The sequence below is a fragment of the Nocardioides sp. Z38_18 genome (genome assembly GCF_058215695.1).
Genome location: NZ_JBZAJE010000002.1, coordinates 393996 through 449632 on the forward strand (window position 1 = coordinate 393996; position 55637 = coordinate 449632).

Consider the following 55637-nt stretch of genomic DNA (forward strand, 5'->3'; position numbering starts at 1 on the left):
GCTGCCTTGGCTGTCCCCGCCTTTTCTGTCCCAGCCTTTTCTGTCCCGGCCGTCGCGGTCCCGGCCGTCGCGGTCCCGGGCGCCGTTGCGGTCCCGGGCACCGTTGCGGCGCTGGTGCCTGCCTCGTCGGTGGCGGCAGCAGCCTGCTGGCTCGTTCCCGCCGCCTGGGAGGAGGTCTTCGCCGAGGAGCCACGGTGGAGGTCGGCGACCGTGACCGGCGTGAACGTCTCGTTGACCCGGTTGTCGACCCCGTGCGCACCGAAGGTGATCACCCCGCACCTGACCTTGCGGCAGTCGACGGTCCGCACGCGGTTGTTCGCGTCCACCGTCTTGAAGGTGGCGCCGGGGACGTTGATGGTGACCGACCAACTGCCGTCGGCGCCGAGCGTGCCCCCGTTGGCCGACTCGGCCGTCTCCGTCCCCGGGAACGCGACGAAGCGCTGGTAGCCCGCGTTGGCCTTGGTCTGGGAGTCCGGCACGTAGAGCCTGGTGCCGTCACCGTCGGCACTGGGGCGCCAGTTGCCGGAGACGGTGCCGAAGACCACGTAGATCCCGCCGAACCCGTTGCGGACCGAGCTGAACCCGGCCCCCTTCACCGTCAGCCTGGTGGTGTACGTCGGGTCGACCTTCCGGGTCCCGAAGTCGTTGGTGACGGTGACGCGAGCGGCGGCGCTCGCCGGCGGGCCGGGCAGGAGCAGCAGGCCTAGCACCAGGCCTGCGAGCGGCACGAGTGCGATCAGGGGGCGGGCACGCATGGGGGGTTCTCCTTCGTGGCGGGGCGGTCAGGACTGCTGGCCAGGTGTCGGCGCAGGGGTACGACGAGGAGCTGCCCCGCGTGGCGGACCACGTCCACCGGATGCCCGTAGACCTCCTCCAGCAGGGCGGGGCGGAGCACGTCCTCGGGGGGCCCCACCGCGCGCACCCGGCCGCGGTGGAGCACGCACAGCCGGTCGGCCCAGGCTGCGGCGAGCGACAGGTCGTGGAGCACCACCCCGACTGCGCAGCCGGCCGTGGCCAGCTCACGGGCGACGGCGAGGACCTGTTCCTGGTGACGGATGTCGAGGGCTGCCGTGGGCTCGTCGAGCAGCACCAGTGGCGTCTCCTGCGCGAGCACCCGTGCGAACGAGGCCCGGGCGCGCTCACCGCCGGAGAGCGAGGGGAAGAACCGCTCGGCCAGGGCGGTGACGTCGGCCCGGAGCATCGACTCCTCGACCACGTCCTCGTCGCGCTCCTCCTCGGGCGTGCGGTGCCACGGGGTCCGCCCCATGGCCACGACGTCCCTGACGCGGAACCCGAACGCCAGGTGGGTCTCCTGGAGCAGCACGGCCCGGCGCCGCGAGGTCACCCGCGCCGGGGCGCCGAGCAACGGGTCGCCGTCGAGGTGGGCCGTGCCGGCCGTGATCTCGAGGTCGCCGGCCACGGCCCCGAAGACGCTGGACTTCCCGGCACCGTTGGGGCCGACGAGCACGACCACCTCGCCGCGCCGGATGTCGAGGTCGACCTCGGTGAGCACCGGGTTGCCGGCGAGCACCACGGAGAGTCCGCGCACCTCCAGCCCGTTCATGGCCAGCCCGTCCATGGCCAGCCCGTTCACGACCAGCCTCCCGACGTACGCCGGGTCCGGCGCAGCAGCCAGAAGAAGAACGGACCGCCGACGAGCGCGGTGAGCATGCCGATCGGCAGGTCGGCGTAGGCCACCAGCGTGCGCGCCCCCAGGTCGGCGAGCACCATCAGCACCGCGCCGCCGAGGGCGCACGCGGGCACGAGCACCCGGTGCCCGGGGCCGACCAGCATCCGCACCAGGTGCGGCACCACCAGCCCGACGAAGGCGATGATGCCGGCGAAGGCCACCGCCGCGGAGGTGAGCAGCGCGACCAGCACGATGACCAGCAGGCGCAGGCGTTCGACGTCGACACCCACGTGGCGGGCGGCACGGTCACCCAGGGAGAGCAGGTCCAGCTGGCGGGCGAGCAGGCAGGCACCGACCAGCCCCACCGCGGCCAGCGGCGCGATCACCCCGACGTACTCCCAGCGGCTGCCGTTGAAGGAACCGAGCGTCCAGAACACGATCTCCTCGCGGGCCTGGGTGTCGCCGAGGAACATCATCAGGGCCATCCCGGCGCTGGCCATCGCATTGACCGCGATCCCGGTCAGGACCAGGGTGACCACCTCCGTACGGCCACCGTCGCGCGACATCACGTAGACCACGAGCGTGGTCACCAGGCCTCCGACGAAGGCGAAGGCCGCTGTCGTCCAGGCACCGAAGACGGCCAGGTTGAAGACGATCACCGCAGCTGCGGCCAACGCCGCACCCGCGGACACCCCGACCACCGCGGGCTCGGCGAGGGGGTTGCCGAAGACGCCCTGCATCAGGGCCCCGGCGCTGGCCAGCGAGGCTCCCACGACCAGGGCGGTCGCCACCCGGGGGAAGCGCACCTGCCACAGGGTGTTCTCGCCCTGGGGGTGGGTCGGCACCGGGCCCAGGTCGAGGCCTAGCCGGCGCATGATCGAGCCGATCACCTCCGAGGCAGGGATGTCGAGCTGTCCGCGCCCGGCGGCGGCGACCACGACGACCACCAGCGCGACGCCCAGCACCGAGAACAGCCACCCGGGGGCGAGCAGCCGCTGTCCCGAGGAGCCGGATGCCCGCACCGATCCGCGGGGACGCGTCAGGACGCTCACTGCACCGCCTCGGGGGCGTAGACCGCGACGGCGAGCGCGTTGAGCACGGACGCGACGAGGGGACCGAAGCCCAGGATCTGGGAGTCCTGCATGTCCACCACCCGGCGGTTCTGGCCGGCCGGGGTCTGGGCGAGCGCGGGCAGCCGGTCCAGGAGGCCGTCCACTCCCCCGACCGAGGTCAAGCCGTTGGACATCATCAAGATGAGATCGGGCTGGGCGGCCACGATGCCCTCGTCGGTGACCGGCTTCATGCCGTTCCAGTCGATCTCCTCGGCCACGTTGTAGAGCCCGAGGGAGTCGATGAGCGAGTCGGCTCCCGAGCCTTCGCCGAACATGTAGTAGACGCCGCTCTTGCCGCGCACGTAGAGGAAGACCGTGCGCAGCTTGTCCCGGGTGGTGGTGGGAGCAGCCTTTGCGACCGCCGCCCGCACCTTGGCGACCTGCGACTCGGTCCGCTTCACGAGGGCCTGCCCCGCGGCAGGGACGCCGAGCGCCTCGGCGACCTTGGTGGTGAACGAGTCCAGGTTCTCCAGGCTCCTCTTGGCCGGGAGCACCACGACCGGGATGCCCGAGTCCCGCATCTGCAAGATCACGTCCCACGGCCCCAGGGAGGTGTCGGTGAGGATGACGGTCGGGTCGAGCTCGAGGATCGACTCCGCGCTGAGGTCGTGACCGTGGGCGGTGACCAGGGGCAGGTCCTTGGCCTCCTCGAACTGGGTGGAGACATCGCGTCCGACCAGCCGGTCCCCCAGGCCCAGCTCGGCCACGGTGCGGGCCGTGGTGCCGTAGACGTCGATCGCGAGGATCCGGCTGGTGTCCTTCACGGTGACCCTGGTGCCCTGCTCGTCGGTCACCGTGACCGGCAGTGCCGGCGCGGCGTCCTCGGCGACCGGCTCGACGTCCGGGTGCGAGAGCCGGGCGGTGGAGGGCCCCTTCCACTGCCTCGGGTCCTCCAGCGCGGAGACCGAGGCGAGCTCGGGGGCGGCCTTCCCGGACCCGCTGGTGCTCGCCGCGGTGTCCCCACAGCCCGCGACCGTCGCCGCGACCAGGATCACCGCGGTCACCACCCGAGGAGCTGATCTCCCGGGACGCGGGCGGGTTGGCGTGCGCAATGGGGGTCCTCGGTTCTCGGGCAGGTCCGCACAGGCGGAGCAGTCGGCGGCGCAGGGTGTCTCTCAGCGCGAATGAAGGCTACCCTAACTTAGGATGGCCTTGCCTAACTAGAGGGTTTATGTGACAGACTGTCATCTTGGATCTGACAGTCCGTCAGCAACTCCACCCGCCCACGACGACAAGGTGTCCAGATGAGCGTTCTCCACGAGACCGGCCTACTGACGGACTCGCTCTCCCAGGCGATGCGCGAGGGTTCGCGCGTCGAGCACCAGGAGGCCGAGGACTCCAGGTTCATGACGGCGCTCCTCGCCGGCCGCGTCGACGAGGCGGGGTACGCCGGCTACCTCAAGCGACTGCGCACCGTCTACGCGGTGCTCGAGGACGTGGGCCGCACGCACGGCTCCGACCCCCTGGTCGCAGCGGTGGCGGACCCGGCCCTGGAACGACTGGAGGCGATCGAGGCCGACCTCGCGTTCTGGAGCACCGACCCCACGGCCCCGGTGTCGAGCCCCGCCGCGGACGACTACGCCGAGCGGGTCCGGGCGTCCGCGTCCTGGGGAGGGCTCTTCGTCGCCCACCACTACACCCGCTACCTCGGCGACCTCTCCGGCGGCCAGGCCATCGGACGCATCCTCAAGCGCGAGTTCGACCTCGGCGAGGACGGGCACGGGATCGCCTTCTACGACTTCGCCCAGATCCCGAAGCCGAAGCCCTACAAGGACGCCTACCGGGCCCGGCTCGACGCCGCCCCGCTCGACGCCGCGCAGAAGGCCCTGGTGGTGCACGAGGTGAAGGCGGCGTTCCGCCTCAACCAGGCCCTCTTCGCCGAGCTCGACGCCACCCTGGAGGAGCACCGCCGCACTCCGCGGGCCGACTGATGCTCAACTAGCCTGCGAGGATGCGAGTCCTCCTCACCGGCGCGGCCGGCTCGATCGGCAGCGTCCTCCTACCCGGTCTGAGCACCCTCGGCCACGAGGTGGTCGGCGCCGACCTCCCCGGCCATGGCAGCGACGTCGACCTCGACTGCACCGACCCCGTGGCCGTCGACGCCGCAGTCGAGACGATTCGGCCCGAGGCCGTGATCCACCTGGCCGGGATTCCCACCGAGTCCTCGCTGCCCGACGCCCTGGGTTCCCACGTCATCACCACCGCGGCCCTGCTCGAGGCGATGGTGCGTCACGGCGTACGCCGCATCGCCTACGCCTCGAGCAACCACGCCGTCGGCCGTACCCCTCGCTCGGACCTCCTCGGGGTCGAGGCGAACGGCCGCCCGGACACCTTCTACGGCGTCAGCAAGGTCGCGGCGGAGGCACTGCTGCAGCTCTACACCGACCGGCACGGGCTCGACACGATCTGCACCAGGATCGGCTCGTTCCTCCCCCGGCCCACGACGCGTCGCCAGCTGAGCACGTGGCTCTCCCCCGACGACGCGGTGCGGATGTTCCACGCCACGCTCACCGCACCGAAGCCGGGACATGCGGTGCTCTACGGCGTCTCGGCGAACACCCGCGGGTGGTGGGACCTCGCTCCCGGGCGCGCGCTCGGCTACGACCCCCACGACGACGCCGAGGACTTCGCCGCCGACATCGAGTCCGGGCCCGAGACCGAGGCCGACCGCCTCGAGGCGGCGCACGTCGGTGGCCCCTACGCCACGGCGGAGTTCGAGCGTCCCGCCTTCGACACCGGTCGTTGACTTCGAGCCCACTCCAGGGGGCACACTGGACCGGTGACTGCGCTGAGCATCGCCGAGGCGGCCCTGGAGACGGGCCTGACGCCCGACACCCTGCGCTACTACGAGCGCGACGGGCTGATGCTGGCCTCGGTGGAACGCTCCTCCTCGGGACACCGCCGCTACGCCGAGCGCGACCTCACCTGGATCCAGATGATCACCAGGCTGCGCTCGACCGGCATGCCGATCCGCGACGTACGGCGCTACGCCGAGCTCGTCCGCAGCGGACCCGGCAACGAGCTCGAGCGGCTGACCCTGCTCAAGGCCCACCGGCGCCGGGTCGAGCAGCAGCTCGCCGAGGTCACCGGGCACCTGCGCGCGATCGACCACAAGATCGGGCTCTACGAGGGCCAGGTCGACCAGCGCCGCTGAGTCGCCCGCCCGGGTCTTGACCTGGAGCGCACTCCAGGTCGTTGAGTGGTTCCATGACGATCAACCAGCGCACTCTCGGCCAGTCAGGATCCAGCCCGCTCACCGTCTCCAGCCTCGGGCTGGGTTGCATGGGGATGTCGGAGTTCTACGGGACTCCAGACGAGCAGGGCGGCATCGACACCATCCACCGGGCCCTCGGCCTCGGGGTCACCTTCCTCGACACGGCCGACATGTACGGGCCGTTCATCAACGAGCAGCTCGTCGGCAAGGCGATCGCGGACCGTCGCGACCAGGTCCAGCTCGCCACCAAGTTCGGCAACAAGCGTGGCCCCGACGGAGAGCGCCTCGGCATCGACGGCTCGCCGGAGTACGTCCGCCAGGCCTGCGACGACTCGCTGCGCCGCCTCGGCGTGGACCACATCGACCTCTACTACCAGCACCGGGTGGACCCGACCGTCCCGATCGAGGAGACCGTCGGCGCCATGGCCGAGCTGGTGCAGGCCGGCAAGGTCCGCCACCTCGGGCTCTCCGAGGCCAGTGCCGCGAACATCCGCAAGGCCCACGGCGTGCACCCGATCACCGCCCTCCAGACCGAGTACTCCCTGTTCTCCCGCGACATCGAGGACGAGATCCTCGGCGTGATCAGGGAGCTCGGGATCGGACTGGTGCCCTACTCCCCGCTGGGCCGAGGACTGCTCACCGGGTCGATCACCCGCGACTCGGGTGCCGACGGCGAGGCCGACAGCCGGCGCTCGCCGTACTTCCCGCGCTTCCAGGGCGACGCGCTGGAGGCCAACCTCTCCCTGGTGGAGAAGGTCAAGGAGATCGCGGCCGGGAAGGGCGCCACCCCGGGCCAGCTCGCGCTGGCGTGGGTGCTCGCCCAGGGCGAGGACGTCGTGCCGATCCCGGGCACCAAGCGGGTGCGCTACCTCGAGGAGAACGTGGCCGCGACCGACCTCGAGCTCACCCCCGAGGACCTCAGCGCCCTGGAGCAGGCGGTCCCCCGGGACGCGGTGGCCGGCGAGCGCTACGGGGACATGTCCAGCATCGACTCCTGAGTCGGGACGGCTGGGCATGGCGGCGCCATTACCGATCGGTAACATGACGCCATGACCCAGCTCGTCACCCACACCGTCACCGACGGCATCGCCCACGTCCGGCTCGCCCGACCGGAGAAGCTCAACGCGCTGACGTTGCAGACGCTCGACGAGCTGGTGTCCACGGCCCGCACGCTGCGCCGGGACCGTTCGCTGCGCGCGGTCGTGATCAGCGGCGAGGGCGACTCCTTCTGCGCCGGGCTCGACTTCGCCGCGGTGCTGAAGTCGCCCCGCGGCATCGCGGGCGCGTTCACGCCCCGCCCCTGGCGCGGGACCAACACCTTCCAGGAGGCGTGCTGGGCCTGGCGCCGGCTGCCCGTGCCGGTGATCGCCGCGGTCCACGGCCACTGCTACGGCGGGGGGCTGCAGATCGCGCTCGCCGCCGACTTCCGGATCGCCACGCCGGACTCGGAGTGGTCGGTCCTCGAGGGACGCTGGGGACTGATCCCCGACATGTCCGGGGTCCGCTCGCTCTCCGAGCTGGTCGGCATCGACACCGCGAAGCTGCTCACGATGAGCGCACGCAAGGTCTCCGGCAAGGAGGCCCGCGAGCTGGGCCTGGTCACCGACCTCGCCGCGGACCCCGAGGCCGCCGCGGACGAGCTCGCCCGCGAGCTCGCCACGAAGTCCCCCGACGCGCTGGCGGCGGCCAAGCGGCTCTTCGACCAGACCTGGACCTCCTCGCCCCGGCGCACGTTCGCCCGCGAACGCGCCGAGCAGCTGGTCCTCCTGGTCGCCGCGAACACCAAGGCCGCCCGCAAGGCCGCCTTCGCGAAGGCGGCTCCGCAGTTCGGACCGCGCGCGAGGCGCTGACCACCCCCGGCTAGGTTGGGCGCATGGCTACCACCGCACTCGGAGACACCCCTGCCCACACTGTCGGAGAACTGCCCGCCGTGGGCGACCAGGCTCCCGACTTCACCCTGGTCGACGCCGACCTCAAGGAGTTCAGCCTTGCCGACCTGACCGGTCGCAAGGTGCTCAGCATCTTCCCGAGCATCGGCACCGGCGTGTGCCAGGCGAGCGTCCGCAAGTTCAACGAGCTCGCCTCCGGGCTCGAGGACACCACGGTGCTCAACGTCTCGGTCGACCTGCCGTTCGCGATGACCGCGTTCTGCGGCGCCGAGGGCCTCGAGGGCGTCCAGGTCGGGTCCGCGTTCCGCTCCTCGTTCGGCGAGGACTACGGCGTCCGGCTCACCGACACGAAGTTCGAGGGCCTCCTCGCCCGCGCCGTCGTCGTCCTGGACGCGGACAACGTCGTCGTGCACAGCGAGCTCGTCCCCCAGATCGGCCAGGAGCCGGACTACGACGCCGCGGTCGCAGCCCTGTCCTGAAGCCTCTCCCGCAGGCCGCGCTCGGCGCCCACCATCATCCGGTGGTGGTTCCAGCTGAGCAGCGGCTTGGCGGTGTACGACGCCATCACGAACATCGAGGCCTCGGCGCGTACCTCCTGCTCGAAGCGCAGCGAGGTGCGCGCCGAGCCGTCTGCCCGCTCGGACAGGTGGTACCTCGCCCAGCCCCGGATCGGGCCGTCGATGCGCACCTCCAACAGGTCGAGGTCGCGGCTCACCGCCGTGAGCTCGAGCTCGAGGTCGTAGGGCAGCGCGGAGCGGCACACCGCCAGCGCCCGGTCGTCGTCGAGCTTGGCGACGGCGCGCACCTGCGGCCACCAGTCGCCGTAGTGCTCGAGATCGACGAGCACGGCGTGCACCCGCTCACGTGGCGCCGCCACGTCCAGGGAGCTGGAGAACCGGAAGCTTCGCGCAGGCATGGGCACCAGTATGTCCATCGGTGGGAGCCCGATCGGGCTGGGTGGCGATGATCTAGCCTCGGGCCCATGACCCGCCGGACCGACCACACCGATGCCGACCTGCTGGATCGTGCCCGCGCCTGGGCCGCCGAGGACCCCGACCCCGCGACCAGGGCAGAGCTCGCGGAGCTGGTCGGTCAGGGCCCTTCCGCCGAGCTCGCGGACCGCTTCGACGGCACCCTGGAGTTCGGCACCGCCGGGTTGCGCGGTGCGCTCGGGGCGGGTCCCAACCGGATGAACCGGGTCGTGGTGCTCCGCGCGGCGGCCGGCCTGGCGGCGTACCTCACGGCGAGCGGAGCGCCCTTGGGCGCCCCCGTGGTGATCGGGTACGACGCCCGGCACAACTCCGAGGTCTTCGCCCGCGACACCGCCGAGGTGATGACCGGCGCCGGCTTCCGGGCCATGACCCTGCCGCGGCCGCTGCCCACCCCCGTCCTCGCGTTCGCGATCCGCGAGCTCGGCTGCGTGGCCGGGGTGATGGTCACCGCGAGCCACAACCCGCCCCAGGACAACGGCTACAAGGTCTACCTGGGCGACGGCAGCCAGATCGTCGCACCCGCCGACGAGCAGATCGCCGAGCAGATCGCGGCCGTGGGTCCGGTCGTGGACATCCCCCGCGGCGACGGCGGCGAGGTCCTCGGTGACGACCTCCTCGACCGCTACCTGAAGACCGTCGTCGACCTGGTCGGCGCCGGACCGCGCGACCTCGACATCGTCTACACCCCCCTGCACGGCGTCGGCGGGGCCACGGTGCTCACCGCGCTGCGCGAGGCCGGGTTCAGCGAGCCGCGCGTCGCCACCGCGCAGTTCGAGCCCGACCCCGACTTCCCGACCGTGCCGTTCCCCAACCCCGAGGAGCCCGGCGCGATGGACCTCGCGCTGGCCCTCGCCGAGGAGGTCGGCGCCGACCTCGTGGTCGCCAACGACCCGGACGCCGACCGGTGCGCGGTCGCGATCCCCGGAGGACCCCACGGCTGGCAGATGCTCCGCGGCGACGAGGTGGGGGCGCTGCTCGCCCACCACCTGCTCGGCCTGCGGCGCGAGGGCGTCTACGCCACCTCGATCGTCTCCTCGTCGCTGCTCGGCAAGATGGCCGTCGCCGAGCACCAGCTGTACGCCGAGACGCTCACCGGCTTCAAGTGGATCGGACGGGTGCCCGACCTGGCCTTCGGCTACGAGGAGGCGCTCGGCTACTGCGTCGACCCCCGGCACGTGAAGGACAAGGACGGTGTCTCGGCGCTGCTGATGGTCTGCGACATCGCCGCCCGGGCCAAGGCCGCCGGCCGGACGCTGCGCGACCTGCTCGACGACATCGCGAGCCGCTACGGACTGCACGCCACCGACCAGCTCTCGGTGCGGATGGACGACGTCGCGTCCATCGCGGCGGTCGTCGACCGGCTGCGTGCAGCTCCCCCCGCCTCGCTGGGCGGCCTGGCGGTCCTGGGGGTCGACGACCTCTCCGCGGGCGGCAACGGCCTGCCCCCGACCAACGGCCTCCGGTTCCGGCTCGCCGACGACGGCCGTGTCGTCGTACGCCCCTCGGGCACGGAGCCGAAGATCAAGTGCTACCTCGAGGTCGTCGTCCCGGTGCGAGAAGACGCCGTGGACGCGGCCCGGATCAACGCCGTCGGGCGGCTCGACGCGATCCGCAGCGACCTGCAGGCGGCCGCCGGCCTCTAGGGGGAGACCTCGCCCCGCTCCGTGTGGTGCGGGCCCCGCCCGCGCAGGCCCGCCCGGGTCACCACCCGCTGAATGGTCAGGTTGCGCTCGTCGGGGCGCGGCACGTAGCGGATGTCGCGCAGCCCCTGGGCCTGCGCCGCGGACTCGAAGACGAAGTGACCGAAGTCGAGGATCCGGCCGTGCAGGGGCTTGTCCACCGAGATGTCCAGGATCCGGCTCAGCGGCATCGTGGCCTCCTTGCGGTTGAACAGCCCGTGCACCCGGAAGACCCGCTGGTTGGTGACCACGAACCGGTCGATGTTGCGCTGCAGGGCCTTCAGCACGCCCCACCCGACCAGCACGGCGCCCACGACCAGGGGCACCCAGCCCAGCTCGAGGGAGGCGAACGGGACCTGGGCCCAGCACAGGATCCCGGCGAAGACCAGCAGGCCGGGGAGCAGGTAGACGACCCAGTGCTTGTGCACGATGTCGACCACGACCTCGTCCTCGTCCCGCAGCAGCCGGGCGCCGACCGAGGGATCGGTCAGCCAGGCGACGACCCGCCTCATGGTGCGCTCAGCTGCTGACCGACTGGACGAACCGGATGATCGCGTCGAAGAGCTTGACCAGCAGGTCCCAGATCGTGCTGGTGGCCTCCTTGGCGCTGGCACCGAACCCGTTGGGGTCCTGCACGAGCCAGAAGCCGAGGAACAAGATGACGAGGAGGCCGACACCCTTCTTCAGCGCGCCGTCCATCGGTTGCTCCTTGTGTCCGGGGGAAGACCGTGGGCACCAGAACGCGCCCACGACAGAGTTGTTGTACCAAGAACGCGCCACGATTCGACTCAGGCGCGCCTGGAACCGCCCGATATCGAGGCTCACCGGTCCGGTGAGCACCGAAACGCGGAGACGCCGGGGCTAGCCCGACCCCGACTCGAGGCTCTCGAGCAGCAGGTCGGACGCCGCGTAGGGGTCGCTCTTCCCGGCGACGACCTCGGCCGCCAGCTCGTCGAGCGCGGCGTTCTCGTGCACCCCGCGCCACTGCTCGCGCAACGCGGTGACGGCGATCGCCTCGATCTCGTCCCGGGCCCGCCGCAACCGCCGCGCCTCGAGCTCACCACTGGCCTCCAGGTGCGCCCGGTGCCGGTCGATCGCGGCCACGACCTCGTCGACGCCCTCGCCCTTGCTCGCGATGGTCTTGACGATCTCGGGCTGCCAGGCCCCCTCGGGACGGTCGGCCAGCGCGAGCATCCCGCGCAGCTCCCGGCGTACCTGGTCGGCACCCTCGCGGTCGGCCTTGTTGATCACGTAGAGGTCGCCGATCTCGAGGATCCCGGCCTTGGCCGCCTGGATCCCGTCACCCATCCCGGGGGCGAGCAGCACGATCGTGGTGTCGGCCATGGCGGCGATCTCCACCTCGCTCTGGCCCACGCCCACGGTCTCGACGAGGATCACGTCGCAGCCGGCGGCGTCCAGCACGCGCAGCGCCTGCGGGGCCGCCCAGGAGAGACCGCCGAGGTGCCCGCGCGAGGCCATCGAGCGGATGTAGACGTCCTTGTCGAGGGCGTGGTCCTGCATCCGCACCCGGTCACCGAGCAGCGCTCCCCCGGAGAACGGGGACGACGGATCCACCGCGAGCACGCCCACCCGCTTGCCCTGCGCACGCAGGGCGGTGACGATCGCCGCGGTCGAGGTCGACTTGCCGACACCGGGAGACCCGGTCAGCCCGACGATGTGTGCGCGCCGGCCGCCGGCCGTGCCGGTGTACGGCGCCAGCCCGGCCATCACCTCGCGCAGCAGCGGCGAGGCGTCCTCGACCAGCGAAATCAGCCGTGCGACCGACCTCGCGTCCCCCGCCCTGGCCTTCTCGACCAGTGCGGGTACGTCGCCGGTCGACCGTCTGCTCATGCCCCTCTCGCTCAGGAGGAGGGAACCTTGATGACCAGGGCGTCACCCTGGCCACCGCCACCGCACAGGGCGGCCACCCCGGTGCCGCCTCCGCGGCGCTGGAGCTCGAGGGCGAGGTGGAGCACGATCCGGGCGCCGGACATGCCGACCGGGTGACCCAGGGCGATCGCGCCACCGTTGACGTTGACCTTCTCGTCGGGGATGCCGAGCTCACGCGCGGAGGAGATGCCGACCGCGGCGAACGCCTCGTTGAACTCCACGAGGTCGACGTCGTCGGCGGAGATGCCTTCCTTCTCCAGCGCCTTGGCGGTCGCCGCGGCGGGCTGGAGCTGGAGGGTGGAGTCGGGGCCGGCGACCTGGCCGTGGGCGCCGATCTCGGCGATCCAGCTCAGCCCGAGCTCCTCGGCCTTGGCCTTGCTCATCACCACGACGGCGCAGGCGCCGTCGGAGATCTGGGAGGAGGAGCCCGCCGTGACGGTGCCCTCCTTGTTGAAGGCGGGGCGCAGCTTGCCCAGCGACTCGGCGGTGGTGTCGCCACGCACGCCCTCGTCCTGGCTGACCACGACCGGGTCGCCCTTGCGCTGCGGGATCTCGACGGGGACGACCTCCTCGTCGAAGACACCGTTCTTCCAGGCCTGGGCGGCCTTCTGGTGCGACTGCGCGGAGAACTCGTCCTGCTCCTCGCGGGTCAGGTTGGCGCCGGCCGCGTTGCACTCCTCGGTGAGCAGGCCCATGGCCTGCTGGGTGGTCTGGTCGAAGAGCGCGTCGTAGGCCATCGAGTCGACGAGCTTCGCGTCGCCGAACTTGGTCCCCTCGCGGGACTTCAGCAGCAGGTGCGGGGCGTTGGTCATCGACTCCATCCCGCCGGCCACGACGACGTCGTGCTCCCCGGCGCGGATCATCTGGTCGGCCATCGCGATCGCGTTTATGCCGGACAGGCACACCTTGTTGATGGTGATCGAAGGCAGCGACATCGGCAGGCCCGCGGCGACGCCCGCCGTACGGGCAGCGTTCTGGCCGGCACCGGCCTGGATGACCTGGCCCATGATCAGGTAGTCGACCTGGTCGCCGGACACGCCGGCCTTCTCCAGGGCCGCCTTGATCGCAACTCCGCCGAGCTCGGCGGCGGACAGGGTCTTCAGGCCCCCGAGGAGGCGTCCGATCGGCGTACGGGCGCCGGCGACGATGACGGATCCACCATTGGTCGATGACATGGGAGTGCCTCCTGTAGAGCAGTCTGGTCGTCCGACAGTACCCAGCAACGGCCCGCAGGTGCAGGGGGGTCCGGCTCCGGGTGGTGTTCGACCCGTCACACCCCGTTGAGGCCGCAGCGCCCACTGGGCGAGGATGCGCACATGAGTACCCCCACGTCAGCCCCGCTGGACATCCCGGCCCACCTGTTCACCTGCATCGACCACGTGGGCGTCGCCGTCCCGGACCTCGACGCCGCGATCACCATGTACCGCGAGAAGTTCGGCATGGAGGTCACCCACGAGGAGACCAACGAGGAGCAGGGTGTGCGCGAGGCGATGGTGGCCGTGGGCGACCCGTCCGACCCCAAGGGCTCCAAGATCCAGCTGCTGGCCCCGCTGAACGAGCAGTCGACCATCGCGAAGTTCCTCGACCGGTCCGGCCCGGGCCTGCAGCAGCTCGCCTACCGCGTCACCGACGTCGACCAGGTCAGCGCGATCCTGCGCGAGCGCGGCCTGCGACTGCTGTACGACGAGGCTCGCCGGGGCACCGCGAACTCGCGGATCAACTTCATCCACCCCAAGGACGCCGGTGGCGTGCTCGTCGAGCTGGTGGAGCCCGCCGGCGCCTGAGCCTCCCTCTCCCCGGGGCGGGGTCCACCCCCTTTCCCCGGTTTTTCGGGCCAACCCCTCGCTGTCCGTTTCGTTCCCGTGGTGAAGTGGTGGCACCCGTCGAGACACCGAGGACGCCCGATGACCACGATCCAGGACGACACGCCCCCGACCGAGCAGAGCGCGGCGCTCCTGGAACGGGCGCTGTTCGAGATCAAGCGGGTGCTGGTGGGCCAGGACCTGATGGTCGAGCGGATGGTCGTGGCGCTGCTCGCCCGGGGACACCTGCTCCTCGAGGGCGTTCCCGGCGTCGCCAAGACCCTGGCCGTCCGGACGCTCGCCGAGGTCACCGGCGGCAGCTTCCACCGGTTGCAGTTCACCCCCGACCTGATGCCCGGCGACATCGTCGGGACCCGGGTGTGGCGCCCCTCCTCCGAGACCTTCGACATCGAGCTCGGGCCGATCTTCGCCAACCTGGTGCTCGCCGACGAGATCAACCGGGCCCCGGCGAAGGTCCAGTCCGCGCTGCTGGAGGCGATGGCCGAGGGGCAGGTGAGCATCGGCGGACGCACCTACCCGCTGCCGGAGCCGTTCCTGGTGATGGCCACGCAGAACCCGATCGAGTCCGAGGGCGTCTACTCCCTGCCCGAGGCCCAGCGCGACCGCTTCCTGATGAAGGTGGACGTCCGCTACCCCGATGCCGCCGAGGAGCTCGCGATCCTCCAGCGGATGAGCGTCGACCCCCCACGCGCCCGCGAGGTGCTCAGCACCGAGGCCGTGCTCGACCTGCAACGGGCCGCGGACCGCATCTTCGTCCACCACGCCGTCGCCCAGTACGCCGTGGCCCTCGTGATGGCCACCCGCGAGCCGGCCCGCTACGGCCTGGAGCCGATCGCCCCCCACGTCGAGTTCGGGGCCTCCCCCCGAGCCACGCTCGGTCTCGTCGCCTCGGCCCGGGCACTGGCCCTGATGCGCGGTCGTGACTACGTGCTGCCCCGTGACGTGTACGACGTCGCGAGCGACGTGCTCTCACACCGGCTCGTGCTCACCTTCGACGCCATCGCCGACGGGGTGGACGCGCGCCAGGTGGTCGCCTACCTGCTCTCCGTGGTCCCGGCTCCCCAGATCGCACCCCACGACGACGCTGCCGGCGAGCGGGAGACCGGAGCAGCGTGAGGTCCCTGGCCGAGTCCCGACGCGCTTTCGCAGCGCTCGAGCTCGCCCTGAACCGGCGGCTCGCCGGCACCCTGTACGGCGCCCGCGAGGGCACCCGCCTCGGTCCGGGAAGCGACCCCGAGGAGGTCGTCCCCTACCGCGCGGGCTCCGACGACGTACGCCGCATCGACTGGAACGTGACCGCCCGGAGCCAGGAACCCCACGTGTGGCGCACCCGGGCCGAGTACGAGCTCGAGACCTGGGTCCTGGTCGACGAGACCGCCAGCATGGACTTCGGGACCGTCGAGATCGAGAAGGGCGAGCTGGCGGCCTGGGTCACCGGCGCGATCGGGCTGCTCAGCGACGGCCCCGGCAACCGGATGGGCGTGGCCCACCTCGGTGAGGACGCGGTGCGCTGGTCGCCGCCACTGCCACCGCGCCAGGCCGCGGTACGCGCCATGTCGGGCCGCGGGCCGACCGGCCATCGCGGCCGGGCAGTGCCCCGGACCCCGGTGGCCCCCGGGCTCGCGCCCGCACTGACCGCGCTCGACGCCCGGCAGCGCCGACGCGGGGCCCGCGTGGTGATCAGCGACTTCGTCGAGCCCGACGGCAGCACCGAGCGGCCGTTCTCGTGGGAGCAGCCGCTGCGGCACCTCTGCGCTCGCCACGACGTGCTGGTCGTGGAGATCCTGGACCCCCGCGAGCTGGCCCTGCCCGACGTGGGGCCCGTGGTGCTGATGGACCCCGAGTCCGGCCGCCGCTCCGAGGTGTGGACCTCCTCGGCGCGCCTGCGCGAGCAGTACGCCGCCCTCGCCGCCGCCCATCGTGAGAGCGTCGCCGCAGCCGTCCGCGCCTCGGGTGCCCAGCACGTGCTGCTACGCACCGACCGCGACTGGGTCGGTGACCTGGTCTGGTTCCTGCGCCGCGACCAGGCCCGCAGGAGCGGAGCGCCACGGATGAGGAGCCGGCGATGAGGCTGCTCTCCCCCTGGTGGCTGCTGCTGCTCGTGCCGGTGGCGGCGCTCGCGGTGGCCTACGTGGTCCAGCAGCGCCGCCGCAGCCGCTACGCGGTCCGGTTCGCCTCGCTGCCGATGCTGGAACGGCTGATCCCGCGCAGGCCCGGGTGGCGGCGCCACGCCCCCGCCGCCGTGCTGCTGGCCGCCTTCGCACTGATGGCACTCGCGGCGGCCAGGCCGGAGATGGACGTGCGGGTCCCCCGGGAGAACGCCACGGTCATCGTCGCGGTGGACGTCTCCTTGTCGATGAAGGCCACCGACGTGTCGCCGAACCGGCTGGACGCGGCCGCCGAGGCCGCGACCCGGTTCGTCGAGGACCTGCCCCGCGGGTTCAACGCCGGCCTGGTCACGTTCTCGGGGGTCACCACCGTGCTGGCTCCCCCCACCGCGGACCGCGACGACGTCGTCGCCGCCCTCAACGACCTCGACCTGTCCACCCGGACGGCGATCGGCGAAGGGGTCTTCACCTCGCTGGAGCAGGTGCAGCTGATGGCGGCGCGGGCCGACCAGGCCGGCGTACCCGCCCACGTCGTGCTGCTCTCCGACGGCACCAACACCACCGGGCGCACCCCGCAGGAGGCCGCGCGAGCGGCCCGCGAGGCCGGGGTGCCGGTCTCCACCATCGCCTACGGCACCCCCGACGGGACCGTGGAGAGCGAGGGGCAGCTGGTCAGCGTGCCGGTGGACGAGGCGACGCTCGCGGCGCTGGCCGCGGAGAGCGGTGGCCACGCCTACACCGCCCGGAGCAGCGACGAGCTCAACGAGGTCTACGACGAGGTCCAGTCCTCCATCGGCTACCGCGAGGAGCCCCGCGAGGTCACGCAGTACGCCGCGGCCGCCGCCCTCCTCCTCGGGCTGCTGGCCGCGGCCCTCTCGCTGCGCTGGTTCTCGCGCCTGCCCTGAGCCGGTCCGGGGTCCTCGGTCGCCCCCGCCGCTCCCGGTAGCCAGATAGGTCACACCGGGCTGACACGGGGGCTACTCGCCGGTAGATTCCGCCGCAGCCCAACCGGACCGACGACGTCACCCCCCACAGGAGCCCCACGTGCAGAAGATCCTCGAGGCCATCCTCGCCGGCGACACGAGCAGTGAGGAGTACGCCGCCCTCGAACTCCCGGAGTCCTACCGGGCCGCCACGGTCCACAAGGACGAGGTGGAGATGTTCGAGGGTCTCGCCACCCGCGACAAGGACCCGCGCAAGTCCATCCACATCGAGGACGTGGCCCTGCCCGAGCTCGGCCCCGGCGAGGCGTTCGTCGCCGTGATGGCCAGCGCCATCAACTACAACACCGTGTGGACCTCGATCTTCGAGCCGGTCTCCACGTTCGGGTTCCTGGAGCGCTACGGCCGGATGTCGCCGCTGTCCAAGCGGCACGACCTGCCCTACCACGTGGTCGGCTCCGACCTCTCCGGCGTGGTGCTCAAGACCGGCCTCGGCGTGCACTCCTGGAAGCCCGGCGACGAGGTCGTCGCGCACTGCCTCTCCGTCGAGCTGGAGAGCCCCGACGGCCACGGCGACACGATGATGGACCCCGAGCAGCGCATCTGGGGCTTCGAGACCAACTTCGGCGGCCTGGCGCACATCGCGCTGGTCAAGTCCAACCAGCTGATGCCCAAGCCGGACCACCTGACCTGGGAGGAGGCCGCCTCCCCCGGCCTGGTGAACTCCACCGCCTACCGCCAGCTGGTGAGCCGCAACGGCGCCGGGATGAAGCAGGGCGACAACGTCCTGATCTGGGGCGCCAGCGGCGGGCTGGGCGGCTTCGCCACGCAGTACGCCCTCAACGGCGGCGCGGTCCCGGTGTGCGTGGTCTCCAACGAGGAGAAGGCGGCGATCGCCCGCAAGATGGGCGCCGAGCTGATCATCAACCGCTCCGAGGCCGACTACAAGTTCTGGAAGGACGAGCACACCCAGGACCCCAAGGAGTGGCGCCGGTTCGGCAAGGACATCCGCGACCTCACCGGTGGCGAGGACGTGGACATCGTCTTCGAGCACCCGGGCCGGGAGACCTTCGGCGCCTCGGTCTACGCGGCCCGCAAGGGTGGCACGATCGTCACCTGTGCCTCGACCAGCGGCTACATGCACCAGTACGACAACCGCTACCTGTGGATGAACCTCAAGCGGATCATCGGCTCGCACTTCGCCAACTACCGCGAGTCGTGGGAGGCCAACCGCCTGATCGCCAAGGGGATGATCCACCCCACCCTGTCCAAGACCTACACCCTGGACGAGGTCGGGCAGGCCGCGGTCGACGTGCACCAGAACGCCCACCAGGGCAAGGTCGGCGTGCTCTGCCTGGCACCCGAGGAGGGTCTCGGCGTCCGCGACGAGGCGCTCCGCGCCAAGCACCTCGACCAGATCAACGCGTTCCGCGGGGTCTGACCACCCGGCAGAACAGGTGAGGTTTCAACGACCTCCTGCGCCTCACGACACCCGGCAGCACCACTGGTGCTGCCGGGTGCCGCCTTTTCCGGCACCTTTTTTCGGGACTACGGCGAGTCGGACGGGTCGCGGTCGGAATCGCTTTGGCAATGGGCGAGACTGACGGCGTACGTCGGAACCACCAATGCCGGATGGAGAAAAGATTCATGAGCGACCCGATGCGCGACCAGGGACTGTCCATCTTCGACAACGACCCCGAGGACGGGGACAGCACCAGGGACTCCGCCGACGAGGCGACCCAGGTGATCCCCGTGGTCAGCGAGAAGCCGGGCGCCGCACGCTCCGGGCAGAAGACCGCCAACAAGGTCGCCGAGAGGCCACTGCCACCTCCCCCGGCAGCCGGTTCACGCCCCCAGGCCTCCGGCAGCACCGGGGCGCGTCCCGCCCCCACCCAGCGCTCCGAGCCCCCCGCCGCGGCACAGCTCCCGGCCCTGCCGACCGTGCGTCGCGGTGGCTACGACACCGGCGCGGTGGACCGGCTGCTGCGTGCCACGGCCGCGGAGAAGGCCGGCCTGACCGCGAGCCTGACCGAGGCCCAGAGCCGCCTCGAGGCGCTCGAGGCCGAGGTCGAGACGCTGCGCGTGAAGGTCGACGAGAACGAGAACCCCACCTACGCAGGTCTCGGCGGCAAGGCCAGCGAGATGCTGCGGCTCGCCGAGGAGCAGGCTGCCGACGTCCTCGAGGAGGCCAACGCGCAGGCCGCGCAGGTCCGGCACCAGGCCCAGCGTGACGCCGCCGCGATCACGTCCGAGGCCGAGGCCGCTGCCGAGGACATGCGGGTCGTTCAGACGCGCGAGCTCGAGGAGACGCGCAGCCGCACGATCGCCGACATCGAGGCACACCGGGTGCGCGCGCTGGCCGAGGCCGACGACCACCTCGCCTCCGCCAAGCGCGAGGCCGAGCAGCACCGCCTCGCCGCCGAGCAGGAGACCAACGCACTGCGCACGAGCACCGCACGTGAGGCCGAGCAGGCACGCGCCGCGGCCGACCGCGAGGTGCAGGAGGCTCGGCGCGAGCTGGCAGTGGAGAAGGAGCGGCTGACCCGCGAGGCGGCCGAGCACCACGACTCCGCGTCGGCCGAGACCCGGCGCCTGGTGGCCGAGGCCGAGGAGCGCGCCAACGCAGCCGAGCAGCGGGCCCGCGAGGCCATCGAGGCAGCCAACTCCCACCGCGACCAGGCGGCCCAGGAGGCCGAGCAGCTGGTCAGCCGCTCGCGCCGCGAGGCCGAGCAGATCGTCAGCGCCGCGAAGAAGCAGGCGGACGCGCTGCGCAACAGCGGGCACGCCGACTCCGAGCGCGAGCTGCAGGTCCTGCGGGCCGAGGTCTCGCGCCTGACCCGCCGCCGCGACTCGATCACGGCCCAGCTCGCCGCGCTGCGCGACGTGGTCGCAGGGTTCGGCACCGACGACGAGAGCTGAGGTGACGGTTCCCGGGTCCGGCGGACCGACCCCCGAGCCTGAGTCGGCTGCCTCGCAGGAGGCACCCGGCCCCGGGAACACAGTCACTGGATCAACCGGCTCGACCGACGCGAAGCGGACTCCCCCGCCCCCGCCGGCGGCTCGGCGCCCGATGGGCACGTGGGGCCGCCACCCGTTCGTGACCGGCTTCCTGCTGGCCGCGGGCGCGCTGGTCGCCTACTGGGTCGGCGGGCTGATCCTGCACGCCAGCTCGGTGATCGTGCTGATCGTCGTCGCCCTGTTCATCGCCTTCGGGCTCAACCCGGTGGTGCGCTGGCTGGTCGGTCGCGGCATCCGCCGTTCCATTGCGGTGCTGCTCGTCGCGCTGGCCTTCGTGGCCGCACTGGCCCTGTTCGTCCTCGCCATCGCTCCGGTGGTCGCCGACCAGGTCACCGCGCTGTCCAACAGTGCCCCCGGCTGGTTCGACAAGCTCCAGCACAACCGTCAGATCGAGCGCCTGGACGCGAAGTACGACGTGATCGACAAGGCCAAGGACTACGTCCTCGGCGGCGACCTCACCAACAAGCTCTTCGGCGGGGTCCTGGGAGTGGGTCTCGCGATCCTCTCGGCGCTGGGCAACGCGTTCATCGTGATCGTGCTGACCCTCTACTTCCTGGCCTCCCTGGACCGGGTCAAGGCCGCCCTCTACGAGCTGGCTCCCGCCAGCAGCCGCCCCCGGGTGGCCAGCCTCGGCGACCGGATCCTGGAGGGCATCGGCGGCTACGTCTCCGGCGCCTTCCTGGTCGCGCTGTGCGCCGGCGTCTCCACGTTGATCTTCCTGTTCATCGTGGGCCTGGGGCAGTACGCCGTGGCGCTGGCCGTGGTGGTCGCCATCCTCGACGTGATCCCGATGATCGGGGCGACCCTGGGAGCGATCGTGGTCAGCGCGATCGCCCTGGCCACCGACGTCGAGACCGGGATCTTCTGCATCATCTTCTTCCTGATCTACCAGCAGGTCGAGAACTACCTGATCTACCCGAGGGTGATGTCGAAGTCCGTGGACATCCCCGGCGCCGTCACCGTGATCGCCGCCCTGATCGGTGCCAGCCTGCTCGGCGTCGTCGGCGCGCTGCTCGCGATCCCCACCGCCGCGGCGGTGCTGCTGCTGGTGCGTGAGGTCTTCGTCCGCAACCAGGACGCTCTCTGACGCAGGCCTCGCCTCAGGCCGAGAGCCGCCGGACCATGTCGACGACCACGTCCGGCTGCTGGGAGTGCACCCAGTGCCCCGCGTCCTTGACGACCACCTTGCGCGTGCGCGGGAACAGCCGACGCATCAGGTCGTCGTGCTCGGGACGCACGTAGCGCGAGTCGGCCCCGGCGACCCACAGCACCGGCCCCTCGTACGGCGCCACGTCGCGCAGCTCGTCCTCGGGCCACCCGCTGAGCACCTCGAGGTCGCGGCCGAGGACGTCGAGGTTGACCTGCCAGCCCCAGGTCTCACCCTCGCGGCGCAGGTTCTGGAGCAGGAAGTCGCGCACGGTCTTCTCGGGCACGGCGTCCGCCAGCGCGGCGTCCGCGTCGGCCCGGCGCTCGACCGCGTCCAGGTCGAGTCCCTGCATCGCCTCGACGTAGCCCTCGAACTCGCCACGTCCGCCGTACGCCACGGGGGCGATGTCGACCACGCACAGCCGCCGCACCAGCCGCGGGCTGCGCAGCGCGGTCACCATGGCCGCCTTGCCGCCCATCGAGTGCCCCACGAGCGTGACCGGCTCATCCTCGCCGAACATGCCCTCGACGAGGCCGGCGATCTCGTCGGCCACCTCGAGGTAGTCGAAGCGCTCCGACCAGGGCGAGCGGCCGTGGTGGGGCAGGTCCACCAGCACGACGCGGTGATCGGGCGCGAGCGCCTTGGCCACCCCCGTCCAGTTCCGGCCCTGGCCGAACAGGCCGTGGCAGAAGACGATCGGGGATCCGCCGTCGCCGTACGTGGTGGTGTGCAGGGTCACCAGGGCATTGTGCCGCGTCGGCCCGCCCCCGCGACCACGCGGGTCAGGCCGACCAGCGCACGGACTCCTCGACGATGTCGGCGAAGGCGTAGACACCACGCAGGTCGACGCGGTGGGAGAGCAGGGTGCTCACACCGTGCTTGTGCCGGGTGGCGAGATCTGTCTGGGTGGACTCCCGGACAGGACGTGCGAGCTGCTCCTCGATTGCGGCGATGTGATCCATCACGGTCCCTCTCCATGGCCTGGCGTGAGCCTGGAGAGTGTCAGGCGAAGATCACCGCACGGTTGACGGACGGTTTCGTGCAGGTCACACCTTCGGGGCGGCGCTAGAAGTCGAAGCCGTCGAAGAGGTCGCCGATGCCGTCGAACATCCCGCCGATGCCGTCCCCGATGGAGCCGAGGCCCTCACCGAGGCCTTCACCGATGGCGCCGATGCCTTCACCGAGCCCGTCGAAGCCGCCCCCGAACAGCAGCCCCATGAACATGAAGTCCATCGGGCCGAAGCCGCCGAAGTAGCCCGCGGCGTAGGGCTGGTAGGCGCGACCGCCCTGGAAGTAGGGCACCCGGCGGTTGCCGACCATCACCTTGCGGATGTCCGGCTCCGCGCCGACCTTGACCCGCTCGGCGTCGAGCGCGCACGCGGGTACGTCGCGCTGGGCCCCGCCCGGAGGGGTGTAGGGGACGTCCTCGACCGAGAGGCCGTGGCGCGGGTCGAAGAAGCACGGGGGCCTGCGGGTGGGCAGCGGCAGACCTGCGACGCGGGCGCGCACACAGGCCATGGCGTACTTGCCGTCCTCGAGGATCTCGGTGACGCCCTTGACGTGCTCGGGCTCGGTGATCTTGTCGGCGGCACGCTTGGCGGCCTCGTAGGAGTCGAGTGCGCGCTGGTAGTCGGCGTGCTGCCCGGGGTCGAGCTCCCGCCCGGCCATCTCCATGTCCAGCACCTGCAGCTCCTCGCCGAGCGCGGTGACGTCCTCGAACGCGAACTGGCGCACCGGGGCCAGCTCGGCCTCCTTGCGCTCCAGCGCACGGCGCTGGGTGCTCTTGACCACGAGGACCACCACGAGGGCTGCCACCGCCAGCACGATGAGGAAGATCAGGAAACCCATGGCCTCAGGTTACGTCCCCGTCCCCAGCGGGGGTCAGCGCTTGCTGTAGTCACGGAACCCGCGCTTGGTCTTGCGGCCCAGGTAGCCCGCGGTGACCATGTGCTCGAGCAGCGGCGCCGGCGCGAAGCCACGCTCACGGAACTCCAGGTAGAGCTCGCGCTGGATCGCCAGCGACACGTCGTTGCCCACCACGTCGAGCAGCTCGAAGGGGCCCATCGGCAGGGCACAACCCTGCTTCATCGCGGTGTCGATGTCGTCGGCCGTCGCGTAGTGCGCCTCGAGCATCTTGATCGCGTCGTTGAGGTAGGGGAACAGCAGTGCGTTGACGATGAAGCCCGCCCGGTCGGCGCAGGAGACCGCGACCTTGCCGACCTTGGCGCACAGCGCGCGGGTCGTCTCGGCGACGTCCTCGCTGGTGGAGACCGTGCTGACCACCTCCACGAGCTTCATGATCGGCGCCGGGTTGAAGAAGTGCATCCCGACGACGTCCTGGGGCCGGCTGGTCGCCTGCGCACACGCGATGACCGGCAGCGAGGAGGTCGTCGTCGCGAGGATGGCGCCCGGCTTGCAGATCTCGTCCAGGTTCTCGAACAGCGTGGTCTTGATCTTGAGGTCCTCGGCGATCGCCTCGACGGCGATGTCGACCTGTGCGAGGTCGTCGAGCGACGTCGAGCCGGTGAGCCGGCCCAGCACCTCGGCCTTGACCGACTCCTCGAGCTTGCCGCGCTGGATCGCCTTGTCCAGGGAACGTTCGATCGTCGCCTTCACGGCGTCGACCTTGTCCTGGGAGCGGCCGACGTAGATCACGTCGTAGCCGGCCTTGGCGAAGACCTCCACGATGCCGGTGGCCATCGTGCCGGTGCCCACGACGCCGACGAGGTTGATGTCGTGGCGCAGCTGCGGCTCGTCGTCGGCCGACGGGGTTCGGTCGTCGGCCACCACGACGGGGCTGTCGGGCGCCTCGTAGGTGTAGAAGCCCTTGCCGGTCTTGCGACCGAGGAGGCCGGCGGTGACCATCTGCTTGAGGATCGGCGCGGGTGCGTGCAGCCGGTCCCGGCCCTGGCGATACATCGTGTCCAGGATCTCGTACGCCGTGTCCAGGCCGATCAGGTCGAGCAGCGCCAGCGGACCCATCGGGTAGCCGCAGCCGTAGCGCATCGCCGCGTCGATGTCCTCGCGCGTCGCGTACCGGTTCTCGTACATCGACACCGCGTGGTTGAGGTAACCGAACAGCAGCGTGTTGGCGATGAAGCCCGCCTTGTCCCCGCACACGACCGGGTTCTTGCCGATCGTCTCGACCAGTGCCGCGGCGTCCTCGAGCACGTCGGGCGCGGTCACCACGGTGCGCACGATCTCGACGAGCTTCTGCACCGGCGCGGGGTTGAAGAAGTGCACGCCGATGACCCGGCCGGGGTGCGAGGTGGCCGAGGAGATCTCGGTGACCGAGAGCGACGAGGTGTTCGTCGCCAGGATGGTGTCCGGGGAGACGATCCCGTCGAGCTCCCGGAAGATGGCCTTCTTGATCGAGGCGGACTCCACGACTGCCTCGACCACGAGGTCGGCGTCCTTGAGCTCCTCCATGCGGGTGGCGAAGGAGACCCGGCTGCGCAGCTGCTCCGCGTCCTCCTCGCTCAGCTTCCCGCGGGAGACCGCACGATCCGTGGAGTGCTGCAGGTGCTGGCGGCCCCGGTCCACGGCCTCGTCGTCGATCTCCACCCCGACGACGCTGTAGCCGTGGCGGGCGAACACCTCCGCGATGCCGGCACCCATGGTGCCCAGTCCGACTACGCCGATGGTCTTGAAGTCACGTGCCATGGCGGCATCCTCGCACGATCCTCACTGGGGCCGACAAGGTCCCTTCTCACATGGTCCCCGGACCGTGCCCGCGCTCAGCTGGTCATCGGCTCCGCCTTGGCCAGCTGATCCACGAGGCCGACCACCTCGGCGGCACAACCCCAGCTCAACGTCACCCCGGCGCCACCCTGGCCGTAGCAGTGCACCACCCGTCCCTGCGCCTCGAGCCGCACCGCCGGGCGCACGGGACGCAGACCCACCCGGTGGGCGAGGACGGTGGCCCCGGCGAGCTCGGGAACCAGCTGCGTGGCCCGGCGCCAGATGTCGGCTGCCGTGGCCGGTGAGGCGGTCCGGCTCCAGTCGCCGGCCTCGTCGGTGCCACCGACCACGACCTCGCGCCCGCGCGGCACCACGTACGTCGGTCCGGCGGCGTCGAGGTGCCAGCGGTCGACCTTGACCCCGGAGACGAGGACCACCTGGCCGCGCACGGGCGTGACCTCGGCGTCGCCGGCCAGCAGCCGTGACCCGAGCCCGGCGCAGTTGACCACCACCTCGCCCTCCCGGTCGGGCGGCAGTGCCGGCAGGCTCATCCGGGTGACGGTCCCGCCGAGCTCCTCGAGCCGCCCGTGCAGCCAGCGCAGGTAGACCGGCATGTCGGCCACCGGCGCCGGGAACGACCACGCGTCGGCGTACCCCGCAGGTGGCGGCGTCCGGGCCAGGTCGGGTACGGCGCCGACCCACCACGGGTCCGGGGTGGGCTCGCGGAGCACCTCGGTCCCCGGCCGCATCGTCACGCCGGTGTCGGGCCCGCCCTCGCCGGAGGCCAGCGCACGGAACACGTCGTACGACGTCGCAGCCCACCGGGTGACCCGGTCCTGCGGCAGCGCCTTGTAGGGGTACCAGAGCGCGGCGGCCACGACCGAGGTCGTCTCCAGCGGCAGGTCGCGGGCCAACACGTCCACGCGATGGCCGGCCTCGGCCAGCCGGACCGCGCACGTGAGGCCGGTGACTCCGGCACCCACCACGACGACTCTGCTCGGCCCACGACGCACCGCGCAAGCATGGCAGGTAGATTCACCGATCGTGAGAATCGTGGTGGCACGCTGTCAGGTCGACTACGCCGGTCGGCTCAGTGCCCACCTGCCGATGGCCACGCGGGTGCTGATGCTCAAGTCCGACGGCTCGGTGCTCGTGCACTCCGACGGCGGCTCCTACAAGCCGCTGAACTGGATGAGCCCGCCGTGCACCGTCCGCGAGGGCACCACCGAGGACGGTCAGGTTGAGTGGACGGTGGCAGCCAAGACCGGCGACACCCTGCGCATCCTGATCGAGGAGGTGCTCCACGACTCCCGCCACGAGCTCGGCGTGGATCCCGGCCTGCAGAAGGACGGTGTGGAGAAGCATCTCCAGGAGCTGCTCGCCGAGCACCCGGGGACGCTGGCCGAGGGCCTGAGCCTGGTACGCCGGGAGTTCCCCACCGCCATCGGTCCGGTCGACCTGATGTGCCGCGACAGTGACGGGCGCTCGGTCGCGGTCGAGATCAAGCGGCGGGGCGAGATCGACGGGGTCGAGCAGCTGACTCGCTACCTCGAGCTGCTCAACCGCGATCCGGCCCTGACCCGCAAGGGCCCCGTGGCCGGCATCTTCGCCGCCCAGGAGATCAAGCCCCAGGCGCGGGTGCTGGCCGAGGACCGCGGGATCACCTGCGCCGTCGTCGACTACGACGCCCTGCGCGGCATGGACGACCCGAGCCAGCGGCTGTTCTGAGCTCTGCCGGGGGCGCGCCTCAGCTGCCGGCGTGCGCGGGGCGCAGCGGGAAGGTCATCCGGAAGGTGGTCCCCCGGTCGTTGCTCTGCACGACCTCGATCGTGCCGGCGTGCGCCTCCACGATGGCGAGCGCGATCGTGAGGCCCAGTCCCGCGCCCGGCTTCTGCTGGGCCACCGCGCTGGGGGTGCGGAACAGCCGCTCGAACAGGGCGTCCGGGTCCTGGTCGCCGATGCCGACGCCGGTGTCGATGACGTCGATCTCGGCCGAGGTGCCCCGCGAGCGCAGCACCACCCGGACCCGCCCGTCGGCGGGCGTGAACTTGATGGCGTTGGAGAGCAGGTTGTCCATCGCCTGGCCGAGCCGGTCGCGGTCGCCGTACATCGGGACGGCGATGCCCTCGGTCTCCAGCGACAGGCTGAGCGTCGCCTCCTCGGCGCGTGGGCGCGCCGCCTCAACGGCCTCGCGGACCACGCGCTCGAGGTCGATCTCCGCCGAGCGGATCGCGAGGCCGGACTCCTCGATGGTGACCAGCGTGAGCAGGTCGTCGACCAGGCGCAGCTCGCGCTCGGCGCTGCGCATGATCACCGACAGGAACCGTTGGCCCTGGGGGCTGAGCTCCTCGAGGTCGGTCATCAGCTCGCCGTAGCCGATCATCGAGGTCAGCGGCGTACGCAGCTCGTGGGAGACCGTGGCGAAGAACTCGTCCTTGACCCGGTCGGTCTCCTCCTGCATCCTGCGGCGCTCGGAGATGTCGCGGATGGCCGCCGAGACCAGCAGCCCCTCGTCGGTCTCCAGCGGGGAGAGCGTGACCTCGATCGGGAACTCCGACCCGTCCTTGCGCCTGGCGTGCAGGTCGCCGGCCAGCCCCATCGGGCGGGTGCGCGGTTCGCTGACGTAGCCGTTGCGGAAGGCCATGTGCATGCCGGAGTAGCGGTCGGGGACGAGGATCTCCACCTGCTCTCCCACGAGCTCGGCGCGGCCGTAGCCGAAGAGCTCCTCGGCCTGGGCGTTGACCAGCACGATGGCCCCGTCGCGGTCGACGATGACCATCCCGTCGGGGGCGGCCTCGAGCAGGCCGCGGAAGAGCTTGGTCTGCCGGTACTTCTCGTTGGGGTCGCGGATCCCGATAGCCACCATCGGACCGCGCTCGGTGAGGGCAGGCGTCAGGGTCAGGTCGACGGTGTGGATGTCACCGGTCGAGTGCCGGAGCTTGGCGTCACGGACGGTGATCTCGACGTTGTTGGCCACCACGGCGTTCACGGCGACGTGCTGGAACTCGTGCATGGTCTCGCGACCGAACTCCTGCACCTTGAGGCCCTTGATCACCTCCGCCGAGAACCCGAGCAGGTCGCACGCGCCCGCGTTCGCCAGCAGCACGATGCCCTCGCCGTCGGCGAGCACCATCGGGTCGTCGGAGTTGAGGATCGTCCGGGACAAGGCGTCGTACTCCCATTGTCCCGCGTCGTACAGGTGCTCCATCTAGCTCCGCCCTCGATCGTCTGGCCCGAGGCGGCCAGGCCAGCCAGCCGCACGTGACGTCCATGCGCACACTACGACGCGTGCGGCACGGATAAGGCGTTAGTTCAAGTCACGTCCGGATTGATCCAGCATCAACTAGACCAGTTGGTGCGCATCTCGGATCGCACGCACGATACCCGCCATCGCCTGGGTCAGGGAGAAGTCCTTCGGCGTGAACACCTCGGCGACCCCCATCTCCTTGAGGAGCTTGGCGTCACGGGTGGGGATGATGCCGCCCACGATCACCGGGACGTCCGCGATCCCGGCCGCGCGCATCTGCTCCAGCACGTCGGGGACCAGCTCCATGTGCGAGCCCGACAGGATCGAGAGCCCGACGCAGTGCACGTCCTCGGCGACGGCCGCGGCGACGATCTGCTCCGGGGTCAGCCGGATGCCCTGGTAGACGACCTCGAAGCCGGCGTCGCGCGCTCGCACCGCGACCTGCTCGGCGCCGTTGGAGTGGCCGTCCAGGCCGGGCTTGCCCACGAGCAGGCGCAGCCGTCCACCGAGCTCCTCACCGGTCGCGCGCACCTGCTCGCGCACCTCGGTGAGCTCCTGCCCGGCCTCGGCGACACCGACGGCTCCGGAGACCCCGGTCGGGGCCCGGAACTCGCCGAACACCTCGCGCAGGGTCGCGGCCCACTCCCCCGTGGTGGCGCCCGCGCGGGCAGCGACCAGGGTGGCCTCCATCAGGTTGGCGTCGGTCTTGGCGGCCGCAGCGAGTGCCTCCAGCGCGCGGTCGACCTCGGCCTGGTCACGCTGCTCGCGCCAGGCCTCGAGGCCGGCGATCGCGGAGCGCTCCGCCTCCGGGTCGGCCGCCTGGATGGCGGCGTCGAGGTCGGCGGTCAGCGGGGAGGGCTCAGTGGTCTCGAACCGGTTCACCCCGACCACGACGTCCTCGCCGTTCTCGATCCGCGACCGGCGGGCGGCGTGCGAGCTGACCAGTGCCTGCTTCATGTAGCCGGACTCGACCGCCGCGATGGCGCCGCCGAGTGCCTGGACGCGGTCGATCTCCGCCCGGGCCTCCTCGACCATCTCGGCCACCTTGGCCTCGATGACCTTCGAGCCCTCGAAGATGTCGTCGTACTCCAGCAGGTCGGACTCGAAGGCCAGCACCTGCTGCAGCCGCAGCGACCACTGCTGGTCCCACGGGCGGGGAAGCCCGAGGGCCTCGTTCCACGCGGGCAGCTGTACGGCGCGGGCGCGCGCGTTCTTCGACAAGGTGACGCCGAGCATCTCGAGCACGATGCGCTGCACGTTGTTCTCCGGCTGGGCCTCGGTGAGCCCGAGCGAGTTCACCTGCACGCCGTAGCGGAAGCGGCGCATCTTCTCGTCCTGGACGCCGTAGCGCTCGCGGGTGATCTCGTCCCACAGCTGCACGAAGGCGCGCATCTTGCAGGTCTCCTCGACGAAGCGGACCCCCGCGTTGACGAAGAACGAGATCCTCCCCACCGTCTTCTCGAAGTCCTCCTCGGAGACCTGCCCGGAGTCCCTCACGGTGTCGAGCACGGCGATCGCGGTGCACAGCGCGTAGGCGAGCTCCTGGGTGGGAGTCGCCCCGGCCTCCTGCAGGTGGTAGCTGCAGATGTTGATCGGGTTCCACTTGGGGATCTCCTTGACGGTGTAGGAGATCACGTCGGAGATCAGCCGCAGGGAGTGCTCGGGCGGGAACACGTAGGTCCCGCGGGAGAGGTACTCCTTGATGATGTCGTTCTGGGTGGTCCCCGCGAGCTGGTGGGCCACCTCGAGCGGCTCCATGTCGGGGTTCTGCTCCTCGGCCACCACCTGGTAGAGCGCGAGCAGCCACATCGCGGTGGCGTTGATCGTCATCGAGGTGTTCATGCCGGTCAGCGGGATGTCTGCGAACAGGCGGCGCATCTCACCGAGGTGCGGGATCGGGACCCCGACCTTGCCCACCTCGCCACGCGAGAGCGGCGAGTCCGGGTCGTAGCCGGTCTGCGTCGGCAGGTCGAAGGCGACCGAGAGCCCGGTCTGCCCCTTCGCCAGGTTCATCCGGTAGAGCTTGTTCGACTCGACGGCCGAGGAGTGACCCGCGTAGGTGCGCATCACCCAGGGGCGGTCCTTCTCTGGCCTGGCGTTGGCGGTCATGGGGTGAGGGTAGGCCCGCAGGTGCCGCCGGGGCACGCCGTGTGGACTGTCTCACCTTGCGGCATCGGTCACACCGCGGGCGTGGCGCGCGCCGACGGGCTAGTCCGGCATCCGGGTGACGTCGGCCCCCACAGCGGTCAGCGTCTCCGCGAACCAGGGGTACCCGCGGTCGATGTGCTGCGCCTCCGCGACCAGCGTCGTGCCCTGGGCGGCCATCCCGCCCAGCACCAGCGCGGCGCCCGCACGGATGTCGTGGGCCACCACCGGTGCACCCGAGAGCAGCGGCACTCCCCTGACCACCGCGTGGTGACCGTCGGTGCGGACGTCGGCGCCGAGCCGGGCCAGCTCCTGGGTGAACATGAACCGGGCCTCGAAGACGTTCTCGGTGATCATCGCGGTCCCCGAGGACACCGCGGCGAGCGCCATCGCGAACGGCTGCAGGTCGGTGGGGAACCCGGGGTAGGGCAGCGTGGCGACGTCGAAGGACGCCAGCCGGTCGTGGACGTGCACCGAGAACCCGGTCTCGGTGGCGTCGATCTGCGCGCCGCAGGCGGCCACCTTGTCGAGCACGATCCCGAGGTGGTCGGTGACTCCGCCCGCGATGTGCAGGTCGCCGCCCGCGATCGCGGTGGCGAAGACCCACGTCCCGGTCACGATGCGGTCGGTGACCGTGGTGTGCTCCACCGGGTGCAGCCGGTCCACCCCGTGGATCACCAGCGTCGAGGTGGACACGCCCTCGATGACGGCGCCCATCGAGACCAGCATCGTGCACAGGTCCACGATCTCCGGCTCCCGCGCGGCGTTGTCGATCGTGGTGGTGCCGGAGGCCAGCACCGCCGCCATCACGAGGTTCTCCGTCGCGCCGACCGAGGGGAAGTCGAGCCACAGCCGCGCGCCGCTGAGCCCGTCGGGGACCTCGGCGACGACCTGCCCGTGCTCGATGCGCACGACCGCGCCCAGCTCCTCGAGCCCACGGATGTGCATGTCGAGCCCGCGCGAGCCGATCGCGTCCCCGCCGGGCAGGGTCACGCTCGCACGGCGGCACCGGGCGACCAGGGGGCCCAGGACGGAGATCGATGCCCGGAGGCGGCGTACGAGCTCGTAGGGGGCCTCGTGCTCCAGCTCCTCGGGCACCTCGATCGTGACCTGCCCGGCGGAGGAGCCAGACGCCGCGTCCACGGCGGCCGGGTGGCGGATCTCGACCGCGCAGCCGAGCCGCTGGAGCAGCTGTCCCATCACAGTCACGTCCAGGATGTCCGGCACGTTGTGGATCACCGAGCGGCCGGGCGCCAGCAGTGCGGCCGCCATCAGCTTCAGCGCGGAGTTCTTGGCTCCACCGACGTGGACGGTCCCGGACAACGGTCGGGTGAGCGGACCCTGCGAGACCACGCGGATGCTGCCCATGCGCGCAACTGTAGTGAGGGCTTCTAGGGTGGGCGCATGGTGAACCTGACTCGCATCTACACGCGCACCGGCGACGGCGGCAGCACTCGGCTGGGCGACATGAGCGAGACCACGAAGACCGATCTCCGTCTCCAGGCGTACGCCGACGTGGACGAGACCAACGCCCACCTGGGCCTCGCGCTGGCCACCGGCGGCATCGACGAGGACGTGGTGGCCGTGCTCACGCACATCCAGAACGACCTGTTCGACGTCGGTGCGGACTTCTGCACGCCGGTGGTTCCGGACCCGGAGTACCCCCCGCTGCGGATCGAGGCCGACTACGTGGACCGCCTCGAGGCGTGGTGCGACCACTACAACGAGCAGCTGCCCAACCTGCGCTCGTTCATCCTCAACGGGGGCACCGTCGCGGCCGCCAACCTGCACGTCGCCCGCACCGTGTGCCGGCGTGCCGAGCGCTCCGCCTGGGCCGCCCACGAGCAGTACGCCGACTCGATGAACGTGCTCGCGATCAAGTACCTCAACCGCCTCTCCGACCTGCTGTTCATCCTCGCCCGCCACGCCAACCGCGACCTCGGCGACGTCCTCTGGGTCCCCGGCGGCGAACGCGGCACCCCCACCCCCTAGCCCCCGCCCCCCAAACCCCGCCGACCGGGCAGAAACGTGCCGCCGCAGCTCGCCGAGCGGGCAGAAACGTGCCGCCGCGGCTCGCCGAGGGGGCAGAAACGTCCGGCCCTGGACGCCGACTCCGTGTCTACGACGGCACGCAATTGCCCGGTCGACGCCGTACGACGGCACGCAATTGCCCGCTCCGCGCGCTACGGCGAGACGTAACTGCCCGGTCGGCGAGCTAGCGGGAGGGGCGGGATCCCGGGGGGCCGGCCTCGAGCCAGGAGGTGAGGCCGGTCAGCGAGCTCGGGCTCATCGCGAACTCGACGTCGCCGTGCGGGGTCGCGCAGACCACGACCACGTGGCCGGCGTACAGCGCGGACCGCTCCTGGCCACGGGGCTGGCGCTGGGAGACGAACGTGAGGTCGTTGCGGCGCCAGGAGCGCTTCGGCTTGGGCAGCGGGGAGAAGATCCGGTACCAGTCCAGGGAGTCCTCGCGGTAGCGCCCCATGCCCAGGACCCACCCGCGTCCCTCGGGCTGGCTGGTGTCGCGGACGCTGAGCTCGAAGGTGCCGCCGTGGCGCGAGAGGAACCGCCTCCGCAGCACCAGGGCGAGGCCGAACAGGGCGAGCAGGAGCAGCACGGCACCAGCTGAGTCCAACAGCCATTGCCAGAGCGGCATCGATCCTCTTCTCGGCGTCTTCGATGCGTGAAGGGCCAGCCTAGGAGATGCCCGAAATGGACCGAGGGCCGCCCCGTTCTACCGGACGGCCCTCATGGTCAGGTCCGGCTTCTCGGCAGCCGGCGCCGTGTTGCTAGGAAGCCGTCTCCGCGGCGCGCACACGCGCCTCGTGCCGGCGTACGGCGGCCAGGGCGTCGTCATCCATCTCGCCGTGCTCGCGCGCGCTCTCGAGGTCGCGGCGAGCCTTCTCGAGGTCGATCTCGTGCGCCATCTCCGCGTGCTCGGCGAGCACCGAGACCCGGTTGTGCGCGACCGAGAGGAACCCGGCGTCCACGGCCGCGATCCAGGTCTCCCCGTCGGTGGTCTGGACGTCGACGACGCCGTCCACCATCAGCGAGAGCATCGGCGCGTGGTTCGGCAGGATGCCGACGTCGCCCTCCGTGGTGCGGGCGACGACCATCTTGGCCTCGCCCGACCACACGAGCCGGTCGGCAGCGACCAGCTCGACCCGGAGAGCGTCGTCGCTCACTTGGAGTCCCCGCCGGTCTGCTTCTGGATCTCCGCCCAGCGCTTCTCGACGTCGTCGAGGCCACCGCACATGAAGAACGCCTGCTCGGCCACGTGGTCGTACTCACCGTCGGCGATCTTGTTGAACGCCTCGATGGTGTCGGCCACGGGAACCGTGGAGCCCTCGATGCCGGTGAACTGCTTGGCGACGTAGGTGTTCTGCGACAGGAACCGCTGGATGCGGCGGGCCCGGGACACGATGATCTTGTCCTCTTCGGAGAGCTCGTCGACACCGAGGATCGCGATGATGTCCTGGAGCTCCTTGTTGCGCTGCAGGATCTGCTTGATCCGGATGGCGCAGTCGTAGTGCTCCTGGCCGATGTACTGCGCGTCGAGGATCCGCGACGTCGAGGTCAGCGGGTCCACCGCCGGGTAGATACCCAGCGATGCGATCTCACGTGAGAGCTCGGTGGTCGCGTCGAGGTGCGCGAACGTCGTGGCCGGGGCCGGGTCGGTGTAGTCGTCGGCGGGCACGTAGATCGCCTGCATCGAGGTGATCGAGTGACCACGCGTCGAGGTGATCCGCTCCTGGAGCACGCCCATCTCGTCGGCGAGGTTGGGCTGGTAGCCCACCGCGGAAGGCATCCGGCCGAGCAGCGTGGAGACCTCGGAACCGGCCTGGGTGAACCGGAAGATGTTGTCGATGAAGAGCAGCACGTCCTGGTTCTGCACGTCGCGGAAGTACTCCGCCATCGTCAGCGCGGACAGCGCGACCCGCAGGCGGGTGCCCGGCGGCTCGTCCATCTGGCCGAAGACGAGGGCGGTCTGGCCGATGACGCCGGCCTCTTCCATCTCGACGATGAGGTCGTTGCCCTCACGGGTGCGCTCGCCGACCCCGGCGAACACCGACACACCACCGTGGTCCTTGGCGACTCGGGCGATCATCTCCTGGATCAGCACGGTCTTGCCGACGCCGGCACCACCGAAGAGGCCGATCTTGCCGCCGAGCACGTACGGCGTGAGCAGGTCGATGACCTTGATGCCGGTCTCGAACATCTGGGTCTTGGACTCGAGCTTGTCGAAGGAGGGGGCCTTGCGGTGGATCCCCCAGCGCTCCTTGACGTCGAGCGTCTCGCCCTCCTCGAGGTTGAGGCACTCGCCGAGGGTGTTGAACACCTTGCCGAGGGTGACGTCGCCGACGGGCACCGTGATGGGGCCACCGGTGTCGCGCACCTGGGCGCCACGGACGAGGCCGTCGGTCGGCTGCAGCGAGACGGCGCGGACCATGCCGTCACCGATGTGCAGGGCCACCTCGAGGGAGAGGAGGCGCTGCTCGCCCTGCAGCTCGAACTCGACCTCGAGCTTGTTGTAGATCTCGGGGATGGAGTCGCTCGGGAACTCGACGTCCACCACGGGGCCGGTCACACGCGCGATCCGGCCGATCCCCCCGGCCGAGTCCTGGTCGTTCTTGGTCTCTTCAACAGTGGCAGTCATGTCTCTCACTCATTCCCGGCGTTGGCGTCGGCCAGCGCGTTGACGCCACCGACGATCTCGCTGATTTCCTGGGTAATGCCGGCCTGGCGGGCCTGGTTGGCAATTCGGGTGTACTTCTTGATCAACTCGTCCGCGTTGTCCGTGGCGGACTTCATCGCCCGCTGGCGAGCGGCGAGCTCGGAGGCCGCGGCCTGGAGCATCGCGAAGAAGATCCGGCTCTGGACGTAACGCGGCAGCAACCCGTCGAGCACCTCGGCCGCGGACGGCTCGAACTCGTAGAGCGGCAGCACGTCGGCCTCTTCGGGCTTCTCCTCGCCCTCGACGACCTCGAGCGGCAGCAGCCGTACGGCGGTCGGCTCCTGGGTGAGCATCGACTTGAAGCGCGTGTAGACCACGTGCACCTCGTCGACGCCGCGCCCGCCCTTGTCGTCCTCGCCCGGCTCCTCGTCGCTGTCGCGCAGGAACGCGGAGATCAGCGTCTCCCCCACCTCACGCGCGATGTCGTAGGTGGGCTGGTCGGAGGACCCGGTCCACGTCTTGACCACGGGGCGGTCGCGGAACTTGTAGTAGCCCTCGCCCTTGCGGCCGCAGATGTAGGTCTCGATCTCCTTGCCCTCCTCGCGGAGCTTCTCCGCAAGGCGCTCGGCCTCCTTGAGCACGCTCGAGGAGTACGCCCCGGCGAGACCCCGGTCGCTGGTCACGATGAGCACGGCGGCCCGCTTGGGGTCCTCCGGCTCCGTGGTCAGCGGGTGCTCGACGTTGGAGAAGGTCGCGACAGCGGAGACGGCACGGGTCAGCTCACGGGCGTACGGCGAAGCCGCCTGTGCCCGCTGCTGCGCCTTGATGATCCGGGACGCAGCGATGAGCTCCATGGCGCGCGTGATCTTCTTCATCGACTCGGTCGACTTGATCCGCGCGCGGTACTCACGCAGCGACAGTGCCATGTGGGGTCACCCTCGCTTCTGCTTGACGATCTGCTCCTGCTCGACGTCCTCGTCCTCGAGCGCCTCGGCCTTGGCCTCGGTGCCGGGCTTGATCGAGTTGCCCTCGGAGGTCTCGAACTGGTCGAGGAAGTCGTCGTAGGCGCTCGCGACGCCGTCCTCGTCCTCGAACTTCTGGCTCTCGCGGATGCCGTCCAGGATGCCCTCGTGCGAGCGGTGCAGGAAGTCGATGAACTCCTGCTCGAAGCGGAGCACGTCCTCGGTCGGGACCCGGTCCAGGCGGCCCGACGTACCGAGCCACAGCGAGACCGTCATGTTCTCGAGCGGGTACGGCGAGTACTGCGGCTGCTTGAGCAGGGCCATCAGGCGCTGCCCGCGGTCCAGCTGCTGGCGCGAGGCGGCGTCGAGGTCGGAGGCGAACATCGCGAACGCCTCCATGGCGCGGAACTGCGCCAGGTCGACCTTGAGCGAACCGGTGACCGACTTCATCGCCTTGGTCATCGCGGCGCCACCCACACGGGAGACGGACACACCGACGTCGATGGCCGGGCGCTGGTTGGCCGCGAACAGGTCGGACTGCAGGAAGATCTGACCGTCGGTGATGGAGATGACGTTGGTCGGGATGAACGCCGAGACGTCGTTGGCCTTGGTCTCCACGATCGGCAGACCGGTCATCGAGCCGTGGCCCAGGTCGTCGGAGAGCTTCGCGCAACGCTCGAGCAGCCGGCTGTGCAGGTAGAACACGTCACCGGGGAACGCCTCGCGGCCCGGCGGGCGGCGCAGCAGCAGCGAGACGGCGCGGTAGGCGTCGGCCTGCTTGCTCAGGTCGTCGAAGACGATCAGGACGTGCTTGCCGTCGTACATCCAGTGCTGGCCGATGGCCGAGCCGGTGTACGGCGCGAGGTACTTGAACCCGGCGCTGTCGGAGGCCGGTGCGGCGACGATGGTGGTGTACTCCAGCGCGCCGGACTCCTCGAGGGCGCCACGCACGGAGGCGATGGTCGAGCCCTTCTGGCCGATCGCGACGTAGATGCAGCGCACCTGCTTGTCCGGGTCACCGGAGTCCCAGTTCTGCTTCTGGTTGATGATCGTGTCGATCGCGATCGTCGTCTTGCCGGTCGAGCGGTCGCCGATGATCAGCTGGCGCTGGCCGCGGCCGATCGGGGTGAGCGCGTCGATCGCCTTGATGCCGGTGGCGAGGGGCTCGTGGACCGACTTGCGGGCCATCACGCCGGGGGCCTGGAGCTCGAGCGCACGACGGGTGTCGCTCTCGATGTCGCCCAGGCCGTCGATCGGGATGCCGAGCGGGTCGACGACGCGGCCCATGAAGCCGTCACCGACGGGGACCGAGAGGATCTCGCCGGTACGGCGCACCTTCTGGCCCTCCTCGATGCCGGAGAAGTCACCGAGGACGACGACACCGATCTCGCGGGTGTCGAGGTTCAGGGCGATGCCGAGCGTGCCGTCCTCGAACTCGAGGAGCTCGTTGGCCATCGCCGACGGCAGACCGGACACGCGGGCGATGCCGTCGCCGGCCTCCGCGACGGTGCCGACCTCTTCCTTGCTGGATGCCTCCGGCTGGTAATCGGACACGAAGCGCTGCAGCGCGTCCCGGATCTCCTCCGGACGGATCGAAAGCTCCGTCATTTCCTTGTCCCTACTCTCTGGTGCGTCAAAGCGGTGATCTGAAGTTCTGCGGTGGTGCTGGTCAACCGGTGGCTCAGCCCGCAAGCCTGCGGCGAGCGTCGTCGAGCCTGCCGGAGACGGTGCCGTCGATGACATCGTCACCGATCTCGACGCGCATGCCACCCATGATGCCCGGGTCGACCACGACGTTGAGGTGCACGGTGCGGCCGTACTGGTTGCTCAGGGCGGCTGCGAGGCGCTGGTACTCCGCCTCGGTCATCTCCTGGGCCACGCGGACCTCGGCGACGCGCTGGCCGTGAGCCTCGGCCGCGATCTTCTGGTAGTCCTCGATGGCGACGGTCACGCTGCGGTGACTGCCCGACAACGCCTGCTCCGCGAGGCGCAGCGTGGCGTCGAGGGTCTTGCCGCCGAGGATGTTGCGCAGCAGCGTCCGCTTGTCCTCGACCGAGCGGGCCGGGTCCGAGAGGGCGGTACGCAGGTCGGCCTGCTCGTTGATCAGGTTCAGGACGGAGAAGAGCTCGTCGGAGAGCCGGCCGTCGTCGTCCCCGGCCGACTTCACGACCGCGATCACACCGAGGTGGTCGAAGGCGTCGGCGAGGTCGCGGGGCCGGGCCCAGCGACGCTCCACCGCGTCCGCGACCATGTCGAGCGCTGCTCCGGACACCTTGCCGTCGAGGATCTGGCGAACCAGTCCCGACTTCGCGGACTTGTCCGTCGCGGCGTCGGTGAGCACCCGGCGCAGGCCCGGCTCGGCGCGCAGCATCGTGCTGATGCCGAACAGGTCCTCACCGAGCTGCGCGGCGTCGGACTCGCCGACGCCCTCGAGCCGGTCGCCCAGGGCGACCAGCGCGTCGGCCGACGGGCCCCGCAGGTCGGAGGAGTTCGCCATCAGCTGGCTCCGGTGGCGCTCGAGCCGGCGTCGCTCGCCTCGTTGTGCAGCTCGAGGTCCGCGAGGAACCGGTCGACCACGCGTCCGGCACGCTCGTCGTCCTCGAGGCTCTCCCCGACGATGCGACCTGCCAGTGACGTGGCCAGGGTGCCGACCTCGGCCCGCAGCGAGGCGATCGCCTGCTGGCGCTCCGACTCGATCTGGGACTTGCCGTTCTCCACGATGCGCGAGGACTCCTCCTGAGCCTGCTCACGCATCTCGGAGACGATCCGCGCACCCTGCTCGCGCGCCTCCTCGCGGATCCGCGAGGCCTCGTGACGGGCGTCGGAGAGCCGCTGCTCGAGCTCGGCGAGCTTGGCGTCGGCCTCGGCCTGCTTGGTCTCGGCGGCCTTGATCCCGCCCTCGATGGCAGACGTGCGCTCGGCGAACGTCTTCTCGAAGTTGGGCAGCACGTACTTCTTTGCGAGGAAGTAGAGGATGCCGAACACCACGATCGACAAGACGATCTCGATCGGGTGCGGGATCAGCGGGTTCAGCTCTCCCGCCAGCGGGGTCACATACATGTGCTCGGTCCTTCGTCAGGGGTCTTCGGTCAGAGCACGAACGCGAGGGCGATACCGATGATCGCGAGCGCCTCGGCAAGCGCGAAGCCCAGGAACGCGATCGTCTGGAGACGACCCTGTGCCTCAGGCTGGCGGGCGACGCCGTTGATGTAGGCGGCGAAGATCAGACCGACGCCGATACCTGGGCCGATGGCGGCCAGGCCGTAGCCGATCATGTTGAGGTTTCCGCCCTCGATAGCCATAGGAAGCACGGCTAGTTCCTTTCGATTGGTTCAACTGGTTCGTGGTATTCGATTGTGTGCTGCGACTCCCGGCGTGGGCCGGGAAGTGTGGGGCCCGAGGGCTGGCTCAGTGCTCCTCGGCGATGGCGCCGGAGATGTAGAGCGCACTGAGCAGGGTGAACACGTAGGCCTGGAGCGCCTGGACCAGCAGCTCGAGGAACGCGATCGCGATGAACATCAGCCAGGCCACGATGCCGACCGGCTTGACGAGGCCCTCGCCGTGGATCAGCAGGTACTCACCACCGAGGGCGAAGAGGATCAGCAGGATGTGGCCGGCCAGCATGTTGGCGAAGAGTCGCAGCGCCAGCGTGAGCGGGCGGACCAGGATGTTGGAGAAGAACTCCAGCGGGATCAGCAGCGCCAGCATCGGCCCCGTGACTCCGGGCGGCACGGTCTGGTGCTTGAGGTAGGCGAAGACGCCGCCCTGCGCCTTGATGCCGGCGATGTTGTAGACCAGCCAGCTGATCAGCACCAGTCCGTAGACCAGCCCGGCGCGCGAGAACGTGGGGAACTGGATGAACGGGATCGTCGCGAACAGGTTGTTCACCAGCACGAAGAAGAACAGTGCGAACAGGAACGGCACGAACCGCATGAAGTCTTTGCTGCCGATGATGTCGCGGCCGAGCGAGTTGCGCACGAAGCCGTAGCCGAGCTCGCCGACGTACTGCATCTTCCCGGGGACCATGGCGCGCTTCGCACCGGCGGCCCGGAAGAACACCACGATCAGCACAACGCTCAGGACGAGCATCAGCATCGGCTTGGTGACGCCGAGGTACATCTCCTGACCGAGGAACGTGAACGTGTGGTCGGGCCCGACGGGGGGCAGGTTGAAGTCGCCCGGACCAGGCGGGGTGAAGCCCTCGCTCGGGGCGAGGAGCAACGGGGTGAGGCTCACTGCAACTCCTGTGTCGTGACGGTCTTCGTCGAAGCTTGTGTCTTGGTCGGGTCGGGCTCGATGTTGAACCGCCGCCAGGTCATGAAGATCCCGAGGCAGGCACCCAGCAGGATCCCGACGGCCACCAGGAACGAGGTCCCGAGCCACCGGTCTGCCAGCCAGCCGAGGATTCCGTAGAACCCCACTCCGGCCACCAGATAGCTGAAGGCCACCCAGGGGTCGCCCGTTCGGAATTCCTTGCGCCCCGGATCTTGGTGAGCCATTGCGGTGGGAGCGTAGCAGTCGCGTGCGGTCACGGGGCACCCACCTCTCGCCGCTCGGGCAGGGACTCCGGGAGCTCGACGTCGTACGCCGGGACGCGTGCCCTGGCCGAGGCAGCGAGCTGCGCGACCTGCCACGTCACGGTGGCCACGATGACTCCCGTGGCCAGCCAGCCGGCAGCAAGGGTGGTGCCCAGGGCACCGGAGGACTTGAGCACCGCGAACACGGCGGCGACCAGCGCCACCTGCAGCGCGTAGGTCGTCATCGCGACCACCAGCGCGGTCTGGGGCGCCATCCGGGTCGCGGTCTCCACCACGAGCGAGCCGGCCATGAACAGGCACAGTGCGATCGAGCCGCCCACCAGGGCACCCATCGCTCCCGGGGAGCCCGCGGAGATGCCGCCGAGCACGGTGACCACAGCCCCCGCGACCAGGACGCACAGCCCCGCGACCACGAGGACCTGGGGGGTCCCTCGTCGCAGCAGCCCCGTGGCGGGGCGGGCGGTCGTCGTCATTGGCGGCCTCATCGTCGTCGTCTGGTGACCCTAACCTCGCTCGGAGACGTTGTCATTCGGGCGGGTGGCGGTGCTTGTGAAAATTAGCACAAAGTCTGGTACATCAGGAAATCGACGCCGGTCCCGGGCGCTGGACGCGCGGCAGGATGAAGGTGAGAGCCACGGTGGCGAGCGTGACCGCGGCCAGCAGCGCCCACGTCAGGGCCCCGGAGTACAGGCTGACCAGCACTCCCCCGAAGGCGATCAGGCCGGCCCACAGGTACATGATCAGCACCGCGCGCCGCTGGCTGTGGCCGATTTCCAGGAGCCGGTGGTGCAGGTGCTCCTTGTCGGGCTGGTAGAACGCCTGCCCCCGGCGGGTACGGCGCACCACCGCCAGCACCAGGTCGGCCAGCGGGACGATCAGTATCGAGATCGGCAGCAGGATCGGCAGCAGCATCACGAACCAGCCGTCGCCGCCGCCCTGCTCGACCGAGACGCTGGCGAACTGGCCGGTGAGGGTGAGCGCCGACCCGGAGAGCACCAGGCCCAGCAGCATCGAGCCGGAGTCGCCCATGAAGATCCGTGCGGGGAAGAAGTTGTGCGGCAGGAAGCCCGCGCAGGCCCCGCCCATCGCGGCGCACAGCATCGCCGCGGTGATCGCCAGGGTCTCGCCGTTGGCGTCGGCGAGCTTGTAGGAGAACAGGAAGAACGCGATCGCGCCGATCAGCACCACTCCCCCGGCGAGCCCGTCCAGGCCGTCGACGAAGTTCACCGCGTTCACCGTGCTCACCACGAGCAGCATCGTCAGCAGCACGCCCTGGGTGGGGTCGAGCACGAACTGGCCGACGCCGGGGAGGTTCAGGGAGTACATCTGCACGTCGTTGAGCACCATGAAGCCCGCGGCGAGCAGCTGGCCGCCGAGCTTGGTGAGGGCGTCGAGCTCGATCAGGTCGTCGATGACACCCACGGCGCAGATGATCGCTCCGGCGATCAGCACGATGCCGGAGTCGTGGAAGACCGTCGGCTGGGAGGTGCTCAGGAACGGGAGGTGCCGGGCGACCAGCAGCCCGGCGCCGAGACCCCCGAGCATGGCGACCCCGCCGAAGTAGGGGATCGGCGTCGCGTGCACGTCCCGGTCGCGCACCCGCGCCACGGCGCCGGACCTGACCGCCAGCTCCCGGGCGAAGACGCAGAGCAGATAGCTGACCACGCCGGCCACGAGGAAGACGAGGAGGTACTCACGCACGGCCCGGGCCAGCCTCCGGCTCCGGTCCGCCCAGCTCCAGCAGGGTGCCCAGCTCCTGGAGGACCGGTGCCAGCTCGGCGGCAGTGATCGCGCCCTCGCGCAGGATCCTGGGTGCCGTCCCGGTGCAGTCGACGATGGTCGACCCCACGGTCCCGGCGCTGGTGCCGCCGTCCAGGATCACCTCCACGGACTCCCCCAGCATCGCCTCGGCCTCGTCGGCGTCGAGCGCCGCCGGCTGGCCGGTCACGTTGGCCGAGGAGACCGCCAGCGGTCCGGTCCGGGCGAGCAGCTCGAGGGCAGCCGGGTCGTCGGGCATCCGTACGGCGACGGTCCCCCGCGCCTCACCGAGGTCCCACCTCAGCGACGGCTGCTGACGGCACACGATCGTGAGCGGGCCCGGCCAGTAGCGCTCGATCAGGCCGGTGGCCCACCCGGGCAGCTCGGTGGTGAGCGCCTCCAGGGTGGTCGTGGCCGAGATCAGCACCGGCGGCGGCATGTCGCGTCCTCGGCCCTTGGCGTCGAGGAGGCGTTGCACACCCTCGGCGTCGAAGGCGTCGACGCCGACGCCGTAGACGGTGTCGGTCGGCAGGACCACCAGCAGGCCCCGGCGTACGGCGGCCACCGCCGCGGCCAGCCCGGTCTCCCGCTCTTCTGGGTCAGCGAGGTCGTAGCGCGTGCTCACTGCACCCTCCTCGTCACCGTGTCCACGGGGTCATCGTGCCAGCCGAGCCGTGACGTAGCGCGCACGACCTGCCAGGTCGCGGTGGTCGCGGACCTCGGTCCAGCAGCCGCCGTCGAGGAACACGCCGGCTGCGGACTCGCCCTGCACGTCCGCGTGCTCGGCCCCCACCCAGCCACCCGGGCGCAGGAGCCGCCGGGCCGTCGCTTCGAGGACGCGCATGGCGTCGAGCCCGTCGTCGCCGGACCACAGCGCCAGTGCGGGGTCGTGGTCGCGGGCCTCCGGGGCCACGCTCGACCAGGCCTCGAGGGGGATGTAGGGAGGGTTGCAGGCCACCACGTCCACGGTCCCGTCGAGGTCGGCGAACGCCTCGGACATGTCCCCGAGCCGCAGGTCGACGCCGGTCGAGGCGAGGTTCCGCATGGCCCATGCGTGCGCACCGGGGTCGAGCTCGACGGCGTGGACCTGCGCCTGCGGCAGCTCGTCGTGGATGCTCAGGGCGATCGCCCCGGAGCCGCAGCACAGGTCGACCACGACGGGCTCCTCGCCGGCCTCGCGCGCCCGGTCGATGGCCCAGCCGGCGAGCAGCTCGGTCTCCGGGCGCGGGACGAAGACCCCTGGACCGACCTGGAGCTCGACGTGACGGAACGCGGCCGTCCCGGTGAGGTGCTGCAGCGGCTCCCGGTCGGCGCGACGGGCGAGCAGCTCCTCGAAGCTCGCCTGGTCCTCGGGGGCCACCGAGTCCAGGAGCGCCAGCCGGCTCCGGGTGGTGCCCAGGACGTGCGCGAGCAGCTCGGCGGCGTCGTGCTCGGGACTGGCGACCCCGGCCTCGGCGAGCCGGCGCGAGGCCTCGCGCAACAGGTCGCGGGGCCGGCAGGTCGGTGCGCTCACTCGCCCAGGGCCTCGAGCCGGGAGGCCATGTCGGCATCCACGCAGGACCCGATCACCGCCTCCAGGTCACCGTCGAGGACGCGGTCGAGGTCGTAGGACTTGTAACCGGTGCGGTGGTCGGAGATCCGGTTCTCCGCGTAGTTGTAGGTGCGGATCCGCTCTGAGCGGTCGACGGTACGCACCTGGGAGCGGCGGGCGTCGCTGGCCTCGGCGTTGGCCTCCTCCTCGGCGACGGCCAGGATCCGGGCCCGCAGGATGCGCATCGCCTGCTCGCGGTTCTGCAGCTGGGACTTCTCGTTCTGGCAGCTGGCGACGATCCCGGTCGGCACGTGCGTGATCCGGACGGCGGAGTCGGTGGTGTTCACGCTCTGCCCGCCCGGCCCGCTGGAGCGGTAGACGTCGATGCGCAGGTCCTTGTCGTCGATCTGCACCTCGACCTGCTCGGCCTCCGGCATCACGAGGACCCCGGCTGCGCTGGTGTGCACGCGTCCCTGGCTCTCGGTCACCGGCACCCGCTGGACCCGGTGCACCCCGCCCTCGAACTTCAGCAGGGCGTACGGCGCCTCCCCCGGCTCGGGGGTGCCCTTGGCCTTCACGGCGACCGTCACGGACTTGTAGCCGCCGAGGTCGGACTCGGTGGCGTCCAGGATCTCGGTCGACCACCCATGGCGCTCGGCGTAGCGGCTGTACATGCGCAGCAGGTCCCCGGCGAACAGCGCGGACTCCTCGCCGCCCTCCCCGGACTTGATCTCGAGCAGGACGTCCTTGCCGTCGGAGGGCTCGCGCGGGATCAACAGGTGGCGCAGCCGCTCCTCGGCCCGGACCCGCGCCACGGCGAGCTCCTCGGCCTCCGCGGCGAACTCGGGGTCCCCGGCCAGCTCACGGGCCGCCTCGAGGTCCTCACCGAGCTGGATCCAGTCGGCGTGGGCACGCAGCACCGCGCTGAGCTCGGCGTACCGCTGACCGAGCCGTCGCGCGAGCGACTGGTCGGAGTGGACCGCGGGATCACCCAGCTTCAGCTCCAGCTCGGCGTGCTCTGCTGCGAGCTGCGAGACGGCTTCGAACATCGTGGCGCTCCTGCGGTGGTGACGGTTTCACTGGGGATCCAGTGAAGATGCCGCTGCCCTGCGTGGGGACACAGGGAAGTGGTGGTCCCACCGGCGACCGGCGGGACCACCAACCCGGAGAGCTACTTCTTCTCGGCAGGAGCCTTCTTGGCGTAGCGAGCCTCGAAGCGGGCGACGCGGCCGCCGGTGTCGAGAATCTTCTGCTTGCCGGTGTAGAAGGGGTGGCAGTTGGAGCACACCTCGGAGCGGATGGAGCCGCTGGTGGAGGTGCTGCGAGTCGTGAACTTGTTGCCGCAGGTGCAGGTGACCTCGGTCGTCACGTACTCGGGGTGGATGTCCTTCTTCATGGGTTTCCTCTCGGGGTTACAGCCGCCGGGTCGCCCTCGAGATGAGGTGCGTGAACCGCCAGCCAGCGTCCAAGTGTGCCACCGAGAGCCCTCGATGGGCCAATCGGGCGACACCCCCCTCAACACGCGGGCACGCCGAGGTGTTCCCGTGCTCACGGGAACGTGGGAGCCGGGTCGCTCAGCGGGTGCGGGCGAGCACTGCGGAGACCCGCGATGCGAGCTCGCGGGGGCTGAACGGCTTGACGATGTAGTCGTCGGCGCCGGCCTCGAAGCCCTGCTCGATGTCGGACTCCTGGGCCCGGGCCGTCAGCATGATGATCGGCAGCCCCTCCATGTTGGGGTCCTGCCGCAGGGCGCGGGCGGCGTCGAGGCCGCTGACGCCCGGCATCATCACATCCAGGATCACCAGATCAGGCTTCTGCGCAGTGCACGCCTCGACGGCAGCGGCGCCGTCACCGACCGGGACGACCTCGTGCCCGCCATGACGCAGCTTGAACACGACAAGTTCGCGGATGTCCGCGTCGTCGTCCGCAATCACGATCCGAGCCATGTTGTTCCCCTCGATGTGTCAACCAGACCGGCAAGAGCATATCCACACCCGTGGCCATGCGCGGGCATATGTCCGACTCAGTCGCCCTGGCCGCCTGCTGTCGGCGTGGTCTTCTGCACCTGCATCAGGAACTCGAGGTTGTTCTGGGTCTTCTTGAGCCGCTCGAGCAGGAGCTCGAGTGCCTGCTGGCCGTCGAGACCGGAGAGCACGCGGCGCAGCTTCCAGACGATGGCCAGCTCCTCCTTGCTCATCAGGAGCTCCTCGCGGCGGGTGCCGGACTGGACGGCGTCGATGGCCGGGAAGATCCGCTTGTCGGCGAAGTCGCGACGCAGCCGGATCTCCATGTTGCCGGTGCCCTTGAACTCCTCGAAGATCACCTCGTCCATCTTCGAGCCGCTCTCGATCAGGGCGGTGGCCAGGATGGTCAGCGATCCGCCGTCCTCGATGTTGCGCGCGGCGCCGAAGAAGCGCTTGGGCGGGTACAGCGCCGCCGAGTCCACGCCGCCGGACAGGATCCGGCCGCTCGCCGGGGCGGCGAGGTTGTAGGCGCGACCCAGGCGGGTGATGCCGTCCAGCAGCACCACGACGTCATGACCGAGCTCGACGAGGCGCTTGGCACGCTCGATGGCCAGCTCGGCCACGATCGTGTGGTCGCTGGCGGGGCGGTCGAACGTCGAGCTGACCACCTCACCCTTGACCGAGCGCTCGAAGTCGGTGACCTCCTCGGGGCGCTCGTCGACGAGCACGACCATCAGGTGGCACTCGGGGTTGTTGGTCGTGATCGAGTTGGCGATCGACTGCATGATCATCGTCTTGCCCGCCTTGGACGGGGAGACGATGAGGCCGCGCTGGCCCTTGCCGATCGGCGCGGCGATGTCGATCACGCGGCCGATCAGGTTCGTCGAGGTGGTCTCGAGCCGCAGCCGCTCGGAGGGGTAGAGCGGCGTGAGCTTGCTGAACTCGACGCGGTGCTTGGCCTCCTCGGGGTCGGCCCCGTTGACGCTGTCCAGCTTCACCAGGGGGTTGTACTTCTCCTTGCGGTCCCCCTCGCGCGGCTGCCGCACCTGTCCGGTGACCGCGTCGCCTCGGCGCAGGCCGAACTTGCGCACCATCGACATCGAGACGTAGACGTCGTCGCTGCCGGGGAGGTAGCCGCTGGTACGCACGAAGGCGTAGTTGTCCATCAGGTCCAGGATGCCGGCGCACGGAGCCAGGACGTCGTCCTCGAGCACCTGCATGTCGGGCTCGTGCCGGTTGCCGCGCGGCCCGCTCGGGGCCGGGTTGCCACCGGCCGGCTGGCGGTCGTTGCGGTCGCGACCGCGACGACGGCGGTTGCGGCGGCTCCCGTCGCCCTCGTCGTCGTTGCGGTTCGCGGGGCCCTGGTTGCGGTTGCCCGCCGCCTGGTTCCGGTCGTTGTTCCGGTCGTTGTTGGACCGGTCGTTGCCGCGGTCGTCATTGGCCCGGTCGTTGTTCCGGTCGTTGTTCGCCCGGTCGTTGTTCGCCCGGTCGTTGCCGCGCTCGTTGTTGCCGCGGTCGTTGTTCCGGTCGTTGCCGCGCTCGTTGTTGCCGCGGTCGTTGTTCCGGTCGTTGTTGCCGCGGTCGCTGCGGTCGTTGTTCGCCCGGTCGTTGTTCGCCCGGTCGTTGCGGCCGTTGCGCTGCTCGCTCTGGTCGGACTCGGGCTGACGCTCGACGACAGCCCGGTTCGAGCCCTGGTTCGACTCCTGCTTCGGCTGCTGGGCGTCGCCCTGACGGTCCCGCGCCGGGGCCTCGCTCGCCTGGGGAGCGTCGGTCGCCGGGGAGGTCGCCGAGGAGGTCTCCGGGGAGGTCTCCGTGGTGGCGGCGCCGTTCTCGCGCCGGCTCCTGCTGGTGCGCCCCGGCTTCGAGGGCCCGGCCTCCTGCGCTTCGCCCCGGTCGCCGCTCTGCCCGTTCGGCTGGCCGCCTGCCTGGCCGCCTGTCTGGCCGCTCTGGCCGTTGGTCTGGCCGCTCTGGCCGTTGGTCTGGCCGCTCTGGCCACCACCACTGTGGCCACCACCGCTCTGGGCAGCCTTGATCGCCTCGATCAGCGCTCCCTTGCGCAGTCCGGTCGACTTGATGCCGAGGCCGCCGGCGAGCTGCTTGAGCTCGGGCAGCAGCATCGAGTTCAGGCCGCCACCCTTGCGGGCGCCGGACGCCGACGTCCCAGCAGCGGGAGCCCCCGTCGTGGGAGCAGTGTCGGTGGTTTCCGTCATGCGGGGGTCCTTCCCCTCGTCGGCTGTGCGGCGAGAGCCGCCAACCGAGCTGTTGCGGTGGTGACCGATACCGGCTGGGGGACTCCGGACACGCGCGTGTCGGGTTCCAGGAGGTGGTGATCGGCTGGGACGCGTCGCCAATTGTCGCTTCGGCGCTTCTCGCCGGAGGCTTGGACGTGACGCCTCGTCACATTAGCACGGTGGCACCGGGTCCACCGACGCGTTGCCGCAGCGTCCGCCATCCGGCCGGAGCGAGCTCCTCGACGGCCTCGGCGTCGCCGGTCACGAACGCCAGCACGGTGGGTCCTGCGCCCGAGACCACCGCCGGGATCCCGTGCTCCCTGAGGCGCGTCACGAGCGCGAGCGTGCCGGGCATCGCTGGTTCGCGTTGCTGCTGGTGCAGGAAGTCCTCGGTGGCTCGCAGGAGGTGCTCGGGGTGCCCGGCGAGCGCCGAGACCAGCAACGCCGCCCTGCCCGCGTTGGCCGCCGCGTCCGCGTGCGGAACGCTCTCAGGCAGCAGGCCCCGCGCCACCTCGGTGCGTACGCCGCCGGCGGGGACGAGCACCACGGCGGAGATGGCCGGGTCGATCGGGGAGCGCTGGGCCCACACCGTCTCGCCCTCCTGGCCGCTGATCACGAACCCGCCCAGCAGGGCGGGCGCGACGTTGTCGGGATGGCCCTCGATGCGCGTGGCCAGGCACAGCGCCGCCTCGTCGTCGAGCAGCGCCGCTCCCCCGTCGACCAGCGCGCGGGCCAGGACGATGCCGCCGACGATGGCGGCCGAGGAGGAGCCCAGCCCGCGACTGTGCGGGATCCGGTTGACGCAGGTCAGGCGCAGCCCCGGGGGGTTGAGCCCCAGCGCCAGGAAACCGGCCCGCATGGCGCGGACCACCAGGTGGCTCTCGTCGAGGAGGACCTCGCCGCCGCCCTCGCCCTCGACGTGGACCTCCAGGCCGTCGTCGATGACCTCGCCTTCGAGCGTGTCCACCAGCTCGAGGGCGAGGCCGAGGCAGTCGAAGCCGGGACCTAGGTTGGCGCTGGTCGCGGGCACCTCGACCACGACGGGGCCGGGCAGGAAGCGTCCCCCGGGGCCCGTCATCACGCCACGACCATCAGACGAGGTTCGCGGCGCGCGCTGCTGCGTCGACCTCGGCGTCGCACACGGTGTCGACGAGGTCGGTGAAGCTCGACAGGGCCGTGTCGATGTCCTTGAGCCCGTGACCGGTCACCGTGACCACCACTCGCTGCCCGGCGTACCTGACGCCCTCGGCAGCCTCGAGCAGGAGCCCCGCGACGCCCGCGGCGGAGGCAGGCTCCACGAAGACGCCGTCGCGGCAGGCGAGCTCGCGCTGGGCCGCCAGGATCTCGATGTCGCTGACCTGGCGGAACTTGCCGCCCGACTTGTCGGCTGCCTCGACCGCGAGATCCCAGGAGGCGGGGTTGCCGATCCGGATCGCCGAGGCGACGGTCTCGGGGTCGGGCACGGGGGCGCCGAGCACCAGGGGCGCCGCGCCGGCGGCCTGCCAGCCCCGCATCACCGGGAGCCTGGTCGACTCACCGGCCTGGCGCGACTCGCGGTAGCCGAGCCAGTACGCCGAGATGTTCCCGGCGTTGCCGGTCGGGAGCACGTGCACGTCGGGGGCGTCCCCGAGGAAGTCCACGATCTCGAAGGCCCCGGTCTTCTGGCCCTGCAGCCGCATCGGGTTGACCGAGTTGACCAGGGCGACCGGGTAGTGCTCGGCCAGCTCGCGGGAGATCCGCAGGCAGTCGTCGAAGTTGCCGCGGACCATGATCACCTGGGCGCCGTGCAGGATCGCCTGGGCCAGCTTCCCGGCGGAGATCTTGCCCTGCGGGACCAGCACGAGCGGCTTCACGCCGGCGCGCGCGGCGTAGGCGGCCATCGAGGCGGAGGTGTTCCCCGTCGAGGCGCACACCACGGCCTCGGCCCCCTGGCCGACCGCGACCGAGAGGGCGACGGTCATCCCGCGGTCCTTGAACGAGCCGGTCGGGTTGTCGCCCTCGACCTTGAGCCACACCTCGGCGTCGGTGATGCGGCTCAGCCAGGCCGAGTGGACCATCGGGGTGCCGCCCTCACGCAGGGTGATCGTCGGGGTGCCCTCGGGGATGTCGAGGCGGTCGCGGTACTCCTCGATCACCCCGAGCCACTGCCGCGAGGCAGGGTTGGGTGCACGCACTCCGCTGGGCTGGCTCATTCCTGGGCTCATTTCCGGGCTCACTCCTGGTCCCCCTCGACCCGCATCACCGATGACACGTCGCGCACGCTGGCCATGCCCCGCAGGGTCTCCACGGTCGCCGACAGGTCGGCGTCGCTCGCGCGGTGCGAGACCACGACGAGCTGGGCGTCGTCGCCGCGGCCCTCCTGGCGGACGGTCTGGATGGAGACGTCGTGCTCCGCGAACGCGTGCGCGACCCCGGCGAGCACCCCCGCCTTGTCGTCGACGTCGATCTGCACGTGGTAGCGGGTCTGGGTCTCCCCCATGGGCAGCACCGGCAGGTCCGCGTAGGACGACTCACCGGCCCCACGCACGTCGGCCACCCGGTTGCGGGCGACCGTGACCAGGTCGCCCATCACGGCACTCGCGGTCGGGGCGCCTCCGGCACCGGGCCCGTAGAACATCAGCTGGCCGGCCGCGGCGCTCTCCACGAACACGGCGTTGAACGCCTCGCGCACGCTGGCGAGCGGGTGGGTCCTGGGCAGCATCGCGGGGTGCACCCGGGCCGACACGGCGGGGCCGTCCGGCCCCTCCTCGAGGGCGACGATCGCCAGCAGCTTGACCACGCACCCCATCTCCTTGGCCGAGGCCACGTCGCTGGCGGTGACCTCCGCGATGCCCTCACGGTGCACGTCGGCGGCCGTCACCCGGGTGTGGAACGCGAGACTCGCCAGGATCGCGGCCTTGGCGGCGGCGTCGAAGCCCTCGACGTCGGCGGTCGGGTCGGCCTCGGCGTAGCCGAGGTCCTGGGCCTCCTGGAGGGCCTCGTCGAAGCCGGCTCCGGAGGTGTCCATCCGGTCCAGGATGAAGTTGGTGGTGCCGTTGACGATGCCGAGGACGCGGGTGACCTGGTCGCCGGCGAGCGACTCGCGCAGCGGCCGCACGATCGGGATCGCGCCGGCCACGGCGGCCTCGTAGTACAGGTCGCGACCGGCCTTCTCGGCCGCGGCGAACATCGTGGTGCCGTCCTCGGCGAGCAGGGCCTTGTTGGCCGACACGACGCTGGCACCGTTCGCCAGCGCGGAGAGGATCAGCGTGCGGGCGGGCTCGATCCCGCCGATGACCTCCACCACGACGTCGATGTCGCCGCGGGAGACGAGTCCCTCCGCGTCGGTGGTGAACAGCTCCTCGGGGAGGTCGACTCCGCGCGCCAACCCGAGGCGGCGTACGGCGATGCCGACGAGCTCGACCGGGGCGCCGACGCGTGCCTCCAGGTCGCGTGACTGCTCCTGGAGCAGCCTCGCCACCTGGGAACCCACGACGCCGCAGCCGAGCAGGGCAACGCGAACTGGTTTCAAGGAGTGCTGGCTCATCGCGACACATCCTCCCACCTGTGTCCGGGGACCGGTGAGGCCCATCCACCTGCCACTGCCGGGGCGTTCACCCGAGGTCCGTGGCGAGCAGGTCGTCCAGCGTCTCCCGGCGTACGACGACCCGCGACTCCCCGTCGCGCACCGCCACCACCGGGGGGCGCAGGGCGTGGTTGTAGTTGCTCGCCATCGACCGGCAGTAGGCGCCGGTGCCGGGCACCGCGACCAGGTCTCCGGGAGCGACGTCACCGGGCAGGAACTCGTCCTTGACGACGATGTCGCCCGCCTCGCAGTGCTTGCCGACCACCCGGGTCAGCAGGGCGGGCGCGTCCGAGTCGCGGTTGGCGAGGGTGCAGGAGTAGTCCGCGTCGTAGAGCGCGGTGCGGATGTTGTCGCTCATCCCCCCGTCCACCGAGACGTAGGTGCGCACCGCGCCACCGTCGAGCTGCACCGCCTTGACCGTGCCGACCTCGTAGACCGTGCACATCGCGGGACCGGCGATCGCTCGCCCGGGCTCGATGGAGAGGCGCGGGGCGGACAGGCCCAGGGCATTGCACTCGTCGCGCACGATCTTGGTCATCTCCACGGCCAGCTGCGCGGGGTCCGAGGGGTCGTCCTGGGTGGTGTAGGCGATCCCGAAGCCTCCGCCGAGGTCGAGCTCGGGGAGTTCGACGCCGATCTCGCTGGAGATCTGCGACTGCAGGGCGAGCACCCGGCGTGCGGCGACCTCGAACCCGGAGGAGTCGAAGATCTGCGAGCCGATGTGGGAGTGCAGCCCGAGCAGCTCGATCCCGGGCGCCTCCTGGAGCTGGCGTACGGCGTCCAGCGCGTCGCCGCTGCTGATCGAGAACCCGAACTTCTGGTCCTCGTGGGCGGTGGCGATGTACTCGTGGGTGTGCGCCTCGACCCCTGCGGTGACGCGGACCATCACGCGTGCGGTGATCCCGGTCTCCTGGGTCAGCTCGACCAGCCGGCGGATCTCGTGGAACGAGTCCACGACGATGCGGCCCACCCCGAGCTCGAGCGCGCGCCGCAGCTCGGCGACGGTCTTGTTGTTGCCGTGCAGACCGACCCGCTCCATCGGGAACCCGGCGCGCTCCGCGACCGCCAGCTCGCCGCCGGAGCAGACGTCGAGGCTCAGCCCCTCCTCGGCGATCCAGCGGGCGACGGTCGTGCACAGGAACGCCTTGCCTGCGTAGTAGACGTCGCAGCCGGCGAAGCCGTCACGGAAGGCCCGCGCCCGCGCTCGGAAGTCCTCCTCGTCCAGGACGTACGCCGGCGACCCGTGCTCGGCCACCAGGTCGGTCAGCCTGACGCCGCCGATCTCGAGGACGCCGTCGACCTTGCGTGCGGTCCGGGACCACAGCTGCTCGACCAGGGCGTCGGGGTCCTCGGGCTCGCGCAGCCACGCCGGCCCGCGGACCGAGACTGCAGCGTGGGCCCAGCCGGCCTCGTGAGCGCGCACCTCCCCGTCACATCCTCTCGGGCGCGGAGACGCCGAGCAGGCGCAGTCCGTTGGCGATCACGGTCCGGGTCGCGACCACCAGCATCAGGCGGGCCTCGTTGGCCGGGGTCACCGGCGCGTCGCCCTGGGGCAGCATCCGGCACTCCTTGGTGTCGTACCAGCGGTTGAAGATCGACGCGGTGTTCTCGAGGTACCTCGCCACCCGGTGCGGCTCGCGCAGCTCGGCGGCACTGGCCACCACCCGCGGGAACTCGGCGAGCGCACGCAGGAGGTCGCCGTCGCGCTCGTGGGAGAGCAGCGAGGGGTCGAAGGCTCGCGGGGAGTCGGCGGAGGGCTCGTCGGGCAGCGACATCCCGAGGTCGGCGGCGTTGGCCATCATCCGGCAGGTGCGCGCGTGTGCGTACTGGACGTAGTACACCGGGTTGTCGTTGCTGGCCCGGGTGATCTCGGCGACGTCGAGCACCAGCGGCGAGTCCGCGGGGTAGCGCGCCAGGGAGTAGCGCAGCGCGTCCACGCCGATCTCCTCGGCGAGCTCGTCCAGGGTCACGATCGTCCCGGCCCGCTTGGAGAGCTTCATCTCGGCGCCGTCGCGCATGATCTTGACCAGCTGGCCGATCATCACGTCCAGCGTGACCTCGGGGTCGTCGCCGACGCAGGCAGCCATCGCCCGTAGCCGGCCCACGTAGCCGTGGTGGTCGGCGCCGAGCAGGTAGATGCAGTGGTCGAAGCCGCGGGCGCGCTTGTTCAGGTAGTACGCCGTGTCGGAGGCGAAGTAGGTCAGCTCGCCGTCGGACTTGATCAGCACCCGGTCCTTGTCGTCGCCGAAGTCGGTGGTGCGCATCCACAGCGCCCCGCCCTCGTTGTAGACGTGACCGAGGTCCTTGAGCCGCTGGAGCGTCTCGGGCACCGAGCCGGAGTCGTGCAGGGACTGCTCGGAGAACCACACGTCGAAGTGGGTGTTGAAGCGCTCGAGCTGTCGCTGCTGGGAGGCGAGCTGCAGCTCGTAGCCCTTGGCCCGCACCGCCCGGCGACGCTCGGCAGGAGGCAGCTCGAAGATGCCGGGGCTGGCCGCCTCCACCTCCTTGGCGAGCTCGTCGATGTAGGCGCCGGCGTACCCGTCCTCGGGCTTGGGCCGGCCCAGCGCCGAGGCGATGATCGAGTCGGCGAAGTGGTCCATCTGGACACCGCGGTCGTTGATGTAGAACTCGCGGGTCACCACTGCCCCGGCCGCGCTCAGCACCCGCCCGATCGCGTCGCCCAGCACCGCCCAGCGGGTGTGGCCGAGGTGGAGCGGTCCGGTGGGGTTGGCCGAGATGAACTCGACGTTGATCTTCTGGCCACCGAGCACCTGGGTGTGGCCGTAGCCCTCACCGGCCGCGACGACGTCGGCTGCGACCAGGCCCTGGGAGCCCGCCTCGACGGTGATGTTCAAGAAGCCTGGGCCGGCGACGGCGACGGCGCTGATGCCCTCGGCGGCGGAGAGCTCCTCGGCGAGCATCCCGGCGAGCTCGCGGGGGTTCAGGCCGGCCTTCTTGCCCAGCTGGAGGGCGACGTTGGTGGCGTAGTCCCCGTGCTCCTTGCTCCGTGGTCGCTCGACCACGACCGTCGCCGGGATGCCGTCCGGCAGGCTCAGCCGCCCCGCATCACTAAGCGTGGTCAGGGCAGCAACGATGGTGGAGGAGAGCTGGGTGGGATTCACGCCCCCAGCCTATCTGCGGGGCCGGTGTGCCATCGTGGGAGGATCTCCCGGTAGTGTGCGGGATCGCGCCTCGGCGCACGCCTCCGTAGCTCAGGGGATAGAGCACTGGTTTCCGGTACCAGGTGTCGCAGGTTCGAATCCTGCCGGAGGCACCATCCACCGGAGCGCCACCCATGCATCCCGGGCCGGCCCCTCGCGGGCCACTCCGAGGTGTGCCGGTGGACCCGGCCCCCTTCCGGCCTGAGTGATACTGGCCACACGGCGAGCGAGGGGGACTCCTCCCCTCCGATTCTCGTAGGCTGGGGTCTAGCCTGTGACGTACGCACACCCACGCACATTGGAAGAGGCGAAAACTGGCCGTGCCCGAGTCAACCGAGGACAGTTCGACGTCTGGGTTCGGAGCCAATGAATGGCTCGTCGACGAGATGCACGAGAGGTACCAGAAGGACCCCCACAGTGTGGACAAGGTCTGGTGGGACTTCTTCGACAAGGAACCGCGACGCGACGCGTCGCCGGCGGGCTCCGAGCAGACCCGCAACGGCGGCAGCGGCGGCGGTGAGGCCGCCAACGGCACCGTGACGGAGTCGACCGGCGCCCCCAAGAGCCGGCCCTCCGGCGACGGGTCCGCGGGGTCGAAGTCCTCCGCGCCCCAGAAGAAGGCCGCCGCGTCCGAGAAGACCGCTGCGCCGGAGGACAAGTCCTCCAAGACCAGCAAGCCCGCGAAGAAGACCGAGAAGAAGGCCGAGAAGTCGAGCAGCGTGTCCTCCGAGAGCAA

57 protein-coding genes and 1 tRNA gene (2 of these 58 cut by a window edge) are annotated in these 55637 nt (G+C 70.8%); 18 read left to right on the forward strand and 40 right to left on the reverse strand.

What is annotated here, in order from left to right; all coding sequences use genetic code 11:
* The 4 genes in view from AC4BGC_RS12955 to AC4BGC_RS12970 are tightly spaced (each overlapping or abutting the next) and all read right to left on the reverse strand, a layout consistent with a single transcriptional unit that may run on beyond the window.
* On the reverse strand, positions 1-755 hold the 5' portion of the coding sequence (locus tag AC4BGC_RS12955) for a hypothetical protein (RefSeq protein WP_490556173.1). Its footprint begins 400 nt before the window's first position; only the first 755 of its 1155 coding nucleotides appear in the window; the start codon lies at positions 753-755; the stop codon falls past the left edge of the window.
* Positions 737-1594, reverse strand: a complete 858-nt coding sequence (locus tag AC4BGC_RS12960; RefSeq protein ID WP_490556174.1) for a heme ABC transporter ATP-binding protein — start codon at positions 1592-1594, stop codon at positions 737-739. Before AC4BGC_RS12960 ends, AC4BGC_RS12955 begins: the two co-directional genes overlap by 19 nt.
* Positions 1591-2682 (reverse strand): FecCD family ABC transporter permease, encoded by a 1092-nt coding sequence (locus AC4BGC_RS12965; RefSeq protein ID WP_490548021.1) that lies wholly within the window; start codon positions 2680-2682, stop codon positions 1591-1593. Before AC4BGC_RS12965 ends, AC4BGC_RS12960 begins: the two co-directional genes overlap by 4 nt.
* Positions 2679-3746, reverse strand: coding sequence for a heme/hemin ABC transporter substrate-binding protein (locus tag AC4BGC_RS12970; RefSeq protein ID WP_490556175.1), 1068 nt, complete (start codon positions 3744-3746; stop codon positions 2679-2681). Before AC4BGC_RS12970 ends, AC4BGC_RS12965 begins: the two co-directional genes overlap by 4 nt.
* A 240-nt stretch (positions 3747-3986) precedes the next feature.
* Between AC4BGC_RS12970 and AC4BGC_RS12975 the strand changes: the two genes are divergently transcribed.
* Genes AC4BGC_RS12975 through tpx form a run of 6 tightly spaced genes read left to right on the forward strand, consistent with a single transcriptional unit; the run spans position 3987 to position 8324 of the window.
* Complete coding sequence (locus tag AC4BGC_RS12975) at positions 3987-4673, forward strand: biliverdin-producing heme oxygenase (RefSeq protein ID WP_490556176.1); 687 nt, start codon at positions 3987-3989, stop codon at positions 4671-4673.
* Positions 4674-4693: 20 nt separating this feature from the next.
* Positions 4694-5488 carry an NAD-dependent epimerase/dehydratase family protein gene (locus AC4BGC_RS12980; protein ID WP_490556177.1) on the forward strand — a complete coding sequence of 265 codons (795 nt, stop codon included), beginning with the start codon at positions 4694-4696 and terminating at the stop codon, positions 5486-5488.
* A 33-nt stretch (positions 5489-5521) separates the two neighbouring features.
* Positions 5522-5896, forward strand: coding sequence for a MerR family transcriptional regulator (locus AC4BGC_RS12985; RefSeq protein ID WP_490556178.1), 375 nt, complete (start codon positions 5522-5524; stop codon positions 5894-5896).
* 53 nt (positions 5897-5949) lie between these two features.
* Positions 5950-6954, forward strand: coding sequence for an aldo/keto reductase (locus AC4BGC_RS12990; protein ID WP_490556179.1), 1005 nt, complete (start codon positions 5950-5952; stop codon positions 6952-6954).
* 51 nt (positions 6955-7005) lie between these two features.
* Positions 7006-7806, forward strand: a complete 801-nt coding sequence (locus AC4BGC_RS12995) for a crotonase/enoyl-CoA hydratase family protein (RefSeq protein ID WP_490556180.1) — start codon at positions 7006-7008, stop codon at positions 7804-7806.
* 23 nt (positions 7807-7829) lie between these two features.
* A complete protein-coding gene (gene tpx / locus AC4BGC_RS13000) occupies positions 7830-8324 on the forward strand; it encodes a thiol peroxidase (RefSeq protein ID WP_490556181.1) in 495 nt (164 codons plus the stop codon).
* On the opposite strand, the gene AC4BGC_RS13005 is transcribed toward tpx, so the two are convergent.
* Positions 8294-8761, reverse strand: a complete 468-nt coding sequence (locus tag AC4BGC_RS13005; protein ID WP_490556182.1) for an SRPBCC family protein — start codon at positions 8759-8761, stop codon at positions 8294-8296. The two genes, tpx and AC4BGC_RS13005, sit on opposite strands and share 31 nt — an antisense overlap.
* A 66-nt stretch (positions 8762-8827) precedes the next feature.
* Between AC4BGC_RS13005 and AC4BGC_RS13010 the strand changes: the two genes are divergently transcribed.
* Positions 8828-10480 (forward strand): phospho-sugar mutase, encoded by a 1653-nt coding sequence (locus AC4BGC_RS13010; RefSeq protein ID WP_490556183.1) that lies wholly within the window; start codon positions 8828-8830, stop codon positions 10478-10480.
* On the opposite strand, the gene AC4BGC_RS13015 is transcribed toward AC4BGC_RS13010, so the two are convergent.
* The 4 genes from AC4BGC_RS13015 to AC4BGC_RS13030 all read right to left on the reverse strand — a co-directional run bounded on the left by AC4BGC_RS13015 (position 10477) and on the right by AC4BGC_RS13030 (position 13581).
* Positions 10477-11028 carry a PH domain-containing protein gene (locus tag AC4BGC_RS13015; RefSeq protein ID WP_490548003.1) on the reverse strand — a complete coding sequence of 184 codons (552 nt, stop codon included), beginning with the start codon at positions 11026-11028 and terminating at the stop codon, positions 10477-10479. The two genes, AC4BGC_RS13010 and AC4BGC_RS13015, sit on opposite strands and share 4 nt — an antisense overlap.
* A gap of 7 nt (positions 11029-11035) precedes the next feature.
* The gene (locus AC4BGC_RS13020) at positions 11036-11215 is read right to left on the reverse strand and encodes a hypothetical protein (RefSeq protein ID WP_490548001.1); all 180 of its coding nucleotides are present in this window, start codon (positions 11213-11215) and stop codon (positions 11036-11038) included.
* A 162-nt stretch (positions 11216-11377) separates the two neighbouring features.
* Positions 11378-12367, reverse strand: a complete 990-nt coding sequence (meaB, locus tag AC4BGC_RS13025; RefSeq protein WP_490556184.1) for a methylmalonyl Co-A mutase-associated GTPase MeaB — start codon at positions 12365-12367, stop codon at positions 11378-11380.
* 11 nt (positions 12368-12378) lie between these two features.
* The gene (locus AC4BGC_RS13030; protein ID WP_490547998.1) at positions 12379-13581 is read right to left on the reverse strand and encodes an acetyl-CoA C-acetyltransferase; all 1203 of its coding nucleotides are present in this window, start codon (positions 13579-13581) and stop codon (positions 12379-12381) included.
* A 141-nt stretch (positions 13582-13722) separates the two neighbouring features.
* On the opposite strand from AC4BGC_RS13030, the gene mce reads away from it, so the two are divergent.
* The 7 genes from mce to AC4BGC_RS13065 all read left to right on the forward strand — a co-directional run bounded on the left by mce (position 13723) and on the right by AC4BGC_RS13065 (position 21383).
* The gene (gene mce / locus AC4BGC_RS13035) at positions 13723-14190 is read left to right on the forward strand and encodes a methylmalonyl-CoA epimerase (RefSeq protein WP_490556185.1); all 468 of its coding nucleotides are present in this window, start codon (positions 13723-13725) and stop codon (positions 14188-14190) included.
* Positions 14191-14310: 120 nt separating this feature from the next.
* Complete coding sequence (locus AC4BGC_RS13040) at positions 14311-15345, forward strand: AAA family ATPase (RefSeq protein ID WP_490556186.1); 1035 nt, start codon at positions 14311-14313, stop codon at positions 15343-15345.
* Positions 15342-16298, forward strand: a complete 957-nt coding sequence (locus AC4BGC_RS13045) for a DUF58 domain-containing protein (RefSeq protein WP_490547994.1) — start codon at positions 15342-15344, stop codon at positions 16296-16298. Before AC4BGC_RS13040 ends, AC4BGC_RS13045 begins: the two co-directional genes overlap by 4 nt.
* Positions 16295-17242, forward strand: coding sequence for a VWA domain-containing protein (locus AC4BGC_RS13050; protein WP_490556187.1), 948 nt, complete (start codon positions 16295-16297; stop codon positions 17240-17242). The genes AC4BGC_RS13045 and AC4BGC_RS13050 overlap by 4 nt, the downstream gene beginning before the upstream one ends.
* A gap of 139 nt (positions 17243-17381) precedes the next feature.
* Entirely contained in the window at positions 17382-18719 is a 1338-nt protein-coding gene (gene ccrA, locus AC4BGC_RS13055; protein WP_490547992.1) for a crotonyl-CoA carboxylase/reductase, read from the forward strand.
* A 206-nt stretch (positions 18720-18925) separates the two neighbouring features.
* On the forward strand, positions 18926-20197 hold the full coding sequence (locus tag AC4BGC_RS13060; RefSeq protein WP_490547991.1) for a hypothetical protein: 1272 nt from the start codon (positions 18926-18928) through the stop codon (positions 20195-20197).
* Between the two features lie 151 nt (positions 20198-20348).
* Positions 20349-21383 carry an AI-2E family transporter gene (locus AC4BGC_RS13065; protein WP_490547989.1) on the forward strand — a complete coding sequence of 345 codons (1035 nt, stop codon included), beginning with the start codon at positions 20349-20351 and terminating at the stop codon, positions 21381-21383.
* 13 nt (positions 21384-21396) lie between these two features.
* Here the strand turns inward: AC4BGC_RS13065 and AC4BGC_RS13070 are convergent, their stop codons facing one another.
* The 5 genes from AC4BGC_RS13070 to AC4BGC_RS13090 form a co-directional block, all read right to left on the reverse strand.
* Positions 21397-22182 carry an alpha/beta fold hydrolase gene (locus tag AC4BGC_RS13070; protein WP_490556188.1) on the reverse strand — a complete coding sequence of 262 codons (786 nt, stop codon included), beginning with the start codon at positions 22180-22182 and terminating at the stop codon, positions 21397-21399.
* Between the two features lie 43 nt (positions 22183-22225).
* Positions 22226-22405, reverse strand: coding sequence for a hypothetical protein (locus tag AC4BGC_RS13075; RefSeq protein WP_490556189.1), 180 nt, complete (start codon positions 22403-22405; stop codon positions 22226-22228).
* Between the two features lie 103 nt (positions 22406-22508).
* Positions 22509-23291: a hypothetical protein gene (locus AC4BGC_RS13080; RefSeq protein ID WP_490556190.1), complete on the reverse strand. Its 783-nt coding sequence runs from the start codon at positions 23289-23291 to the stop codon at positions 22509-22511.
* Positions 23292-23324: 33 nt separating this feature from the next.
* A complete protein-coding gene (locus AC4BGC_RS13085) occupies positions 23325-25106 on the reverse strand; it encodes a 3-hydroxyacyl-CoA dehydrogenase family protein (protein ID WP_490556191.1) in 1782 nt (593 codons plus the stop codon).
* A 74-nt stretch (positions 25107-25180) separates the two neighbouring features.
* The gene (locus AC4BGC_RS13090; RefSeq protein WP_490556192.1) at positions 25181-26107 is read right to left on the reverse strand and encodes an FAD-dependent oxidoreductase; all 927 of its coding nucleotides are present in this window, start codon (positions 26105-26107) and stop codon (positions 25181-25183) included.
* Between the two features lie 61 nt (positions 26108-26168).
* On the opposite strand from AC4BGC_RS13090, the gene nucS reads away from it, so the two are divergent.
* The gene (gene nucS, locus AC4BGC_RS13095) at positions 26169-26852 is read left to right on the forward strand and encodes an endonuclease NucS (protein ID WP_490547979.1); all 684 of its coding nucleotides are present in this window, start codon (positions 26169-26171) and stop codon (positions 26850-26852) included.
* 19 nt (positions 26853-26871) lie between these two features.
* Here nucS and AC4BGC_RS13100 read toward each other — a convergent pair whose 3' ends face one another.
* From AC4BGC_RS13100 to murA, 3 genes are all read right to left on the reverse strand, one after another.
* The gene (locus AC4BGC_RS13100; RefSeq protein WP_490556193.1) at positions 26872-28332 is read right to left on the reverse strand and encodes a sensor histidine kinase; all 1461 of its coding nucleotides are present in this window, start codon (positions 28330-28332) and stop codon (positions 26872-26874) included.
* 135 nt (positions 28333-28467) lie between these two features.
* Positions 28468-30480: a protein meaA gene (locus AC4BGC_RS13105; RefSeq protein ID WP_490547977.1), complete on the reverse strand. Its 2013-nt coding sequence runs from the start codon at positions 30478-30480 to the stop codon at positions 28468-28470.
* A 99-nt stretch (positions 30481-30579) separates the two neighbouring features.
* A complete protein-coding gene (gene murA / locus AC4BGC_RS13110) occupies positions 30580-31884 on the reverse strand; it encodes a UDP-N-acetylglucosamine 1-carboxyvinyltransferase (protein WP_490556194.1) in 1305 nt (434 codons plus the stop codon).
* Positions 31885-31920: 36 nt separating this feature from the next.
* On the opposite strand from murA, the gene AC4BGC_RS13115 reads away from it, so the two are divergent.
* Positions 31921-32508, forward strand: a complete 588-nt coding sequence (locus AC4BGC_RS13115; RefSeq protein WP_490547975.1) for a cob(I)yrinic acid a,c-diamide adenosyltransferase — start codon at positions 31921-31923, stop codon at positions 32506-32508.
* Between the two features lie 223 nt (positions 32509-32731).
* Here AC4BGC_RS13115 and AC4BGC_RS13120 read toward each other — a convergent pair whose 3' ends face one another.
* The 23 genes from AC4BGC_RS13120 to argS form a co-directional block, all read right to left on the reverse strand.
* Positions 32732-33172 carry a DUF2550 domain-containing protein gene (locus AC4BGC_RS13120; protein WP_490556195.1) on the reverse strand — a complete coding sequence of 147 codons (441 nt, stop codon included), beginning with the start codon at positions 33170-33172 and terminating at the stop codon, positions 32732-32734.
* A 133-nt stretch (positions 33173-33305) separates the two neighbouring features.
* On the reverse strand, positions 33306-33701 hold the full coding sequence (locus tag AC4BGC_RS13125; RefSeq protein ID WP_490547973.1) for a F0F1 ATP synthase subunit epsilon: 396 nt from the start codon (positions 33699-33701) through the stop codon (positions 33306-33308).
* A complete protein-coding gene (atpD, locus tag AC4BGC_RS13130; protein WP_490556196.1) occupies positions 33698-35173 on the reverse strand; it encodes a F0F1 ATP synthase subunit beta in 1476 nt (491 codons plus the stop codon). The genes AC4BGC_RS13125 and atpD overlap by 4 nt, the downstream gene beginning before the upstream one ends.
* A gap of 5 nt (positions 35174-35178) precedes the next feature.
* Positions 35179-36117 carry a F0F1 ATP synthase subunit gamma gene (locus AC4BGC_RS13135; protein WP_490547971.1) on the reverse strand — a complete coding sequence of 313 codons (939 nt, stop codon included), beginning with the start codon at positions 36115-36117 and terminating at the stop codon, positions 35179-35181.
* Between the two features lie 6 nt (positions 36118-36123).
* Positions 36124-37761 carry a F0F1 ATP synthase subunit alpha gene (gene atpA, locus AC4BGC_RS13140; RefSeq protein ID WP_490547970.1) on the reverse strand — a complete coding sequence of 546 codons (1638 nt, stop codon included), beginning with the start codon at positions 37759-37761 and terminating at the stop codon, positions 36124-36126.
* A 73-nt stretch (positions 37762-37834) separates the two neighbouring features.
* Positions 37835-38650 carry a F0F1 ATP synthase subunit delta gene (locus AC4BGC_RS13145; protein ID WP_490547969.1) on the reverse strand — a complete coding sequence of 272 codons (816 nt, stop codon included), beginning with the start codon at positions 38648-38650 and terminating at the stop codon, positions 37835-37837.
* Positions 38650-39207, reverse strand: a complete 558-nt coding sequence (locus tag AC4BGC_RS13150; protein WP_490548458.1) for a F0F1 ATP synthase subunit B — start codon at positions 39205-39207, stop codon at positions 38650-38652. Before AC4BGC_RS13150 ends, AC4BGC_RS13145 begins: the two co-directional genes overlap by 1 nt.
* A 35-nt stretch (positions 39208-39242) precedes the next feature.
* Positions 39243-39455: an ATP synthase F0 subunit C gene (atpE, locus tag AC4BGC_RS13155; RefSeq protein WP_490548457.1), complete on the reverse strand. Its 213-nt coding sequence runs from the start codon at positions 39453-39455 to the stop codon at positions 39243-39245.
* 106 nt (positions 39456-39561) lie between these two features.
* Positions 39562-40389 (reverse strand): F0F1 ATP synthase subunit A, encoded by an 828-nt coding sequence (gene atpB, locus AC4BGC_RS13160; protein WP_490547968.1) that lies wholly within the window; start codon positions 40387-40389, stop codon positions 39562-39564.
* Complete coding sequence (locus tag AC4BGC_RS13165; protein WP_490556197.1) at positions 40386-40685, reverse strand: AtpZ/AtpI family protein; 300 nt, start codon at positions 40683-40685, stop codon at positions 40386-40388. The genes atpB and AC4BGC_RS13165 overlap by 4 nt, the downstream gene beginning before the upstream one ends.
* Entirely contained in the window at positions 40682-41164 is a 483-nt protein-coding gene (locus tag AC4BGC_RS13170) for a Cg1360 family ATP-synthase-associated protein (RefSeq protein ID WP_490547966.1), read from the reverse strand. Before AC4BGC_RS13170 ends, AC4BGC_RS13165 begins: the two co-directional genes overlap by 4 nt.
* Positions 41165-41267: 103 nt before the next feature.
* A complete protein-coding gene (locus tag AC4BGC_RS13175) occupies positions 41268-42392 on the reverse strand; it encodes an MraY family glycosyltransferase (protein ID WP_490556198.1) in 1125 nt (374 codons plus the stop codon).
* Positions 42385-43074, reverse strand: coding sequence for an L-threonylcarbamoyladenylate synthase (locus AC4BGC_RS13180; protein ID WP_490547964.1), 690 nt, complete (start codon positions 43072-43074; stop codon positions 42385-42387). Before AC4BGC_RS13180 ends, AC4BGC_RS13175 begins: the two co-directional genes overlap by 8 nt.
* A gap of 30 nt (positions 43075-43104) precedes the next feature.
* Positions 43105-43962, reverse strand: coding sequence for a peptide chain release factor N(5)-glutamine methyltransferase (gene prmC, locus AC4BGC_RS13185; RefSeq protein ID WP_490556199.1), 858 nt, complete (start codon positions 43960-43962; stop codon positions 43105-43107).
* Positions 43959-45029: a peptide chain release factor 1 gene (gene prfA, locus AC4BGC_RS13190; protein ID WP_490547962.1), complete on the reverse strand. Its 1071-nt coding sequence runs from the start codon at positions 45027-45029 to the stop codon at positions 43959-43961. Before prfA ends, prmC begins: the two co-directional genes overlap by 4 nt.
* Before the next feature lie 122 nt (positions 45030-45151).
* On the reverse strand, positions 45152-45376 hold the full coding sequence (rpmE, locus tag AC4BGC_RS13195) for a 50S ribosomal protein L31 (protein WP_490547961.1): 225 nt from the start codon (positions 45374-45376) through the stop codon (positions 45152-45154).
* A 178-nt stretch (positions 45377-45554) separates the two neighbouring features.
* Positions 45555-45926 (reverse strand): response regulator transcription factor, encoded by a 372-nt coding sequence (locus tag AC4BGC_RS13200; RefSeq protein ID WP_490547960.1) that lies wholly within the window; start codon positions 45924-45926, stop codon positions 45555-45557.
* A 77-nt stretch (positions 45927-46003) separates the two neighbouring features.
* A complete protein-coding gene (gene rho / locus AC4BGC_RS13205) occupies positions 46004-48154 on the reverse strand; it encodes a transcription termination factor Rho (protein ID WP_490556200.1) in 2151 nt (716 codons plus the stop codon).
* 187 nt (positions 48155-48341) lie between these two features.
* Positions 48342-49253 (reverse strand): homoserine kinase, encoded by a 912-nt coding sequence (thrB, locus tag AC4BGC_RS13210; protein WP_490557184.1) that lies wholly within the window; start codon positions 49251-49253, stop codon positions 48342-48344.
* Positions 49254-49266: 13 nt separating this feature from the next.
* On the reverse strand, positions 49267-50367 hold the full coding sequence (thrC, locus tag AC4BGC_RS13215; protein ID WP_490556201.1) for a threonine synthase: 1101 nt from the start codon (positions 50365-50367) through the stop codon (positions 49267-49269).
* Between the two features lie 20 nt (positions 50368-50387).
* A complete protein-coding gene (locus tag AC4BGC_RS13220) occupies positions 50388-51701 on the reverse strand; it encodes a homoserine dehydrogenase (protein WP_490547957.1) in 1314 nt (437 codons plus the stop codon).
* Positions 51702-51768: 67 nt separating this feature from the next.
* On the reverse strand, positions 51769-53163 hold the full coding sequence (gene lysA, locus AC4BGC_RS13225; RefSeq protein ID WP_490547956.1) for a diaminopimelate decarboxylase: 1395 nt from the start codon (positions 53161-53163) through the stop codon (positions 51769-51771).
* A 7-nt stretch (positions 53164-53170) separates the two neighbouring features.
* Positions 53171-54862: an arginine--tRNA ligase gene (argS, locus tag AC4BGC_RS13230; RefSeq protein ID WP_490556202.1), complete on the reverse strand. Its 1692-nt coding sequence runs from the start codon at positions 54860-54862 to the stop codon at positions 53171-53173.
* Between the two features lie 79 nt (positions 54863-54941).
* On the opposite strand from argS, the gene AC4BGC_RS13235 reads away from it, so the two are divergent.
* Positions 54942-55017, forward strand: a tRNA-Arg gene (locus AC4BGC_RS13235).
* Between the two features lie 204 nt (positions 55018-55221).
* Positions 55222-55637: the start of a multifunctional oxoglutarate decarboxylase/oxoglutarate dehydrogenase thiamine pyrophosphate-binding subunit/dihydrolipoyllysine-residue succinyltransferase subunit gene (locus AC4BGC_RS13240; protein WP_490556203.1), read on the forward strand. It continues 3466 nt past the right edge of the window; the window shows 416 of its 3882 coding nt (coding positions 1-416); its start codon is at positions 55222-55224; its stop codon lies beyond the right edge, outside the window.

Excerpts from the sequence above, each read along its gene's own strand:
- AC4BGC_RS13010 (WP_490556183.1), top strand. The coding sequence starts at position 8,828 with ATGACCCGCCGGACCGACCACACCGATGCCGACCTGCTGGATCGTGCC.
- rho (WP_490556200.1), bottom strand. The coding sequence starts at position 48,154 with ATGACGGAAACCACCGACACTGCTCCCACGACGGGGGCTCCCGCTGCT.
- AC4BGC_RS13080 (WP_490556190.1), bottom strand. The coding sequence starts at position 23,291 with ATGGGTTTCCTGATCTTCCTCATCGTGCTGGCGGTGGCAGCCCTCGTG.
- murA (WP_490556194.1), bottom strand. The coding sequence starts at position 31,884 with ATGGGCAGCATCCGCGTGGTCTCGCAGGGTCCGCTCACCCGACCGTTG.
- AC4BGC_RS13030 (WP_490547998.1), bottom strand. The coding sequence starts at position 13,581 with ATGTCATCGACCAATGGTGGATCCGTCATCGTCGCCGGCGCCCGTACG.
- atpE (WP_490548457.1), bottom strand. The coding sequence starts at position 39,455 with ATGGCTATCGAGGGCGGAAACCTCAACATGATCGGCTACGGCCTGGCC.
- AC4BGC_RS13065 (WP_490547989.1), top strand. The coding sequence starts at position 20,349 with ATGGGCACGTGGGGCCGCCACCCGTTCGTGACCGGCTTCCTGCTGGCC.
- AC4BGC_RS13200 (WP_490547960.1), bottom strand. The coding sequence starts at position 45,926 with ATGGCTCGGATCGTGATTGCGGACGACGACGCGGACATCCGCGAACTT.
- thrC (WP_490556201.1), bottom strand. The coding sequence starts at position 50,367 with ATGAGCCAGCCCAGCGGAGTGCGTGCACCCAACCCTGCCTCGCGGCAG.
- AC4BGC_RS13015 (WP_490548003.1), bottom strand. The coding sequence starts at position 11,028 with ATGAGGCGGGTCGTCGCCTGGCTGACCGATCCCTCGGTCGGCGCCCGG.
- thrB (WP_490557184.1), bottom strand. The coding sequence starts at position 49,253 with ATGACGGGCCCCGGGGGACGCTTCCTGCCCGGCCCCGTCGTGGTCGAG.
- AC4BGC_RS13120 (WP_490556195.1), bottom strand. The coding sequence starts at position 33,172 with ATGCCGCTCTGGCAATGGCTGTTGGACTCAGCTGGTGCCGTGCTGCTC.
- AC4BGC_RS13060 (WP_490547991.1), top strand. The coding sequence starts at position 18,926 with ATGAGCGACCCGATGCGCGACCAGGGACTGTCCATCTTCGACAACGAC.
- AC4BGC_RS13020 (WP_490548001.1), bottom strand. The coding sequence starts at position 11,215 with ATGGACGGCGCGCTGAAGAAGGGTGTCGGCCTCCTCGTCATCTTGTTC.
- AC4BGC_RS13040 (WP_490556186.1), top strand. The coding sequence starts at position 14,311 with ATGACCACGATCCAGGACGACACGCCCCCGACCGAGCAGAGCGCGGCG.
- rpmE (WP_490547961.1), bottom strand. The coding sequence starts at position 45,376 with ATGAAGAAGGACATCCACCCCGAGTACGTGACGACCGAGGTCACCTGC.
- AC4BGC_RS13105 (WP_490547977.1), bottom strand. The coding sequence starts at position 30,480 with ATGACCGCCAACGCCAGGCCAGAGAAGGACCGCCCCTGGGTGATGCGC.
- AC4BGC_RS13075 (WP_490556189.1), bottom strand. The coding sequence starts at position 22,405 with ATGGATCACATCGCCGCAATCGAGGAGCAGCTCGCACGTCCTGTCCGG.
- AC4BGC_RS13145 (WP_490547969.1), bottom strand. The coding sequence starts at position 38,650 with ATGGCGAACTCCTCCGACCTGCGGGGCCCGTCGGCCGACGCGCTGGTC.
- AC4BGC_RS13085 (WP_490556191.1), bottom strand. The coding sequence starts at position 25,106 with ATGGCACGTGACTTCAAGACCATCGGCGTAGTCGGACTGGGCACCATG.
- AC4BGC_RS13100 (WP_490556193.1), bottom strand. The coding sequence starts at position 28,332 with ATGGAGCACCTGTACGACGCGGGACAATGGGAGTACGACGCCTTGTCC.
- atpA (WP_490547970.1), bottom strand. The coding sequence starts at position 37,761 with ATGACGGAGCTTTCGATCCGTCCGGAGGAGATCCGGGACGCGCTGCAG.
- meaB (WP_490556184.1), bottom strand. The coding sequence starts at position 12,367 with ATGAGCAGACGGTCGACCGGCGACGTACCCGCACTGGTCGAGAAGGCC.
- AC4BGC_RS13220 (WP_490547957.1), bottom strand. The coding sequence starts at position 51,701 with ATGAGCCAGCACTCCTTGAAACCAGTTCGCGTTGCCCTGCTCGGCTGC.
- AC4BGC_RS13135 (WP_490547971.1), bottom strand. The coding sequence starts at position 36,117 with ATGGCACTGTCGCTGCGTGAGTACCGCGCGCGGATCAAGTCGACCGAG.
- AC4BGC_RS13005 (WP_490556182.1), bottom strand. The coding sequence starts at position 8,761 with ATGCCTGCGCGAAGCTTCCGGTTCTCCAGCTCCCTGGACGTGGCGGCG.
- AC4BGC_RS13050 (WP_490556187.1), top strand. The coding sequence starts at position 16,295 with ATGAGGCTGCTCTCCCCCTGGTGGCTGCTGCTGCTCGTGCCGGTGGCG.
- AC4BGC_RS13170 (WP_490547966.1), bottom strand. The coding sequence starts at position 41,164 with ATGACGACGACCGCCCGCCCCGCCACGGGGCTGCTGCGACGAGGGACC.
- mce (WP_490556185.1), top strand. The coding sequence starts at position 13,723 with ATGAGTACCCCCACGTCAGCCCCGCTGGACATCCCGGCCCACCTGTTC.
- AC4BGC_RS12980 (WP_490556177.1), top strand. The coding sequence starts at position 4,694 with ATGCGAGTCCTCCTCACCGGCGCGGCCGGCTCGATCGGCAGCGTCCTC.
- AC4BGC_RS12975 (WP_490556176.1), top strand. The coding sequence starts at position 3,987 with ATGAGCGTTCTCCACGAGACCGGCCTACTGACGGACTCGCTCTCCCAG.
- tpx (WP_490556181.1), top strand. The coding sequence starts at position 7,830 with ATGGCTACCACCGCACTCGGAGACACCCCTGCCCACACTGTCGGAGAA.
- prfA (WP_490547962.1), bottom strand. The coding sequence starts at position 45,029 with ATGTTCGAAGCCGTCTCGCAGCTCGCAGCAGAGCACGCCGAGCTGGAG.
- AC4BGC_RS12995 (WP_490556180.1), top strand. The coding sequence starts at position 7,006 with ATGACCCAGCTCGTCACCCACACCGTCACCGACGGCATCGCCCACGTC.
- AC4BGC_RS12990 (WP_490556179.1), top strand. The coding sequence starts at position 5,950 with ATGACGATCAACCAGCGCACTCTCGGCCAGTCAGGATCCAGCCCGCTC.
- AC4BGC_RS13115 (WP_490547975.1), top strand. The coding sequence starts at position 31,921 with ATGGTGAACCTGACTCGCATCTACACGCGCACCGGCGACGGCGGCAGC.
- atpD (WP_490556196.1), bottom strand. The coding sequence starts at position 35,173 with ATGACTGCCACTGTTGAAGAGACCAAGAACGACCAGGACTCGGCCGGG.